This is a genomic window from Geodermatophilus poikilotrophus, from assembly GCF_900111455.1.
Lineage (GTDB): Bacteria > Actinomycetota > Actinomycetes > Mycobacteriales > Geodermatophilaceae > Geodermatophilus > Geodermatophilus poikilotrophus.
In genome coordinates this window covers 903630-961300 of sequence record NZ_FOIE01000001.1, presented here as the reverse complement: position 1 = coordinate 961300, position 57671 = coordinate 903630, and the positions used below count along the sequence as shown (strand labels likewise).

General features: G+C 74.4%; 49 protein-coding genes and 1 riboswitch (2 of these 50 cut by a window edge). Of the genes, 36 read left to right on the top strand and 13 right to left on the bottom strand.

What is annotated here, in order from left to right:
* From uvrA to BMW27_RS04355, 14 genes are all read left to right on the top strand, one after another.
* Positions 1 to 1722, top strand: partial view of an excinuclease ABC subunit UvrA gene (gene uvrA / locus BMW27_RS04420; protein WP_091439581.1) — the 3' portion only. It extends 1170 nt beyond the left edge of the window; only the last 1722 of its 2892 coding nucleotides appear in the window; its start codon lies beyond the left edge, outside the window; its stop codon occupies positions 1720 to 1722.
* Positions 1723 to 1755: 33 nt separating this feature from the next.
* Complete coding sequence (locus BMW27_RS04415) at positions 1756 to 2985, top strand: saccharopine dehydrogenase family protein (protein ID WP_091439577.1); 1230 nt, start codon at positions 1756 to 1758, stop codon at positions 2983 to 2985.
* A gap of 118 nt (positions 2986 to 3103) precedes the next feature.
* Positions 3104 to 3403 carry a hypothetical protein gene (locus tag BMW27_RS04410; protein ID WP_091439871.1) on the top strand — a complete coding sequence of 100 codons (300 nt, stop codon included), beginning with the start codon at positions 3104 to 3106 and terminating at the stop codon, positions 3401 to 3403.
* Positions 3404 to 3493: 90 nt separating this feature from the next.
* Positions 3494 to 4414, top strand: a complete 921-nt coding sequence (locus tag BMW27_RS04405; protein ID WP_091439575.1) for an alpha/beta fold hydrolase — start codon at positions 3494 to 3496, stop codon at positions 4412 to 4414.
* 69 nt (positions 4415 to 4483) lie between these two features.
* The gene (uvrC, locus tag BMW27_RS04400) at positions 4484 to 6562 is read left to right on the top strand and encodes an excinuclease ABC subunit UvrC (protein ID WP_091439573.1); all 2079 of its coding nucleotides are present in this window, start codon (positions 4484 to 4486) and stop codon (positions 6560 to 6562) included.
* Positions 6563 to 6614: 52 nt separating this feature from the next.
* Positions 6615 to 7577: an RNase adapter RapZ gene (gene rapZ / locus BMW27_RS04395; RefSeq protein WP_091439571.1), complete on the top strand. Its 963-nt coding sequence runs from the start codon at positions 6615 to 6617 to the stop codon at positions 7575 to 7577.
* Positions 7578 to 7639: 62 nt separating this feature from the next.
* Positions 7640 to 8677, top strand: coding sequence for a gluconeogenesis factor YvcK family protein (locus BMW27_RS04390; protein WP_245743289.1), 1038 nt, complete (start codon positions 7640 to 7642; stop codon positions 8675 to 8677).
* A 27-nt stretch (positions 8678 to 8704) separates the two neighbouring features.
* Positions 8705 to 9685: a DNA-binding protein WhiA gene (gene whiA, locus BMW27_RS04385; RefSeq protein WP_091376653.1), complete on the top strand. Its 981-nt coding sequence runs from the start codon at positions 8705 to 8707 to the stop codon at positions 9683 to 9685.
* A 218-nt stretch (positions 9686 to 9903) separates the two neighbouring features.
* Positions 9904 to 10908: a type I glyceraldehyde-3-phosphate dehydrogenase gene (gap, locus tag BMW27_RS04380; protein WP_091439568.1), complete on the top strand. Its 1005-nt coding sequence runs from the start codon at positions 9904 to 9906 to the stop codon at positions 10906 to 10908.
* A gap of 11 nt (positions 10909 to 10919) precedes the next feature.
* Positions 10920 to 12113, top strand: a complete 1194-nt coding sequence (locus BMW27_RS04375; protein ID WP_091439566.1) for a phosphoglycerate kinase — start codon at positions 10920 to 10922, stop codon at positions 12111 to 12113.
* Positions 12114 to 12128: 15 nt separating this feature from the next.
* On the top strand, positions 12129 to 12986 hold the full coding sequence (gene tpiA, locus BMW27_RS04370) for a triose-phosphate isomerase (protein ID WP_091439564.1): 858 nt from the start codon (positions 12129 to 12131) through the stop codon (positions 12984 to 12986).
* 33 nt (positions 12987 to 13019) lie between these two features.
* Positions 13020 to 14804, top strand: a complete 1785-nt coding sequence (locus BMW27_RS04365; RefSeq protein ID WP_091439562.1) for an ABC transporter substrate-binding protein — start codon at positions 13020 to 13022, stop codon at positions 14802 to 14804.
* Between the two features lie 35 nt (positions 14805 to 14839).
* Positions 14840 to 15073: a preprotein translocase subunit SecG gene (secG, locus tag BMW27_RS04360; RefSeq protein WP_012948174.1), complete on the top strand. Its 234-nt coding sequence runs from the start codon at positions 14840 to 14842 to the stop codon at positions 15071 to 15073.
* 329 nt (positions 15074 to 15402) lie between these two features.
* Positions 15403 to 15744 carry an RNA polymerase-binding protein RbpA gene (locus BMW27_RS04355; protein WP_091439560.1) on the top strand — a complete coding sequence of 114 codons (342 nt, stop codon included), beginning with the start codon at positions 15403 to 15405 and terminating at the stop codon, positions 15742 to 15744.
* Positions 15745 to 16113: 369 nt separating this feature from the next.
* Here the strand turns inward: BMW27_RS04355 and pgl are convergent, their stop codons facing one another.
* The 6 genes from pgl to tkt all read right to left on the bottom strand — a co-directional run bounded on the left by pgl (position 16114) and on the right by tkt (position 24775).
* Positions 16114 to 16926, bottom strand: a complete 813-nt coding sequence (gene pgl, locus BMW27_RS04350; RefSeq protein WP_091439557.1) for a 6-phosphogluconolactonase — start codon at positions 16924 to 16926, stop codon at positions 16114 to 16116.
* Positions 16923 to 18044, bottom strand: coding sequence for a glucose-6-phosphate dehydrogenase assembly protein OpcA (locus BMW27_RS04345; protein WP_091439555.1), 1122 nt, complete (start codon positions 18042 to 18044; stop codon positions 16923 to 16925). Before BMW27_RS04345 ends, pgl begins: the two co-directional genes overlap by 4 nt.
* 40 nt (positions 18045 to 18084) lie before the next feature.
* Positions 18085 to 19602, bottom strand: coding sequence for a glucose-6-phosphate dehydrogenase (gene zwf / locus BMW27_RS04340; RefSeq protein WP_091439552.1), 1518 nt, complete (start codon positions 19600 to 19602; stop codon positions 18085 to 18087).
* Between the two features lie 105 nt (positions 19603 to 19707).
* The gene (locus tag BMW27_RS04335) at positions 19708 to 21306 is read right to left on the bottom strand and encodes a glucose-6-phosphate isomerase (protein WP_091439549.1); all 1599 of its coding nucleotides are present in this window, start codon (positions 21304 to 21306) and stop codon (positions 19708 to 19710) included.
* A gap of 46 nt (positions 21307 to 21352) precedes the next feature.
* Entirely contained in the window at positions 21353 to 22459 is a 1107-nt protein-coding gene (gene tal, locus BMW27_RS04330) for a transaldolase (RefSeq protein WP_091439546.1), read from the bottom strand.
* A gap of 90 nt (positions 22460 to 22549) precedes the next feature.
* Positions 22550 to 24775: a transketolase gene (tkt, locus tag BMW27_RS04325; protein WP_091439544.1), complete on the bottom strand. Its 2226-nt coding sequence runs from the start codon at positions 24773 to 24775 to the stop codon at positions 22550 to 22552.
* Between the two features lie 353 nt (positions 24776 to 25128).
* Between tkt and BMW27_RS04320 the strand changes: the two genes are divergently transcribed.
* A complete protein-coding gene (locus BMW27_RS04320) occupies positions 25129 to 26079 on the top strand; it encodes a heme o synthase (protein WP_245743288.1) in 951 nt (316 codons plus the stop codon).
* 206 nt (positions 26080 to 26285) lie between these two features.
* Here BMW27_RS04320 and BMW27_RS04315 read toward each other — a convergent pair whose 3' ends face one another.
* Positions 26286 to 27215 carry a COX15/CtaA family protein gene (locus BMW27_RS04315; RefSeq protein ID WP_091439542.1) on the bottom strand — a complete coding sequence of 310 codons (930 nt, stop codon included), beginning with the start codon at positions 27213 to 27215 and terminating at the stop codon, positions 26286 to 26288.
* Between the two features lie 219 nt (positions 27216 to 27434).
* On the opposite strand from BMW27_RS04315, the gene BMW27_RS04310 reads away from it, so the two are divergent.
* The 9 genes from BMW27_RS04310 to BMW27_RS04270 all read left to right on the top strand — a co-directional run bounded on the left by BMW27_RS04310 (position 27435) and on the right by BMW27_RS04270 (position 37115).
* Positions 27435 to 29978 (top strand): ATP-dependent Clp protease ATP-binding subunit, encoded by a 2544-nt coding sequence (locus BMW27_RS04310; protein WP_091439539.1) that lies wholly within the window; start codon positions 27435 to 27437, stop codon positions 29976 to 29978.
* A 185-nt stretch (positions 29979 to 30163) separates the two neighbouring features.
* Positions 30164 to 31021 (top strand): helix-turn-helix transcriptional regulator, encoded by an 858-nt coding sequence (locus tag BMW27_RS04305; RefSeq protein WP_245743287.1) that lies wholly within the window; start codon positions 30164 to 30166, stop codon positions 31019 to 31021.
* On the top strand, positions 31018 to 32454 hold the full coding sequence (sufB, locus tag BMW27_RS04300; RefSeq protein ID WP_091439535.1) for a Fe-S cluster assembly protein SufB: 1437 nt from the start codon (positions 31018 to 31020) through the stop codon (positions 32452 to 32454). Before BMW27_RS04305 ends, sufB begins: the two co-directional genes overlap by 4 nt.
* A complete protein-coding gene (sufD, locus tag BMW27_RS04295) occupies positions 32454 to 33776 on the top strand; it encodes a Fe-S cluster assembly protein SufD (RefSeq protein ID WP_091439533.1) in 1323 nt (440 codons plus the stop codon). Before sufB ends, sufD begins: the two co-directional genes overlap by 1 nt.
* Before the next feature lie 3 nt (positions 33777 to 33779).
* Entirely contained in the window at positions 33780 to 34145 is a 366-nt protein-coding gene (locus BMW27_RS04290; RefSeq protein ID WP_091439531.1) for a non-heme iron oxygenase ferredoxin subunit, read from the top strand.
* Between the two features lie 15 nt (positions 34146 to 34160).
* Complete coding sequence (gene sufC, locus BMW27_RS04285; protein WP_091439528.1) at positions 34161 to 34934, top strand: Fe-S cluster assembly ATPase SufC; 774 nt, start codon at positions 34161 to 34163, stop codon at positions 34932 to 34934.
* Positions 34931 to 36259 (top strand): cysteine desulfurase, encoded by a 1329-nt coding sequence (locus BMW27_RS04280; RefSeq protein ID WP_091439526.1) that lies wholly within the window; start codon positions 34931 to 34933, stop codon positions 36257 to 36259. Before sufC ends, BMW27_RS04280 begins: the two co-directional genes overlap by 4 nt.
* The gene (sufU, locus tag BMW27_RS04275) at positions 36259 to 36729 is read left to right on the top strand and encodes a Fe-S cluster assembly sulfur transfer protein SufU (RefSeq protein WP_091439514.1); all 471 of its coding nucleotides are present in this window, start codon (positions 36259 to 36261) and stop codon (positions 36727 to 36729) included. The genes BMW27_RS04280 and sufU overlap by 1 nt, the downstream gene beginning before the upstream one ends.
* The gene (locus BMW27_RS04270) at positions 36726 to 37115 is read left to right on the top strand and encodes a metal-sulfur cluster assembly factor (protein WP_091439512.1); all 390 of its coding nucleotides are present in this window, start codon (positions 36726 to 36728) and stop codon (positions 37113 to 37115) included. The genes sufU and BMW27_RS04270 overlap by 4 nt, the downstream gene beginning before the upstream one ends.
* Positions 37116 to 37234: 119 nt before the next feature.
* On the opposite strand, the gene BMW27_RS04265 is transcribed toward BMW27_RS04270, so the two are convergent.
* Both BMW27_RS04265 and BMW27_RS04260 read right to left on the bottom strand, forming a co-directional pair.
* On the bottom strand, positions 37235 to 39031 hold the full coding sequence (locus BMW27_RS04265) for an SCO7613 C-terminal domain-containing membrane protein (protein ID WP_139206822.1): 1797 nt from the start codon (positions 39029 to 39031) through the stop codon (positions 37235 to 37237).
* A 73-nt stretch (positions 39032 to 39104) separates the two neighbouring features.
* Complete coding sequence (locus BMW27_RS04260; RefSeq protein ID WP_091439507.1) at positions 39105 to 39659, bottom strand: hypothetical protein; 555 nt, start codon at positions 39657 to 39659, stop codon at positions 39105 to 39107.
* A gap of 174 nt (positions 39660 to 39833) precedes the next feature.
* Between BMW27_RS04260 and BMW27_RS04255 the strand changes: the two genes are divergently transcribed.
* The 5 genes from BMW27_RS04255 to BMW27_RS04235 all read left to right on the top strand — a co-directional run bounded on the left by BMW27_RS04255 (position 39834) and on the right by BMW27_RS04235 (position 45119).
* Positions 39834 to 41435, top strand: a complete 1602-nt coding sequence (locus tag BMW27_RS04255) for an ABC-F family ATP-binding cassette domain-containing protein (RefSeq protein WP_091439504.1) — start codon at positions 39834 to 39836, stop codon at positions 41433 to 41435.
* Positions 41436 to 41632: 197 nt separating this feature from the next.
* Positions 41633 to 41860, top strand: coding sequence for a helix-turn-helix domain-containing protein (locus tag BMW27_RS04250; RefSeq protein ID WP_072918430.1), 228 nt, complete (start codon positions 41633 to 41635; stop codon positions 41858 to 41860).
* 23 nt (positions 41861 to 41883) lie between these two features.
* Positions 41884 to 42633: an enoyl-CoA hydratase/isomerase family protein gene (locus BMW27_RS04245; protein ID WP_245743286.1), complete on the top strand. Its 750-nt coding sequence runs from the start codon at positions 41884 to 41886 to the stop codon at positions 42631 to 42633.
* 79 nt (positions 42634 to 42712) lie between these two features.
* A complete protein-coding gene (locus tag BMW27_RS04240) occupies positions 42713 to 44611 on the top strand; it encodes an ABC transporter ATP-binding protein (RefSeq protein WP_091439497.1) in 1899 nt (632 codons plus the stop codon).
* Positions 44612 to 44654: 43 nt separating this feature from the next.
* Entirely contained in the window at positions 44655 to 45119 is a 465-nt protein-coding gene (locus BMW27_RS04235) for an SgcJ/EcaC family oxidoreductase (protein ID WP_091439495.1), read from the top strand.
* Positions 45120 to 45284: 165 nt separating this feature from the next.
* Here the strand turns inward: BMW27_RS04235 and BMW27_RS04230 are convergent, their stop codons facing one another.
* From BMW27_RS04230 to BMW27_RS04215, 4 genes are all read right to left on the bottom strand, one after another.
* Entirely contained in the window at positions 45285 to 45599 is a 315-nt protein-coding gene (locus tag BMW27_RS04230) for a DMT family transporter (RefSeq protein ID WP_217638031.1), read from the bottom strand.
* An 11-nt stretch (positions 45600 to 45610) separates the two neighbouring features.
* A riboswitch (guanidine-III (ykkC-III) riboswitch) is annotated at positions 45611 to 45676 on the bottom strand.
* Between the two features lie 27 nt (positions 45677 to 45703).
* Positions 45704 to 46396, bottom strand: a complete 693-nt coding sequence (locus BMW27_RS04225) for a sirohydrochlorin chelatase (RefSeq protein ID WP_245743285.1) — start codon at positions 46394 to 46396, stop codon at positions 45704 to 45706.
* 119 nt (positions 46397 to 46515) lie between these two features.
* Positions 46516 to 47277 carry an SDR family NAD(P)-dependent oxidoreductase gene (locus tag BMW27_RS04220; protein ID WP_091439489.1) on the bottom strand — a complete coding sequence of 254 codons (762 nt, stop codon included), beginning with the start codon at positions 47275 to 47277 and terminating at the stop codon, positions 46516 to 46518.
* A 10-nt stretch (positions 47278 to 47287) separates the two neighbouring features.
* Entirely contained in the window at positions 47288 to 50134 is a 2847-nt protein-coding gene (locus BMW27_RS04215) for an aconitate hydratase (RefSeq protein WP_091439487.1), read from the bottom strand.
* 242 nt (positions 50135 to 50376) lie between these two features.
* On the opposite strand from BMW27_RS04215, the gene BMW27_RS04210 reads away from it, so the two are divergent.
* From BMW27_RS04210 to BMW27_RS04180, 7 genes are all read left to right on the top strand, one after another.
* On the top strand, positions 50377 to 51111 hold the full coding sequence (locus tag BMW27_RS04210; protein ID WP_091439862.1) for an SIR2 family NAD-dependent protein deacylase: 735 nt from the start codon (positions 50377 to 50379) through the stop codon (positions 51109 to 51111).
* Positions 51108 to 51419, top strand: a complete 312-nt coding sequence (locus BMW27_RS04205; RefSeq protein WP_091439485.1) for a hypothetical protein — start codon at positions 51108 to 51110, stop codon at positions 51417 to 51419. Before BMW27_RS04210 ends, BMW27_RS04205 begins: the two co-directional genes overlap by 4 nt.
* Complete coding sequence (locus BMW27_RS04200; protein WP_091439482.1) at positions 51416 to 51838, top strand: DUF1772 domain-containing protein; 423 nt, start codon at positions 51416 to 51418, stop codon at positions 51836 to 51838. The genes BMW27_RS04205 and BMW27_RS04200 overlap by 4 nt, the downstream gene beginning before the upstream one ends.
* Before the next feature lie 95 nt (positions 51839 to 51933).
* A complete protein-coding gene (locus BMW27_RS04195) occupies positions 51934 to 53469 on the top strand; it encodes an AMP-binding protein (RefSeq protein ID WP_091439480.1) in 1536 nt (511 codons plus the stop codon).
* Between the two features lie 217 nt (positions 53470 to 53686).
* Positions 53687 to 55039, top strand: coding sequence for a C40 family peptidase (locus tag BMW27_RS04190; RefSeq protein WP_091439479.1), 1353 nt, complete (start codon positions 53687 to 53689; stop codon positions 55037 to 55039).
* A gap of 337 nt (positions 55040 to 55376) precedes the next feature.
* A complete protein-coding gene (locus tag BMW27_RS04185; RefSeq protein ID WP_091439477.1) occupies positions 55377 to 56675 on the top strand; it encodes an AAA family ATPase in 1299 nt (432 codons plus the stop codon).
* Positions 56672 to 57671: the 5' portion of a DUF58 domain-containing protein gene (locus BMW27_RS04180; RefSeq protein ID WP_091439476.1), read on the top strand. The gene runs 29 nt beyond the window's last position; 1000 of the gene's 1029 nt are visible here — the first part of the coding sequence; the start codon lies at positions 56672 to 56674; its stop codon lies beyond the right edge, outside the window. The genes BMW27_RS04185 and BMW27_RS04180 overlap by 4 nt, the downstream gene beginning before the upstream one ends.

Genomic DNA, 57671 nt, shown 5'->3' with positions numbered 1-57671 from the left:
GACACCGACAGCGAGTACATGCGGGACAAGTACGAGGGCTACATGCGCGACGTGCCCTGCCCCGTCTGCCACGGCACCCGGCTCAAGCCCGAGATCCTCGCCGTCAAGCTCAACGGCCGTTCGATCGCCGAGGTCACCGGCCTGTCCATCGGCGACGCCTCGGGGTGGCTGAACAGCCTGGAGCTCGGCGAGCGCGAGCGGGCCATCGCCGACCGCGTGCTGCGGGAGATCCAGGCCCGGCTCTCCTTCCTGGTCGACGTCGGCCTGGACTACCTGTCGCTGGACCGGCCGGCCGCGACGCTGGCCGGTGGCGAGGCCCAGCGCATCCGGCTGGCCACCCAGATCGGGTCCGGGCTGGTCGGCGTCCTCTACGTGCTGGACGAGCCCTCGATCGGGCTGCACCAGCGGGACAACACCCGGCTGATCGAGACCCTCGTGCGGCTGCGGGACATGGGCAACACGCTGATCGTCGTCGAGCACGACGAGGACACCATCAAGACCGCCGACTGGGTCGTCGACATCGGCCCCGGCGCCGGTGAGCACGGCGGCGAGGTCGTCGTCAGCGGCACCGTCGAGGAGCTGCTGGCCAGCGAGCGGTCGCTGACCGGGCAGTACCTCTCCGGCCGCAAGGAGATCGCCGTCCCGCAGGTGCGCCGCCAGCCGACGCCCGGCCGGGAGCTGGTCGTCAAGGGCGCCCGCGAGCACAACCTCAAGGGCGTCGACGTCACCTTCCCGCTGGGCCTGCTCGTGGCGGTCACCGGCGTCTCGGGCTCCGGGAAGTCCAGTCTGGTCAACGACATCCTCTACACGACCCTGGCCAACGAGCTGAACCGCGCGCGGATGGTGCCCGGCCGGCACCGCACCATCACCGGCCTGGACCAGCTCGACAAGGTGGTGCACGTCGACCAGTCGCCGATCGGCCGCACCCCGCGGTCCAACCCGGCGACCTACACCGGCGTCTGGGACCACGTGCGCAAGCTGTTCGCCAGCACGTCGGAGGCGAAGATCCGCGGCTACCAGCCCGGCCGCTTCTCCTTCAACGTCAAGGGCGGCCGCTGCGAGGCCTGCTCCGGCGACGGCACGCTGAAGATCGAGATGAACTTCCTGCCGGACGTCTACGTGCCGTGCGAGGTGTGCAAGGGCGCCCGGTTCAACCGGGAGACCCTCGAGGTGCACTACAAGGGCAGGACCGTCGCCGAGGTCCTGGACATGCCCATCGAGGAGGCGGCCGACTTCTTCGCGGCCATCCCGGCCATCTCCCGGTACCTGCGCACGCTCACCGAGGTCGGGCTGGGCTACGTCCGGCTCGGCCAGCCGGCGACCACCCTCTCCGGCGGCGAGGCGCAGCGGGTGAAGCTGGCCAGCGAGCTGCAGAAGCGGTCCAACGGCCGCAGCATCTACGTGCTCGACGAGCCCACCACCGGGCTGCACTTCGAGGACATCCGCAAGCTGCTCATCGTGCTGCAGGGCCTGGTCGACAAGGGCAACTCCGTCATCGTCATCGAGCACAACCTCGACGTCATCAAGAGCGCCGACTGGCTGATCGACATGGGCCCCGAAGGCGGGTTCCGCGGCGGCACGGTCGTCGCCGAGGGGCCGCCGGAGTTCCTCGCCACGGTCCCGGAGAGCCACACCGGCCGCTACCTGGTCCCGGTGCTCGACCCGGACGCGGTCGCGGCCTCGGCGGCGCCGAAGAAGCGGGCGCGCAAGAAGGCGAGCTGAGCGGCGGTCGGGCACCCGGGCGAGGATGACCGGGTGTCCGATACTGCGCGCACGCACGACCTGGTCGTCTACGGCGCCACCGGCTTCGTCGGCCGGCTGCTCGCCGCGTACCTCGCCGACGCGGCCCCGACCGGCCTCCGCATCGCGCTGGCCGGCCGGTCGTGGAGCCGGCTCGAGCAGGTGCGCGGCGAGCTGCCGGCGGCCGCCCGCGACTGGCCGCTCGTCGAGGCCGACTCCAGCGACGCCGGATCGCTCACCGCGATGGCCGCCTCGACCCGGGTGCTGGCCACGACCGTCGGCCCGTACGTCCGCCACGGCCTGCCCGTCGTCGAGGCCTGCGCCCGGGCCGGCACGCAGTACGCCGACCTCACCGGCGAGGTGCTGTTCGTCCGCCGGGCGATCGACCGCACCGACGCGGTCGCCCGCGACACCGGTGCCCGGATCGTGCACGCCTGCGGCTACGACTCCGTCCCCTCCGACCTCTCCGTCCTCCTGCTCGCCGAGCGGGCGCGGGCCGACGGCGCCGGCGGCCTGCGCGACGTGCAGCTGGTCGCCACCGCCCGCGGCGGGATCAGCGGTGGCACCGTCGCCTCCGCCCGCGCCCAGTTCGAGGAGCTGGGCCGCGACGGCACGGCGCGGCGGCTGGCCGGCGACCCGTTCGCGCTCAGCCCCGACCGCGACGCCGAGCCCGACACCCGCCAGCCCCGCGACGCCGGTCCGCCGTCGCGCACACCGGACGGCCGGTGGACGGCGCCCTTCCTGATGGCCCCGTTCAACACCCGCGTCGTCCGGCGCAGCAACGCGCTGCAGGGCTGGGCGTACGGCCGCGGGCTGCGCTACGGCGAGGTGATGGGCTGCGGTCCGGGGGTCCCCGGTGCCGTGACGGCCGCCGGGGTCACGGCCGGGCTGGCCGCCGTCGCCGCCGCGATGAGCCTGCCCCCCACCCGGTCCCTCCTGGACCGGGTGCTGCCCGAACCGGGCGCCGGCCCCGGCGAGGAGACCCGGGCCCGGGGCTGGTTCCGCATGGAGGTCGACGCGACCACCGAGAGCGGACGCCGGTACCGCGCCACCGCCGCCGGCCAGGGCGACCCCGGGTACGCCGCCACCGCGGTCATGCTGGGCGAGACCGCGCTGGCGCTGGCGCTGGACGGCGACCGGCTCCCCGGCCGGGCCGGATCGCTGACCCCGGCCACCGCGCTGGGGTCCGTGCTGGTGGACCGGCTGCGCGCCGCCGGGCACAGCTACGAGGTCGCCGGGGCCTGACCCCCCGGACCGGGGGACGTCGGCGGGCTTGAGCGGAGGGCGACCCGGGCCCTACCCTCCGTGTGACCGACGTCACGTCGCCGTCCGGCGTGACGGGTCCCCGATGGAGGAGGCGCCGGTGAGTGCGCTCACGCCCGACTGTGACCCGGACCTGTCCAACTGCGGCTCGCCGACGTCCCCACCCGGGGGCGGCGTGCGGTCCACGGTCGTCCTGCTCGCCCTGGTGACCGTCGCGGTGCTCGCCGTCACCGGCGAGGCGGTGCCGGGCGCGGTGGCCTCCCTGGCCGGTGGGGTGGGTCTGGTGTCCGCGCTCGTGCTGGGCGGGCGGGCGGTCCGCCTGGCCCGGCGGGCCGGCGCGGCGGTCGCGGCGCACGCGTCCCGGGCCGGAGCGGTGCACCGGTCGCGCCCGGTCGGCTGACGCGGCGGGCCGGCACCGGGCCGCCCTGCGCGGCCGGTGGGGAGCAGGCAGGCTGACCGGCGACGACGCCGTCCGAGGAGGCCTGCCGCGATGACCGACCCCGCCCCCGTCACCTGGACCGCGGCCGCCGACGGCGTCCGGCTCGCCGAGCGCCGCTGGACGCCCGACGGCACGGTGCGGGGGACCGTCCAGCTCGTGCACGGGCTGTCCGAGCACGCCGGCCGCTACGAGCGGCTGGCCCGCGCGCTCACCGTGCAGGGCCTCGCTGTCGCCGCGCTCGACCAGCGGGGGCACGGGCGCACGGCCGAGTCGACTGGCCCGGGCGGCTTCGGGGGAGGCGCGACCAGCGACGCCGTCCTCGACGACGTCCGCGACCTGGGGCAGCGACTGGCCGCCGACCACCCCGGCGTCCCGCGCGTCCTGCTCGGCCACTCCCTGGGCTCCGCGGTCGCGCTGGCCTCCGCCGAGCGCGACGGCGGCGGTCTGGCCGGCCTGGTGCTCTCCGGGCCGATCGGCGTCTCACCGGACCTCGCCGAGGCCGTGCCGCAGCTCCAGGCGGCGGTCGCCGGCGGGATGGGCGACCAGCCGATGGACGCCCTGGGCGCCTTCAACGCACCCTTCGAGCCGGCCCGCACCCCCTTCGACTGGCTGACCCGCGACGCCGACGAGGTCGACGCCTACCTGGCCGACCCGCTGTGCGGCGACGACTTCCCGCCGACGTACCGCTACGGCGCCGGGATGTTCGAGCTCGTGACGCGGGCGGCGACCCCCGAGGCCGTGGCCGGGCTGCCCGACGGGCTGCCCGTGCTGCTGCTGGCCGGACAGCGCGACCCGGTCGGTGGGGTGGACGCCGCCCAGGTCACCGCGCTGGCCGACCTGCTGCGCGCCCGCGGCCTGCCGGTCGAGCTGCGGGTGTACCCCGACGCCCGGCACGAGGTCTTCAACGAGACCAACCGCGACGAGGTGACCGCCGACCTGCTGGCCTGGCTGGGGGCCCGGCTCGGTGGCTGACCGGCGTCGGAACCACACCGGTGTCATCTGCCCGGCGAAGCGTCGTCCGGCCCACCTAACCTGGGGTGCATGCCCGACCCGTCCACGTACCGACCGGCGGTCGGCAGCATCCCGGAGTCACCCGGCGTCTACAAGTTCCGCGACCCCAACGGCCGGGTGGTCTACGTCGGCAAGGCCAAGAGCCTCCGGCAGCGGCTGAACAGCTACTTCGCCGACGTCGCGGGCCTGCACCCGCGCACCCGGCAGATGGTGACGACGGCGGCCAGCGTCGAGTGGACCGTCGTCGGCACCGAGGTCGAGGCCCTCCAGCTCGAGTACAACTGGATCAAGGAGTTCGACCCGCGGTTCAACGTCCGCTACCGCGACGACAAGAGCTACCCGAGCCTCGCCGTGACGCTCAACGAGGAGTACCCGCGGCTGCAGGTGATGCGCGGCCCGAAGAAGAAGGGCGTCCGCTACTTCGGCCCGTACGCGCACGCCTGGGCCATCCGCGAGACGCTCGACACCCTCACCCGCGTCTTCCCGGCGCGCACCTGCTCCAACGGCGTCTTCAAGCGCGCCGGCCAGATCGGCCGGCCCTGCCTGCTCGGCTACATCGGCAAGTGCGCCGCCCCGTGCGTCGGCCGGGTCTCCGCGGAGGAGCACCGGCAGATCGTCGACGGCTTTTGCGACTTCATGGCCGGCCGCACCGACCAGATGGTCCGCCGCCTCGAGCGCGAGATGGCCGAGGCCGCCGAGGCGATGGAGTACGAGAAGGCCGCCCGGCTGCGCGACGACCTCGGGGCGCTGCGGCGGGCGATGGAGAAGCAGGCCGTCGTCCTCGGTGACGGCACCGACGCCGACGTGGTCGCCTTCGCCCAGGACGAGCTGGAGGCCTCCGTGCAGGTCTTCCACGTCCGCGGCGGGCGGGTCCGCGGCCAGCGCGGGTGGATCGTCGACAAGGTCGAGGAGGTCACCACCGGCGAGCTGGTCGAGCAGTTCGTGCTGCAGGTCTACGGCGGCGTCGACGACGCGACGGGCGTCGGCGAGGCGGGCGAGGCGGTGCCCCGGGAGGTGCTCGTCCCCGAGCTGCCCGATGACGCCGACGTGTACGAGGAGCTGCTCAGCGAGCTACGCGGCAGCCGCGTGAGCCTGCGGGTGCCGCAGCGGGGCGACAAGCGGGCCCTGCTGGAGACGGTGGAGCGCAACGCCAAGGAGGCCTTCGCCCGGCACCGCGTCAAGCGGTCCAGCGACCTCACCGCCCGCTCGCTGGCGCTGTCGGAGCTGCAGGAGGCGCTGGAGCTGCCCGACGCGCCGCTGCGCATCGAGTGCATCGACGTCTCGCACGTCCAGCAGACCAACGTGGTGGCCAGCATGGTCGTGTTCGAGGACGGCCTGGCGAAGAAGTCCGACTACCGCCGGTTCTCCGTCACCCACGGCACGGACGACACCGCCGCGATGGCCGAGGTCGTCCGGCGCCGGTTCGCCCGCCACCTCAAGGAGGAGCAGGACCGCCGCGACGAGCAGGGGGTGGCGGCGGAGGAGGGCCGGCCGCGCCGGTTCGCCTACCCGCCGAACCTGCTCGTGGTCGACGGCGGTGCCCCGCAGGTCGCCGCGGCCGCCCGGTCGCTCGACGAGCTGGGCATCGTCGACGTCGCTGTCTGCGGGCTGGCCAAGCGGATGGAGGAGGTGTGGCTGCCCGGGGAGTCGGACCCGGTCATCCTGCCGCGCACCTCCGAGGCGCTGTACCTGCTGCAGCGGGTCCGCGACGAGGCGCACCGCTTCGCGATCACCTACCACCGGCAGAAGCGGTCCACCAGCATGCTGGTCTCCCTGTTGGACGACGTCCCCGGCCTCGGGGAGACGCGGCGGAAGGCGCTGATGAAGCAGTTCGGATCGCTGAAGCGGCTGCGGGCCGCCACCGTCGAGGAGCTGGTGGCCGTGCCCGGCATCGGCCGGCGGACGGCCGAGGCCGTGCTCTCGGCGGTGGCGCAGCCGGAGGCGGGGGAGACGGCGGGCGCACAGCCGGAGGAGGGCGGGCCCGCGGACGACGCCGCACCCGCCGGCGAGACCGTGGAGACGACGACCGCCCCGAGCGGCCCGGCCGAGCGCGGCACCCTCCGCAGCGGCTCCGGCGCCACCGCCGAGGTCGGGCTGGTGGCGTCGTGATCGGCCCGGTGGTGGATCCGGCGCCGCCGGGCAGCAACGAACGGGGAGCACCGTGACGGAGCAGGCCGGGACCGCCCACCTCGAGGTGCCGCCCGGCGCCCCCGGGCACCCGCACAGCGAGGTGCCGGTACCGCTGGACCCCACCTCCACCGAGACGCAGCCGCTCGACGTCGTCGTCGTCACCGGGCTCTCCGGCGCCGGCAAGAACAGCGCCGGGCGGGTGCTGGAGGACCTCGGCTGGTTCGTCGTCGACAACCTGCCGCCGGCACTGCTGCTGCCCATGGTGGAGCTCGGCGCCCGCGGCGACGTCCGCCGCTTCGCCGCCGTCGTCGACGTCCGCAGCCGGGCCTTCTCCAGCGACCTGCAGGAGGCCATCCGGGTGCTCGCCGAGGCCGGCCACCGGCCCCGGGTGGTCTACGTGCACGCGCGCGACGAGGTGCTGGTCCGCCGCTACGAGTCCAACCGGCGAGAGCACCCGCTGCAGGGCACCGGCACGCTCATCGACGGCATCACCGAGGAGCGGGCGCTGCTCACGGGCATCGCCGGCGAGGCCGACCTCTGGGTCGACACCAGCGACCTCAACATCCACCAGCTGCGCGCCACGCTGGAGAACGCCTTCGCCCGCGAGGGCAAGACGCCGCCGCTGACCGCGACGGTGCTCAGCTTCGGGTTCAAGTACGGCCTGCCGCTGGACGCCGACCTGGTCGTCGACGCCCGCTTCCTGCCCAACCCGCACTGGCTGCCCGAGCTGCGCCCGCACACCGGTCAGGACCCGGACGTCCGCGACTACGTCCTCGGCCAGGACGCCGCCCGGCCGTTCCTCGACCGCTACACCGACGTGCTGCGCCTGCTCATCCCCGGCTACCGCCGCGAGGGCAAGCGCTACCTGACCCTCGCCGTGGGCTGCACCGGCGGGAAGCACCGCAGCGTCGCCATCGCCGAGGAGTTCGCCCGCCGGCTGCGCGCCGACGGCATCGACGCCACCGTCCAGCACCGCGACCTGGGCCGCGAGTAGTGGGCGCCCCGGGGCACGCCCCGTCCGCCGGACCGGACGGGGCCGCGGTCCGGCCGCCGCGCATGGTCGCCTTCGGCGGCGGTCACGGGCTGGCGGCGGCGCTCGCCGCCTGGCGCCGGATCACGCCGGACCTGACCGCGGTCGTCACCGTCGCGGACGACGGCGGCTCCTCCGGGCGGATCCGGCGGGAGATGCCGGTCCTGCCGCCGGGCGACCTGCGGATGGCACTGACCGCGCTGGCCGGCGACGACGCCGACACCCGCCGGATGGCCGCGCTCCTGCAGCACCGCCTCGGCGGCAGCGGCGTCCTCGCCGGGCACCCGGTGGGCAACCTGGTGCTGACCGGGCTCGTCGAGATGCACGGTGGGGACACCGTCCGGGCGCTGGACGACGTGTGCCGGCTGCTGGGCGCCCGCGGGCGGGTGCTGCCGATGGCCGACGTCCCCCTGGACCTGGTCGCGCAGGTGGAGAGCACCGACCCCGACGACCCGGCGCGCGCCCGCACCATCCGCGGTCAGGTGGCGATCGCCACGACGCCGGGACGGGTGCGCGAGATCCTCCTGTCCCCGGCCGACCCGCCGGTGCACCCCGACGTGCTCGACGCCATCGCCACCGCCGACGTCGTCTCGCTGGGCCCCGGCTCCTGGTACACGTCGGTGCTGCCGCACCTGCTGGTGCCGCGGTTGCGGGACGCCCTCGCCGCCAGCCGCGCCCGGGTGGTCGTCGTCCTCAACCTCGAGCCCCAGCCGGGGGAGACCGACGGCTTCTCGCCGGAGGAGCACCTGTTCGTGCTGCAGAGCCATCTCGGCGGAGTGGCATTGCACACTGTGATCGCCGATGAGGCGTCGGTGGTTGACCGCCGTGGTCTCCTGTCTGCGGTACGTGAGTGCGGTGCCGAGCTCGTCCTGGCCCCGGTCGCCGAGGACCGCGGCGTGCCGCGACACGACCCGGTGCGCCTGGCCGGAGCTCTCCGCGAGGCGCTCCGGTCCGTGGTCGCGGCGCGACAGGGCATGGAAATTGGCGAGCGGGTACCGCAACCTCTCGTACCGGGACCGGTACGAGAGGGAGACGAAGGGAACGCCGCACATGGGGCTTGGTGAGCCCGGGGGAACATGGGGGTGGACGGCATGGCGATGACGGCCATGGTCAAGGACGAGCTGTCGCGTGTGGAGTGCACGAAGACCTCCGAGCGCAAGGCGGAGGTCACGGCGCTGCTCCGCTTCAGCGGCGGCCTGCACATCGTCGGTGGTCGAGTGGTCATCGAGGCCGAGCTCGACACCGGCTCGGTGGCGCGCCGGCTGCGCCGCGACATCAGCGAGGTCTACGGCTACACGAGCGGGGTCAGCGTGCTGGCGGGCGGCAACATCCGCCGCGGGGTGCGCTACCTGGTCCGCATCGCGAAGCACGGCGAGGGCCTGGCCCGGCAGACCGGCCTGGTCGACCAGCGCGGCCGCCCGGTCCGCGGGCTGCCGCCGTCGGTGGTCAGCGGCGGCCTCAACGACGCCGAGGCCGCCTGGCGGGGGGCCTTCCTCGCGCACGGCTCGCTGACCGAGCCCGGCCGCTCCTCCTCCCTGGAGGTCACCTGCCCGGGCCCCGAGGCCGCGATGGCGCTGGTGGGCGCGGCCCGCCGGCTCGGCATCGCCGCCAAGGCCCGCGAGGTGCGCGGCGCCGACCGGGTGGTCGTCCGCGACGGCGACGCGATCAGCGCGCTGCTCACCCGCATGGGCGCCCACGACGCGGTGATGGCCTGGGAGGAGCGGCGGATGCGCCGCGAGGTCCGGGCCACCGCCAACCGGCTGGCCAACTTCGACGACGCCAACCTGCGCCGCTCGGCCCGGGCGGCGGTCGCGGCCAGCGCCCGCGTGGAGCGGGCGCTGGAGATCCTCGACGGCGACGCCCCCGAGCACCTGCTGGTCGCCGGCCGGCTGCGGCTGGAGCACGGCCAGGCGTCGCTGGAGGAGCTCGGCCAGCGCGCCGACCCGCCGATGACCAAGGACGCCGTCGCCGGCCGGATCCGCCGGCTGCTGGCCATGGCCGACAAGCGGGCCAAGGACCTCGGCATCCCCGACACCGAGTCGGTCGTGACCGAGGACATGCTCACCCAGTGAGAGGACCCTCCTGCCCACCACCGCTCGCAGGCTCGCGGCGGGGCCCTGCAGGAGGGCCGTTCCAGCCTGTCACCGGGCCCGGGTCGCTCTGTCGGGCGACTCGGGCCGCGTCGTGTCCGGACCGATAGGGTCAGTCCCCGGTGAGGTCGCGCACGCGTGCGGCTCCTGCTGCTCCACCGACTAGACGAGCTCCACCGAACAGACATGGGAGGTCTGCTGTGACCGTACGGGTGGGCATCAACGGGTTCGGCCGGATCGGGCGCAACTTCTGGCGCGCGGCCGCGGCCAGCGGCAAGGACATCGAGATCGTGGCGGTCAACGACCTGACCAGCCCCGAGGTCCTGGCGCACCTGCTGAAGTACGACAGCATCCTGGGCGTGCTGTCCGAGGACGTCGCCGCCGACGGCGAGGGCATCAAGATCGCCGGCAAGACCATGAAGGTCCTCTCCGAGCGCGACCCGGCCAGCCTGCCGTGGGGCGACCTGGGCGTCGACGTCGTCGTCGAGTCGACCGGGTTCTTCACCAAGGCCGACGACGCCCGCAAGCACGTCGACGCCGGCGGCGCCAAGAAGGTCGTCATCTCCGCGCCGGCCACCGGCGACGACCTGACCATCGTCATGGGCGTCAACCACGAGAAGTACGACGGCTCGCAGACGATCATCAGCAACGCGTCCTGCACGACCAACTGCCTGGCCCCGCTGGCCAAGGTGCTCAACGACAACTTCGGCATCGAGCGCGGTCTCATGACCACGATCCACGCCTACACCGCTGACCAGAACCTGCAGGACGGCCCGCACAAGGACCTGCGCCGCGCCCGCGCGGCCGCGCTCAACATGGTCCCCACCTCGACGGGTGCGGCCAAGGCGATCGGCCTGGTCCTGCCCGAGCTGCAGGGCAAGCTCGACGGCTACGCCGTCCGCGTCCCGGTGCCCACCGGCTCGGCCACCGACCTCACCGTCCAGCTCTCTCGCGAGGTGCCGGCCGACGAGATCGACGCCGCCTACCGCGAGGCCGCCGCGGGCCCGCTGGCCGGGATCCTCAAGTACACCGACGCCCCGATCGTCTCCTCCGACATCGTCACCGACCCGGCGAGCTGCATCTACGACAGCAAGCTCACCAAGGTCTTCGGCCCGATGGCCAAGGTGCTCGGCTGGTACGACAACGAGTGGGGCTACTCGAACCGGCTCGTCGACTCCGTCGAGCTCGTCGGCCGCTCGCTCTGACGCGGCGCGCCATGCGTTCCCTCGACGACCTGCTCGCCGAGGGCGTCTCGGGTCGGCGCGTGCTCGTGCGCGCCGACCTGAACGTCCCGCTGGACAAGACCACCCGGGCCATCACCGACGACGGCCGGATCCGCGCCAGCCTGCCCACGCTGCAGGCGCTGCGCGAGGCCGGGGCCCGCGTCGTCGTCGCCGCCCACCTCGGCCGGCCCAAGGGCGCGCCGGACCCGCAGTACTCGCTGGCGCCGGTCGCCGCCCGGCTCGGTGAGCTGCTCGGCACCGAGGTGCCGCTGGCCGACGACGTCGCCGGCGAGGACGCGCAGGCGAGGGCCGGTCGGCTCGGCGACGGCGAGGTCCTGCTGCTGGAGAACGTCCGCTTCGAGGCCGCGGAGACGTCGAAGGACGACGCCGAGCGCGGCGGGCTGGCCGATCGGTTCGCCGCCCTCGCCGACACCTTCGTCGACGACGCCTTCGGCGCGGTGCACCGCAAGCACGCCTCGGTGTACGACGTGGCGCTGCGGCTGCCGCACGTCGCCGGCCGGCTGGTCGCCACCGAGCTCGACGTGCTCACCCGGCTGACCCGGGACCCGGAGCGGCCCTACGTCGTGGTGCTCGGCGGCTCGAAGGTCAGCGACAAGCTGGCCGTCATCGAGGCGCTGCTGCCCAAGGTCGACCGGCTGCTGGTCGGCGGCGGCATGTGCTTCACCTTCCTGGCCGCCCAGGGCCACGGGGTCGGGACGTCGCTGCTGGAGGCCGACCAGGTCGAGACCTGCCGGCGGTTGCTCGCCGAGGCCGGCGACCGCATCGTGCTGCCGCTCGACGTCGTCTGCGCGCCGGAGTTCAGCGCGGACGTGGAGACGACCACCGTCCCGGTCGAGTCCATCCCGGACGACCAGATGGGCCTGGACATCGGCCCGCGCACGGTCGAGGCCTTCGGCCGCGAGCTGGGCGGTGCCCGCACCGTCTTCTGGAACGGGCCCATGGGCGTGTTCGAGCTCGCGCCGTTCCAGGCCGGCACCCGCGGGGTGGCCGGTGCGGTGGCCGCGGTCGACGGCCTGTCCGTCGTCGGCGGCGGCGACTCGGCCGCCGCGGTGCGCCAGCTCGGGCTCGACGAGGCCGCCTACGGCCACATCAGCACCGGCGGCGGCGCGTCGCTGGAGTACCTCGAGGGCCGGGAGCTGCCCGGCCTCGCGGTCCTGGCCGACTGAGCGAGGAGGACGGACATGGCACGCAGGGGGACCTCGGCCCGCCGCGAGGGGCGCCGGCCGCTCATCGCCGGCAACTGGAAGATGAACCTCACCCACCTCGAGGCGATCGGGATGGTGCAGAAGCTCGCCTTCAGCCTCAAGGAGCCCGAGCTGGAGGCCGCCGAGGTCGTCGTCCTCCCGCCGTTCACCGCGCTGCGGAGCGTGCAGACGCTCGTCAACGGCGACAAGCTGGAGATCGGCTACGGCGCGCAGGACCTCTCCGTGCAGGACTCCGGCGCCTACACCGGCGAGGTCAGCGGCGCGATGCTCGCGGCGCTGGCCTGCCGGTACGTCGTCGTCGGCCACTCCGAGCGGCGCGCGCTGCACGGTGAGGACGACGCCGTGGTGGCCGGCAAGGTGCAGGCGGCGCTCCGGCACGGCTTGGTCCCGATCCTGTGCGTGGGTGAGGGGTTGGAGGTCCGCCGCGCCGGCGAGCACGTCGCGCACTGCACCGCCCAGCTCGACGCGGCCCTGGAGGGGCTGAGCGCCGAGCAGCTCACCGGTTCCGGTGCGAGCACGGGGGGCGGTGGGGGTCCCGGGTCCGGCGGAGGGGTCGTCATCGCCTACGAGCCGGTGTGGGCGATCGGCACCGGCGAGGTGGCCACGCCCGAGGACGCTCAGGAGGTGTGCGGTGCCCTGCGGTCACGGCTCGCCGAGCGTTTCGGCGCCGACACGGCCGGGGTCGTCCGTATCCTCTACGGCGGGTCGGTGAAGGCCGCGAACACGGCCGGGATCCTGGCCGGGCCGGACGTCGACGGTGCACTCGTCGGTGGCGCCAGCCTGGACGCCGACGAGTTCGCGCAGATCTGTCGGACAGCCGCCGACGTCGGCTGACCGCCGCCGCCGGACGGGCGGGGAGCGGGTGGAGTGGACAGCACGCTGGAGCGGGGCCCCGCCTGGGCGCGGGGCACCCGCGGCCGGGTGGCGGGCATCGCCGCCGTCGTCCTGCTGGTGGTCGGGGTGGCGGTCAGCTGCGCCAACGCCGGCGAGGACCGCGCCACCCTCCCCGTCTTCGGCGGCGGTCCGGATGCCGGCGTCACCGGGGTCCGGGCGCCGTCCGAGGCCGTCGGGGGCACGCTGCGGGTGGTGACCGGCGAGGTCGACAGCCTCGACCCGCAGCGCTCCTACCTCCCCGGCGTGTGGAACCTCATGCGGCTCTACACCCGCACCCTGGTCAGCTACTCCTCCGAGCCCGGCCGCACCGACGAGCTGGAGCCCGACCTCGCGACCGACCTGGGCACCACCCCCGACGGCGGGACCACCTGGACCTTCACCCTCCGCGACGGGGTGCGGTTCGAGACCGGCCAGCCGGTCACCTCGCGCGACGTCAAGTACGGCATCGAGCGCTCGTTCGCCTCGGACGTGGTCGTCGGCGGCCCGACCCGCGTGGTCGAGCTGCTCGACGACCCGGGCAACCCCTACGCCGGCCCGTACCAGGACGAGACACCCGGCCGGCTGGGCCTGGCCTCGGTCGAGACGCCCGACGACCGCACCATCACCTTCCGGCTGCGCGCGCCCCAGCCGGACTTCCCGTACGTCATGGCGCTGCCCTCGAGCAGCCCGGTCCCGGCGGACCACGACACCGGCGCCGACTACGGCCGCGACCCGGTCTCCTCCGGCCCCTACCTGGTCGCCACGCGGGACGACGTCACGGGCATCGTGCTCGAGCGCAACCCGCAGTGGGACCCGGCCACCGACGGCGTCCGCACCGCGCTGCCCGACCGGGTCGTCGTGCGCACTGGGCTGACCGGTGTGCAGCGCGACCAGGCGCTGCTGGCCGGGTCCGCCGACGTCGACGTCTCCGGCGCCGGCATCCAGGCACCGACCACCGCCCGGCTGGGCGAGGACACCGGCGAGGTCCGGCTGGTCGACCGGATCGACGAGGTGACCAACAACGTCGTCCGGCTGCTCGCGCTGCCGACGGACGTCCCGCCGTTCGACGACCCGGCCTGCCGGGCCGCGGTGGCCGCCGTCGTGGACCGCGCGGCGGTCCAGGAGGTCCTCGGCGGCCCCGCGGAGGCCGTGCGCACCTCCCAGCTGTGGCCGCGCGGCGTGGACGGCGGGCCGGAGGAGCCCGACCCGACCGCCGACCCGGCCACCGCCACGGAGTCCCTGGCCGCCTGCGGCCGCCCGGAGGGCTTCGGCACCGTGCTCGCCGTCCCGGACGCCCCGACCGGCGTGGCCGTGGCCGAGGAGGTGGCCGGGCAGCTGTCCCGCATCGGCATCCAGGCCGAGGTGCGGGCGCTGGACGCGCCGAGCTTCTACGCGACCGAGGTCGGCAACCCCGACCGGGTCCGCGACAACGGGATCGGCATCGTGCTGGCCACCTGGACCGCCGACTTCCCGACCCCCGGCTCGTTCCTCGTGCCGCTGGTCGACGGCCGGTCGGTCAGCACCGTCGGCAACACCAACTTCGCCCGCCTGAGGGACCCCACCGTGGACGGGCTCATCGACGCCGCCCGCGCCGCCGCCGGCGACCCCGAGGCCGCCCGCGCGGCCTGGCGCGAGGTGGCGACGGCCGCCACCGCGACCGGCGCGTACGTGCCGCTGGCCGAGTCGCGGGTGCAGCTGCTGGCCGGCCAGCGGCTGCGCAACGGCGTGGTGATGGGCCCGTACACGAGCTACGACCTGGCCACCGCCGGCGTCCGCTGACCGGGAGGACGTCGGCGGTCGGTTACCCTCGGGGCATGGTCGAGCTGGTCCTCAACGTGCTGCTGGTGCTCACCAGCGTGCTCCTCGTGGTGCTGATCCTGTTGCACCGCGGCAAGGGCGGGGGCCTGTCCTCGATGTTCGGCGGTGCGGTCTCCTCGCAGCTGTCCGGCTCCTCGGTGGTCGAGAAGAACCTCAACCGGCTCACCGTGTTCATCGGCCTGATCTGGACGGTCTGCATCGTCGGCCTGGGCATCCTGCTCAAGGTCTGAAAGAGGACCACCCTTCCCCCCACGCCTCGCTCGCTCGGCGCGGGACCCTGAAGGGTGGCCGTTCCACTCCGTTACCGGGCTCGCGGCGAGCCTCTGGACGGGGCCGTTCCCCCCACGCCTCGCTCGCTCAGCGCGGGACCCTGAAGGGTGGCGCTTCCACTCCGTCACCGGGCTCGCGCGGGACCCCGGCGCAGGTCCGTGCCAGCCCGTTGCCGCGGTGAACGCCGAGGTCACCGGGACCAAAGTCCTCTGCACAGCAAGATCCAGCCCATAGACTGCCCCGGCGACCACTGGTCGCTGCACACCGCTGAGACGCACAGGGGGCACTCGTGGCTGGTGGTAACGCGATCCGGGGCACCCGAGTGGGCGCCGGGCCGATGGGGGAGGCCGAGCGCGGCGAGGCCGCTCCCCGCCGGCGGGTGCCGTTCTGGTGTGCCCAGGGGCACGAGACGCCGGTGTCCTTCGCCTCGGACGCCGAGGTGCCCGAGTTGTGGGACTGCCCGCGCTGCGGTCTCCCCGCCGGCCAGGACCAAGCGGCCCCGCCGCCCGCGCCGCGCACCGAGCCCTACAAGACCCACCTGGCCTACGTCCGCGAACGGCGCAGCGACGCCGACGGCGACGCCCTCCTCGAGGAGGCCCTGGCCAAGCTGCGGGCCCGCCGCGGCGCCTGAGGGGACCCCTCCGCCCCACCCGTGGAAGGACCCCGTCCTCCTCATCCCTCGCAGGCTCGGGGTGAGCCCGGGGCGGGGCGCGCGGCGGGCCCCTGCAGAGGTGCCGGGCCTCACTCCTGTGGCGGTCGCGGGTGGGGCACGGCCGTCCACGCCACCCAGGTCGCCCGCTCCCAGTTCCAGTAGCAGCCCGGGTGCCCGGGGGGTGCGACGGGGAGGTCGACCGGCGCCTGACGGGGCGTGTGGCGGACGGCCGGGGCGGGGAGCGTCATCACGGTCTCCACTGCGGTGGGACGGCGGCCGGGCGGCTACCGGGCGCGGACCGCAGTGTGCCCCTGCGGCACCGCGCCCACCAGGGTCCGCCGCCCCCGCTCAGCCCTGACCGGCGAGCTCCCCGGCGGCCTCGGCGTCCAGCAGCCAGCGGGTCGCCCGGCGCCCGTGCACCCCGGCCGCAGGCAGCTCCTCGGGCGTCGCACCACCGGTCAGCGCCCGTGCCACGGCCGGCGCCTTGGCCGCGCCGGAGACCAGCAGCCACACCTCCTCCGCCGCGTTGATCGCGGAGAAGCCGAGGCTGACCCGGGTCGGCGGCGGCTTGGGGCAGTCGCGCACCGCGAACACGGCGCGCTCGTCGGACACCGCCGGGGTCCCGGGGAAGACCGACGCCACGTGCCCCTCGGGGCCCATGCCGAGCAGCAGCAGGTCGATGCGGGGGAGCGGCTGCCCCTCCGGCGCCGCGGCGGCCAGCTGGTCGGCGTACCAGGCGGCGGCGTCCTCGGGCTCGCCGAAGCCGGCGTCGGAGGCCGGCACGGCGTGGACGCGCTCCGCCGGGACACCGGCCGGGTCCAGCAGCGCCCGCCGCGCGCCCAGCTCGTTGCGGTCGCCGTCGTCGGCGGGCACCCAGCGCTCGTCGCCCCACCAGACGTCGACCGCGGTCCAGTCCACCCGCTCGCGCGCCGGCTCGCGCACCAGGTCGGCCACCCGCTCGAGGACGGCGGTGCCGATGCCCCCGCCGGTGAGGACGACCGTCGCCGTCCCGTGCACGGCCTGCGCGGCGGCCAACCGGGCGACCAGCGCCGTGGCGACGGCGCGGGCCAGCCGGTCGGCGTCGGGCTCGACCACGACGTCCGGCGTGGGGGAGCCCGCCGCGGCCGCCCGGGCGGCGCGGTCCTCGGGGGGCAGCGTCACGGGACGGCCTGCCCGGCGTCGCGGGCGCCCTGGTCGGCGTCGTCCACGCCCTGCTGGGCGACCTCGTCCGTGCCCTCGGAGTCCGGCGGGACGGCGGGGAGCGTCTCCCCGCCGCTGCCGGCGTTCTCCTCGGCGGGGTCGAACCACACGTACTCGCGCACGGCGGAGCGGTACGTCAGGTCCGGCACGCCGGTGGTGCTCTCCAGCGCCTCCGCGAAGGGCTCGTCGGGGTCGAGGCGGCGCAGCTCCTCGCCGACCAGGTCGCCGAGCTGCCGGTCGGGCAGGGCCACCGTCGCCTCCGGCCGGTAGGGCTGGTGGATGACCGCCCCGCCGCGCCGGTCGGCCTCCACCCGCACCTGCTCGTCCTGGTCCAGCTCCAGCACCACCGCCGAGACACCGCTGGGCCCGGCCCGCCGCTCGCCGGACACCACCGGGATCTCGTGGCCGCAGCGCGCGCTCAGCCAGCCGGCCAGCAGCAGCGCGGTGGCGTTCCCCGGATCCCCCTCGACCCGGCCGCCCAGCACCCGGACGGCGTCGCCGCGGCGCCCGGACACCGAGTCCACCGTCGAGGTCAGCGTGGCGCGCCACGGGGTGCTGCGGGTCCAGGCCAGGTCGGTGTCACCCGGCGCGTAGTCCTCGGCGCGGGCGCGCAGTGCGGCCACCTGGTCCTCGGCCAGCGAGCTGTCGGTGATCCGCCGGTCGGCGATCACCGCCAGCGCGTCGGTGGCCAGCTGCTCCGGTGGCGCCCCGTGCCACCAGGTCACCACGGGGGCGTCGGCAGCCAGCAGCGGCAGCACCACCGACTCGGCGTGCAGCGCCAGCCGGCCGTACATGCGCATGACCACGGCCTCACCGGGGCCCAGCCGCCCGCCGATCAGCACCTCGGCGTCCAGCCGGGGGGTCGGCGCTTCGATCTGCCGGCGGACGACGATCAGCAGCCGGCAGGGGTGCTGCTCGGCGGCGGCGGTCGCGGCGTCCTCGGCCTCGGCCACCCGGTTCTCGTCGGCCACGACCACCAGGGTCAGCGCGACGCCGGAGAGCACCGCACCGCCGGTGCGCCGCTGCGCGGCGAGCTCCTTGACCACGGCGGAGCCGGTGGTGTCCCACAGGGTCGTCATCGGGTTCCCTCCCGTCGGGCGGCTGCAGCGGGTTCGCGCCTCACGGACGCCGCCACCGGCGGCCCTCGGCGGCCAGCATCTCGTCGGCCGCGCGCGGCCCCCACTCGCCGGCCCGGTAGGGCTGCGGCGTCGTCCCGGCCCAGAACTCCTCGAGCGGGTCGATCACCGCCCAGGAGGCCTCGACCTCGTGGTTGCGGGGGAAGAGGGTGGCGTCGCCGAGCAGCACGTCGAGCAGCAGCCGCTCGTAGGCCTCGGGGCTGGCCTCGGTGAACTGCTCGCCGTAGAGGAAGTCCATCGCGACGTCGCGGACCTCCATCACGCTGCCGGGGACCTTCGACCCGAACTTGAGGGTCATCCCCTCGTCGGGCTGCACGCGGATCACCAGCTGGTTGCTGCCCAGCTCCTCGGTGTCGGTGTCGGCGAAGGGCAGGTGCGGCGCGCGCTTGAACACCAGCGCGATCTCGGTGACCCGCCGCGGCAGCCGCTTGCCGGTGCGCAGGTAGAACGGCACGCCGGCCCAGCGGCGGGTCTCCACGCCCAGCCGGACGGCGGCGTAGGTCTCGGTCCGGGAGTGCGGGTCGACGCCCTCCTCCTGCCGGTAGCCGGTGGCCCGCTGGCCGGCCAGCCAGCCCTGCTCGTACTGGCCGCGCACGGCGAAGGTGCCCAGGTCCTCGGGCAGCGAGACGGCCCGCAGCACCTTGAGCTTCTCGGTGCGGATCTCCTCGGCGGAGAACTCGACCGGTTCCTCCATCGCGGTGAGGGCGAGCAGCTGCAGCAGGTGGTTCTGCAGCACGTCGCGGGCGGCGCCGGTCTGTTCGTAGAACTGGGCCCGCCCGCCGATCCCGACGTCCTCGGCCATGGTGATCTGCACCGAGTCGACGTGGTGGCCGTTCCAGACCGGCTCGAAGAGGGTGTTGGCGAACCGCAGCGCCATCAGGTTCTGGACGGTCTCCTTGCCCAGGTAGTGGTCGATGCGGAAGACGTCCTCGGCCGTGAACACCGAGTCGACCAGCTCGTTGAGGGTCCGGCTGGAGGCCAGGTCGGTGCCGAACGGCTTCTCCACGACCACCCGGCGCCAGCGGTCGGGGGTGCTGTCGGCCATGCCCGTGCGCTGCATCTGCTTGAGCACGACGGGGAACATCGCCGGCGGGATGGACAGGTAGAAGGCGGCGTTGCCGCCGATCCCGTGGGAGCCCTCGAGGTCCCCGAGGGTGGCGGCCAGCTCGTCGAAGGCGTTGTCGTCGTCGAACGAGCCCTGGACGAAGCGCACGCTGGCGGCCAGCCGCTCCCAGACCTCCTCCCGCCACGGGGTGCGGGCGGCCTTGCGGGCGGCGTCGCGGGCCAGCTCGGCGAAGTCCTCGTCGCCCCAGTCGCGGCGGGCGAAGCCCAGGAGGGCGAAGTTGGTGGGCAGCAGTCCGCGGTTGGCCAGGTCGTAGACGGCCGGCAGCAGCTTCTTGCGGGCGAGGTCCCCGGTGATGCCGAAGACGACCAGGGCGCAGGGCTCGGGTACGCGGGGCAGCCGCCGGTCCCGCGGATCGCGCAGCGGATTGGAGATCATGGTCCGTCCTCGAGGTCGGAGGGGTGGCCGCCGTCCGGCGCGGCGGTGCACCGGGCGGCGGGTGGTGCGGGTGGGCTCGTGGACCCTGATCCTCCCCGAGGCCGCTCAGCCGAGCGCGTCGAGCAGCTGGCCGGTGCCCGCGGCGCGGTCGGTCAGGTGCAGGTGCAGCAGCGGCCGTTGCCGCGCGACGAGGGCCTGCCGGTCACCGGCGGCCTGGGCGGCCTGCAGCGTCGCGAAGCCGTAGGGCCGGTCGGGCACCGGGAGGTCTCCGGTGACGACCCCGGTGAACTGCAGGAACGCGCCGGTCCGCGGCCCGCCTCTGTGGTACTGGCCGGTGGAGTGCAGGGAGCGCGGGCCCCACCCGAAGGTGACGGCGTGCCCGGTGTTCCGGGCCAGCGCGGCCCGCAGCTCGCCGGCGCGGGCGTCGGCCTCCCGGTCCAGGTAGGCCGTCACCGCGAGGTAGCCCCGGGGCGGGACGGCGGCCAGCAGCGCCTGCAGGGCCAGGGCCACCCCGTCGTGCTGGGAGAGGTCCACCCCCTCGAGCAGCCCGCCCGGCGCACGCAGCTCGACCGCGCCGATCGTCGCCAGCGGCGGCTCGACCGGCAGGCCGGCGTCCAGCAGCCGCCGGGTGTCCTCCTCGGACCCGACCGCATCCGGCTGGTCGAACGGGTTGGTGCCGAGCACCCGCCCGGCCACGGCGGTGGCGTACTCCCAGCCGAGGAACTGAGCGCCGAGCGGGCCGGTCACGCCGACGGAGGGGCCCGGCTCGACCGGGCCGCCCCCGACGACGACCAGCAGCGCGTCGGGGGCGGTGGCGCCGGGGGCGTCGGGGGACTCGACGACGACCGGCAGCAGCCCGCGGCCGTCCTTGCCGGTGGACCCGGCGACCAGCTGCTCGGCCCAGTCGCCGAAGCCGGTGATCGCCGAGCCGCCGTCGGCGAGGATGACCTTGTCGCGCCCGGTGCGGAAGCCCGCGCTCATGGCCACGCCCAGCTCGAGCGCGGCGTTGCCGGGCTCGGCCAGGTGCTCGGCCAGCTCGGCGGCCTCCTCGAGCAGCGCGCCGACGTCGGCCCCGGCCAGCGCCGCCGGGACCAGGCCGAACGCCGACAGCGCGCTGTAGCGGCCGCCGACGTGCGGGTCGGCGAGGACCACCTCGCGGGCGCCCATCGCCGCGCCGGTCTCCGCCAGCGGCGAGCCGGGGTCGGTGACCACGACGAACCGGGCGCCGATCTGCTTCTCGTCGAGGCCCGCGTCGGCGAACGCCTGGATGAAGGCCCGCCGCTGACTGTCGGTCTCCACCGTGCCGCCGGACTCGGCGCTGAGCACGACGACGGTGCGGTCCAGGTCGATCATGGCGGCCGCGACCTGGTGCGGGTCGGTGGTGTCCAGGACGACGAGCGGCACGCCCGCCGTCCGGCAGATCACCTCCGGTGCCAGCGACGCGCCGCCCACCCCGCAGAGCACCACCCGGTCCAGGCCCTCGAACTGCAGCTCGGCGCGCAGCTCGGCCAGCCGGGCGACCAGCGGCCGCGAGGTCGCCGGCAGGTCCAGCCAGCCCAGCCGGACCGAGGCCTCGCGCTCGGCCTCCGGCCCCCACAGGGTGGGGTCCTCGGCCACCAGCCGGGCGGCGACGTCGTCGCCGGCCAGCTGGGTCCGCACCGGCTCGGGGACGTCCAGCCCGGTGCAGCGGAACGCGAAGGTCACACGGCCTCCCCGCCGGCGCCCGCGGGCCGGGTCCGGTCGGGTGGGGTCACTTCTTGTCCTGGAGCTCGGTGCGCACCGACTCGGTCAGCTCGTCCCACGAGTCGACGAACTTCTGCACGCCCTCGTCCTCGAGCACGCGGAAGACGTCGTCCAGGTCGACGCCGGCGTCGGCCACGGCCTTCATCACCGAGGCGGCGTCCTCGTAGGTCTGCTGGACCGGGGTGCCGGGCTCGCCGTGGTCGGCGTAGGCCTTCATCGTCTTCTCCGGCATGGTGTTCACCGTGCCGGGGGCGATGAGCTCGCTGACGTAGAGGGTGTCGGGGTAGGCCGGGTCCTTGACGCCGGTGGAGGCCCACAGCGGCCGCTGCGGGCGGGCGCCCTTGGCCTCGAGCGCCTTCCAGCGGTCGGAGGTGAAGACCTCCTCGTAGGCCTGGTAGGCCAGCTGGGCGTTGGCCAGCGCCGCCTTGCCCTTGAGCGAGGCGTCGGCGCCGGCCTTCTCCAGGCGCTTGTCGATCTCGGAGTCCACGCGGGACACGAAGAACGACGCCACCGAGGCGATGCCCGACAGGTCCGCGCCGGCGTCCTCGGCCAGCCGCTGCTCCAGCCCGGACAGGTAGGCGTCCATGACCGCCCGGTACCGCTCGAGGCTGAAGATGAGGGTGACGTTCACACTGATGCCGCGGGAGATGGACGTCGTGATCGCCGGCAGGCCGGCCTCGGTGGCCGGGATCTTGATGTAGAGGTTCCGCCGGTCGACCAGCCACCACAGGTGTGCGGCCTCGGCGGCCGTCGCGTCGGTGTCGTGGGCCAGGCCGGGGGCGACCTCCAGCGACACCCGGCCGTCGCCGGGCTGCCGCTCCGCCACCGGCGCGAGCAGGTCGCAGGCGTCGCGGACGTCGGCGGCGGTGATGGTGCGCAGCGCCTCCTCGACGCTGACCGACCGCACCGCGAGGGCGTGCAGCTGGTCGTCGTAGGACTCCGACCCGCTGATCGCCGCGGCGAAGATGGTCGGGTTGGAGGTGACGCCGACGACGCTGTACTCGTCGACCAGCGACTGCAGGTTCCCGCTGCGGATGCGGTCGCGGGAGAGGTCGTCGAGCCAGACGGCGACCCCCGCCGACGACAGCTCGGCCAGCTTCTCGTTCTGTGCCATGGTCAGGTTCCTTCCGGACTGGTGGAGGTGGCTCCGGTGCAGGGACCCGCCGCGAGCCTGCGAGCGGTGGGGGGCACCGGGGTCCTTTCGTTACTGGTCGCCGGTGGGGTGCGGCAGGCCGCCGGTGGCGCCGACGGGTCCGGCCGGCACGGCGTGGCCCGACCGAGCCGCCTCGATGCTCTCGCGGGCAGCGGCCACGACGGCCTCGTCGGTGAGGCCGAACTGCTCGTAGAGGACGGAGTAGGCGGCGCTGGCCCCGTAGTGGGTGAGGCCGACGATCCGGCCGGCGTCGCCGACGAACTCGCGCCACCCCATGGGCACGCCGGCCTCGACGCTGACCCGGGCGCGGACGCCGGGCGGCAGCACCTCGTCCTTGTAGGCCTGGTCCTGGTCGGCGAACCACTCGACGCAGGGGACCGAGACCACCCGGGTCGGAACGCCGTCGGCCTCCAGGCGCTCCCGGGCGGCGACGGCGATCTGCACCTCGGAGCCGGTGCCGAGCAGGATCACCTCGGGGGTGCCGGTCGAGGCCTCGGCCAGCACGTAGGCCCCGCGGGCCACGCCCTCGGCGGAACCGAACTCCGACCGGTCGAAGACCGGCAGGTTCTGCCGGGACAGCAGCAGGCCGGCCGGGCGGTCGTTGTTCTCCAGGACCGTCCGCCAGGCGACGGCCACCTCGTTGGCGTCGGCCGGGCGGACGACGTCCAGCCCCGGGATCGCCCGCAGCGCCGCGAAGTGCTCGATCGGCTGGTGGGTCGGGCCGTCCTCGCCGAGGCCGATCGAGTCGTGCGTCCACACGTAGGTGACCGGCAGCTGCATGAGCGCGGCCAGCCGCACCGCGCCGCGCATGTAGTCGGAGAAGGTGAGGAAGGTGCCGCCGTAGACGCGGGTGCCGCCGTGCAGGGCGATCCCGTTCATGATCGCGCCCATCCCGTGCTCCCGGACGCCGAAGTGCAGCGTGCGTCCGTACGGCCCACCCGACCACATCTTCGTCTGGCGGTCGGCGGGCAGGAACGACGGTTCGCCCTTGACCGCGGTGTTGTTGCTCTCCGCCAGGTCGGCCGACCCGCCCCACAGCTCGGGCAGCACCGGGTAGAGCGCGGCGAGCACCTCTCCGGAGGCCTTGCGGGTGGCCACGCCCTTCGGGTCGGCGTCCCAGCTCGGGAGGTCTGCGCCGAAGCCCTCGGGCAGGGTGCGGGTCCGCATCCGCTCGAGCAGCGCGGCGGCGTCGGCGTTGTCGCGCTCCCAGGCCGCGAACCGTTCGTCCCACGCGGCGCGCTCCTCGCGGCCCCTCTCGACGACGGAGCGGGCGTGCGCCAGCACCTCGTCGTCCACCGGGAAGGTCTGCTCGGGGTCGAAGCCGAGGATCTCCTTGGTGGCCCGCACCTCGTCCTCGCCGAGCGCGGAGCCGTGCGAGGCGCCGGTGTTCTGCTTGTTCGGTGCCGGCCAGGCGATGATCGTGCGCAGCACGACGAGCGAGGGCCGGCCGGTCTCGGCCTTGGCGGCGGCGAAGGCCCGGTTCACCGCGGCGAGGTCCTCGCCGTCGTCGACGCGCTGCACGTGCCAGCCGTAGGCCTCGTACCGCTTGCCGACGTCCTCGGTGAACGCGACGTTCGTGTCGTCCTCGATGGAGATCCGGTTGTCGTCGTAGACGAGGACCAGGTTGCCCAGCTGCTGGGTGCCGGCCAGCGACGACGCCTCGCCGCTGACGCCCTCCTCCATGTCGCCGTCGGAGGCGAAGCACCAGACGGTGTGGTCGAACAAGCTCTCACCCTCGGGGGCGTCGGGGTCGAGCATGCCCCGCTCGCGGCGGGCGGCCATCGCCATCCCGACGGCGTTGCCGACGCCCTGGCCCAGCGGCCCGGTCGTCGTCTCCACGCCCGGGGTGTGGTTGACCTCGGGGTGGCCCGGGGTCTTCGAGCCCCAGGTGCGCAGCGCCTGCAGGTCCGCCAGCTCCAGGCCGTAGCCGGAGAGGTAGAGCTGGACGTAGAGGGTCAGGCTCGAGTGGCCCATCGACAGGACGAACCGGTCCCGGGCGCTCCAGTTCGGGTCGCTGGGGTCGTGCCGCAGCCACTTGTGGAACAGCAGGTAGGCGGTCGGGGCCATGCTCATCGCCGTCCCCGGGTGGCCGTTGCCCACCTTCTGGACGGCGTCCATCGCCAGCACCCGCGCGGTGTCGATGGCGCGGCGGTCGAGGTCTCCGAAGCCGTCGGGCAGGGTCGGGTGCGGCTGGCGCGGGTCGCCGGTCGGTGCGTCGGTGGCGGCCTCGGCCGGGGCCTCGGCCTCGGTGCTCTGCGTCGCGTCGTCGGTGGTCATCGGTCTGTCGTGCTCCCTCGGGTCGGCCGTGCGGGACCCGCCCGGGCGCTCTGCGGCGACCTGTCGACCCGGGCGGACGGCGGTGCCTGGCCCCAGCGACCGGCCCCGCGTCAGTTCCGGCCCGGCTGCTCGTCCCCAGGACGCACCGTCGTCGTCGACGTCGGCCCTACCCGCTGCGTGCGCGGCACCAACGTGATCGACCCTAGTGGTCTGCCCGGGGGGAGACCCTGGTCATGCCCACCGGAAGGAGGGGTGGCCGCGGGCTACAGTTGGTCCGTTCTCCCGTCCCCGGTCGAAAGGGACCCCGTGCTGTCTCCGTACCTGGTGGAGCCGTGCCCGGTGGTGCCCTGCCCGTGCGCCGACACCCCGTCGGTGGCCGCCCGGTGACGACGCTGTCCGAACGCCCGGCCGTCCAGGGCCGGCGCCTGTCGGCCACGATCCGCGCCTACGTCGCGCTGACCAAGCCGCGGATCATCGAGCTGCTGCTCATCACGACCCTGCCGGCGATGATGCTGGCCGTCGGCGGGCTGCCCTCCTGGGAGCTGCTGCTGGCCACCATGGCCGGCGGCACCCTCGCCGCCGCTGCGGCCAACGTCTTCAACTGCTGGTACGACCGCGACATCGACCGGCTCATGCACCGGACCGAGCGCCGTCCGCTGGTCACCGGTGAGATCACGCCGCGCGCGGCGCTGGTGTTCGGCCTGGTGCTCACGGTCCTGTCGGTCGCACTGCTGTACGTCACGACCACACCGCTGGCCGCCGTCCTGGCCCTGGGCGCGATCGTCTACTACGCCGTCGTCTACACGGTGGTGCTCAAGCGGCACACCCGGCACTCGACGCTGTTCGGCGGGGTGCCCGGGGCGGCGCCGGTGCTCATCGGCTGGGCCGCGGTCACCGGGACGCTGGCCTGGCCCGCGGTGGTCTTCTTCGGCGTCGTCTTCTGCTGGCAGCTGCCGCACTTCTGGGCGCTGGCCATGCGCTTCCGCGCCGACTACGCGCGGGCCGACGTCCCGATGCTGCCGGTGGTGGCCAGCCCCCTGTCGGTCGGCCGGCAGACCGTCGTCTGGACCTGGTCGACCGTCGCGGTCTCGCTGCTGCTGTGGCCGGTGGCCGACGGCTACGGGATCGGCTGGGTCTACACCGGAGCCGCGGCCGCGCTGGGGGTCTGGTTCATCGCCGAGGCGCACCGGCTGCTGCGGCGCATCCGCTCGGGTGCGGAGACCAGGCCGATGCAGCTGTTCCACGTCTCCATCTCGTACATGGCGCTGCTCTCGGTCGCGATCATCGTCGACGTCCTGGTCTGAGCCCGGACTCCGTCCTCCCCGCGCTGCGCCCGGCTGTCGAGCGGTCCGGTGCGTGCACCAGCACGCTGACCCCCGCGTTCGGCCACGAGGACGAGCGTGGCTGACCGCGAGGCACCGACTCCTGCGCCGTTCCCCGCGGTCCCGCGCTCGTGCACGGGCGCAACACCGCGGGGAACGGCGCAGAGGTGGGCGTCAGCGCGCGGGCGTCAGCGCGCGGCGGACGCCGGGACCTGCGGGGAGTCCAGCGGCAGCTCGGACGCCGGCCCGCGCACCGACCACACCAGCCGGGCCGTGTACGCCGTCACCAGCACCGCGCCCAGCATGTGCAGCAGCACCAGGGCGATCGGCAGGTCGGTGAAGTACTGCACGTAGCCGACCACGCCCTGCGCCAGCTGGACGACCAGCAGGTCGCGCGCCGCCCGCCTGACGCGGTCGGGGGCGTCGGTGGCGTGCAGCGCGACGAGCAGCGCGACGGTCAGCCCGACCAGCAGGAACACCGCGTCGGCGTGCAGCTGGCTGATCAGCTCGACGTCGAAGCCCATCCGGTCGCCGGTCGGGACGTCGTCGGCGTCCACGTCGCCGCTGTGCGGCCCGCTGCCGGTCACCAGCGTGCCGAGCACCAGGACGACGGCGGTGACGGCGGCGGTGCCGGTCACCAGCAGGGCCAGCGGACGGCGCAGCAGCGGCTGGCCCACCCCGGGCTCGCGGGAGCGCAGCCACAGCACGGTGGCCAGCGCGATCAGCACGATCGAGACGAGGAAGTGCGCCGCGACCGTCCACGGGTTCAGGCCGGTGAGCACGGTGACCCCGCCGAGCAGCGCCTGCGCGGGGATGCCGAGGAAGGTCAGGACGGCGAGCGGGCGCAGGTCGCGGCGCGCGGACCGCCACACCGCGACGACGGTGGCGATGGCGACCGCGGCGAGCACGAAGGTCAGCAGCCGGTTGCCGAACTCGATGACGCCGTGGCCGGCGAGCTCGGGCGTGGCGACGAAGCTCTCGCTCGTGCAGCGCGGCCAGGTCGGGCAGCCCAGGCCCGAGCCGGTGAGCCGGACGGCGCCGCCCGTGACGACGATGGCGCCGTTGGCGACGGCGTTGGCCAGGGCGAGCCGCGAGACGACGGTGGGGGAGACCGGCACGAGCCGATGCTAGCCGCGCGGACGCCCGCTCCCGGTTCGCCCAGAGCAGATCACCGGGTGGAAGCGCAGGCCGGCGTCCCGCGCTGTACGGGACACGAGCGGCCGACGGGCCGCCGCCGGTGCCGGTGCGCGCACCCGGGTAGGGGACCCCTCAGCGGGAGCCTTCCGCGGACGACTCCGAGAGCCCACCGGCCGATCCGACTCCCTTGGACGTGAGGCATGACCAGCCCCTTCTACCCGGGCCCCTACGGGAGCCCCTTCGACGACTTCCTCGCCCGCTTCGCCGGCGGGGGACAGCAGCCGCAGCGGCAGCGGATCGACATCACCCAGTTCCTCACCCAGCAGGCGCGGGAGCTGGTCAACGCCGCGGCGCACCAGGCGGTGGCCGGTGGCAGCGCCGACCTCGGCACCGAGCACCTGCTCTGGGCGATGACGGGCGACGAGAGCACCCGCCAGTTCCTGGCCCGCTCGGGCACCGACCCCGACCGGCTGCGCTCCTCGCTCGAGGAGCAGCTGGTGCGCGGCGAACCCCGGGACGAGCCGCCGTCCCTCACCCCGGCCGCCAAACGCGCCCTCCTCGACGCCCACCGCGTCTCCCGCGCCCTCGGCTCGACCTACATCGGGCCCGAGCACCTGCTCTTCGCCCTGGCCGTCAACCCCGACTCCCCGGGCGGGCGGGCGCTGCACGAGCAGGGCGTCACCCCGGAGACCCTCCAGCAGGCGGCCACCGGCGGTCCGCAGCCCGGCGCGGGTGGGCGCTCCGGCGGCCCCGGCCAGGCCGGTCCGTCGAACACGCCGACCCTCGACGAGTTCGGCCGCGACCTGACCCAGCTGGCCCGCGACGGCCGGATCGACCCGGTGATCGGCCGCCAGCCGGAGATCGAGCAGACCGTCGAGGTGCTCTCCCGGCGGCGGAAGAACAACCCGGTGCTCATCGGCGAGGCCGGCGTCGGCAAGACCGCGATCGTCGAGGGCATCGCCGCGCAGATCGTCGAGGGCGACGTGCCGGAGACCCTCCGCGGCCGGCGGCTCGTCGAGCTCGACCTGACCGGGCTGGTGGCCGGGACCCGCTACCGCGGCGACTTCGAGGAGCGGCTCAAGAAGATCATGGACGAGATCCGCGAGCACTCCGACGAGGTCATCGTCTTCATCGACGAGCTGCACACCGTCGTCGGCGCCGGCGCCTCCGAGGGCTCCGGCGGGGCGGGCAACATGCTCAAGCCGGCCCTGGCCCGCGGCGAGCTGCACATCATCGGCGCGACGACGCTCGACGAGTACCGCCGCAACATCGAGAAGGACGCGGCGCTGGAGCGCCGGTTCCAGCCGATCCTGGTGCCCGAGCCCGGCGTCGAGGACACCGTGCAGATCCTGTGCGGCCTGCGGGACCGGTACGAGGCCCACCACGGGGTGCGCTTCACCGACGACGCCATCCGGGCCGCGGCGGAGCTGTCCGACCGCTACGTGACCGACCGGCACCTGCCCGACAAGGCGATCGACCTCATCGACCAGGCCGGCGCTCGCGTGCGGCGGCGGGTGAGGACGCCACCGACCGACCTGCGCGGACTGGAGCAGGAGGTCGAGCGGCTGCAGCGGGAGAAGGACCAGGCCGTCGCCGCCGAGCAGTACGAGCGGGCCTCCGAGCTGCGCGACCAGCTGGCCGAGGCGCAGGCGCGCCTGGAGCAGGCGCGGTCGGGCGGCGGGCAGCCCGGCGTCCCCGAGGTCGGCGTCGAGGACATCGCCGAGGTCGTCTCGCGCAGCACCGGCATCCCGGTCAGCCAGCTCACGCAGGAGGAGATGGCGCGGCTGCTCGGGCTGGAGGACCACCTGCACCAGCGGGTCGTCGGACAGGACGACGCCGTCCGCGTGGTCGCCGAGGCGGTGCGCCGCTCGCGGGTCGGCCTGGGCGACCCCGACCGGCCGATCGGCAGCTTCCTGTTCCTCGGCCCCACCGGCGTCGGCAAGACCGAGCTGGCGCGGGCGCTGGCCGAGGCGCTGTTCGGCGACGAGGACCGGATGATCCGGCTGGACATGAGCGAGTTCCAGGAGCGGCACACCGTCAGCCGGCTCGTGGGCTCCCCGCCCGGGTACGTCGGCTACGAGGACGCCGGCCAGCTCACCGAGGCGGTGCGCCGCCGTCCCTACTCGGTGGTGCTGCTGGACGAGATCGAGAAGGCGCACCCCGACGTCTTCAACACCCTGCTGCAGGTGCTCGACGACGGCCGGCTCACCGACTCGCAGGGCCGCACCGTCGACTTCAAGAACACCGTGCTGATCATGACCAGCAACCTGGGGTCGGAGCTGATCCAGGGCCGCAACACCCCGCTCGGGTTCGGTGCCGGCAACGGAGCGGCCTCGGACGACGGGCTGCGCGAGCGGCTGCTGCGGCGGCTGCGCGAGCAGTTCCGCCCGGAGTTCCTCAACCGCGTCGACGAGATCGTGGTGTTCCAGCAGCTGGAGACCGAGCAGCTCGCCAAGATCACCCGGCTGCTGCTCGACGAGACCCGCCGGCGGCTGTCGGCCCAGGACATCGAAGTGGCCTTCACCGATGAGGCGGTCACCTGGATCGCCGAGCACGGTTTCGAGCCGCAGTTCGGTGCCCGGCCGCTGCGCCGGGCGATCCAGCGGGAGGTCGACAACCCGCTGTCGCGGCTGCTGCTCGACGGCCGGCTGGGGTCGGGCCGGAGGGTCACGGTCGGGGTGCGGGACGGCGCCCTCGACTTCGCCGTCGACCGGCCCGCGGAGGCCGCTCCGGCCGGCGTCTGACGGACGACCGTCCGGAGCCTGCAGGTACCGGACGGGTCACCGGGCCGGCGGGGGCGGTGCACGGCACCGCCCCCGCCCCCGCCGGCTGCGGCCCAGGTCAGGGCCCGTCCCGGCTCGGGCCGGCCCCGGTCCCGGCTTAGGTTGCCCTTGCTTGCACGCGCCGGGAAATAGGTAACACTCGTGTTGTGGAAAGCGGCACGGTGCAGGTGACGGGCGGGGCGAGCGCGCCGGCCCGGCCCTCGTCGTCCGCCGACGACGGGCGCACGCGGCACCGCGTGGCCGCCCTGCTGCTCGAGCACGGCCCGCAGACCGCGACCGAGCTCGCCGGGCGGCTGGGCGTCTCGCCGACCGCCGTCCGCCGGCACCTCGACGCGCTGGTCGCCACCGGCCGCATCGAGGAGCGGCACGCCCCCGGCACCCCCCGTGGGCGGGGCCGCCCGGCCCGGTTGTTCCACCTGACCGACGCCGGCCGCTCGGACTTCCCGCACGCCTACGACGACCTGGCGCTGACCGCGCTGCGGTTCGTCGCGGCGCAGGGCGGGCCGGACGCCGTCCGGGCGGTGGCCGAGGCGCAGCTCGCCGGGCTGGAGCAGCGCTGCTCGGCCGCGGTGGAGGCGGCACCGGGCGCCCCGGTCGACCGGGCGCAGGCCCTCGCCGGCGCGCTCACGGCCGAGGGCTACGCTGCCTCGGCCTCGGCGATCTCCGGCGGCGGTCAGCTCTGCCAGCACCACTGCCCGGTCGCGCACGTGGCGGCGGAGTTCCCGCAGCTGTGCGAGGCCGAGACGGCGGTGATCGGCCGGCTCGTCGGCACGCACGTGCAGCGGCTGGCCACGATCGCCCACGGCGACGGGGTGTGCACCACGCACATCCCGGGGCCGGTCCGCCGCGCGAGCGGCGGAGAGCACATGCGCGCGGGGAACAGATCGGGCCCCGCGAGCCCTGTACCGAACGAGCGCACGGCGCACCGGCGGCGAGCCGGCGGGCGCCCCGCACCGTCCACCAGCAGCACCCCCACGAACGACCGGGAGAGGACGCCCGCATGACCAGCACGCAGCAGCCGGCGCAGCCGCTGACGCAGGACGAGCAGATCGCCCAGCTCGGCCGCTACGAGTACGGCTGGGCGGACGCCGACGTCGCCGGTTCCGCCGCCAGGCGCGGCCTCAGCGAGGACGTCGTCCGGGACATCTCGGCCCGCAAGAACGAGCCCGAGTGGATGCTCGAGCGCCGGCTCAAGGCCCTGAAGCTGTTCGGCCGCAAGCCCATGCCGGACTGGGGGTCGGACCTGTCCGGGATCGACTTCCAGAACATCAAGTACTTCGTGCGCTCCACCGAGGCCCAGGCGACCTCGTGGGAGGAGCTGCCCGAGGACATCAAGAACACCTACGACCGGCTGGGCATCCCCGAGGCGGAGAAGCAGCGGCTCGTCGCGGGTGTCGCCGCCCAGTACGAGTCCGAGGTCGTCTACCACAAGATCCGCGAGGACCTCGAGGAGCAGGGCGTCGTCTTCCTCGACACCGACACCGCCCTGCGCGAGCACGAGGACCTCTTCCGCGAGTACTTCGGCTCGGTCATCCCCTCCGGCGACAACAAGTTCGCCGCGCTCAACACCGCGGTGTGGTCGGGCGGCTCGTTCATCTACGTGCCGAAGGGCGTGCACGTGGAGATCCCGCTGCAGGCCTACTTCCGGATTAACACCGAGAACATGGGCCAGTTCGAGCGGACGCTGATCATCGTCGACGAGGGCGCCTACGTGCACTACGTCGAGGGCTGCACCGCGCCGATCTACAAGTCGGACTCGCTGCACTCCGCGGTCGTCGAGATCATCGTCAAGAAGAACGCGCGCTGCCGGTACACGACCATCCAGAACTGGTCGAACAACGTCTACAATCTGGTCACCAAGCGGGCGATCGCCCACGAGGGCGCGACCATGGAGTGGGTCGACGGCAACCTCGGCTCCAAGGTGACGATGAAGTACCCGGCGGTCTGGATGACCGGCGAGCACGCCAAGGGCGAGGTGCTCTCCATCGCCTTCGCCGGCGAGGGCCAGCACCAGGACGCCGGCGCCAAGATGGTGCACGCGGCGCCGAACACCTCCTCGACCATCGTGTCGAAGTCGGTGGCCCGCGGCGGCGGCCGGACCTCCTACCGCGGCCTGGTCCAGGTCGACGAGGGCGCCCACGGCTCGAAGTCGACGGTCAAGTGCGACGCGCTGCTGGTCGACACCATCAGCCGGTCGGACACCTACCCCTACGTCGACGTCCGCGAGGACGACGTCGCGATGGGCCACGAGGCGACCGTCTCCCGGGTCAGCGACGACCAGCTCTTCTACCTGATGAGCCGCGGTCTGTCCGAGGACGAGGCGATGGCGATGGTGGTCCGCGGCTTCGTGGAGCCCATCGCCCGCGAGCTCCCGATGGAGTACGCCCTCGAGCTCAACCGCCTGATCGAGCTGCAGATGGAAGGTGCCGTCGGCTGATGTCGGCAGAGAACACCCCCGCCAACACCACCGGCCTCACCACCGAGTCGGCCACGCTCGCCGGCGAGCTCTTCGCCGAGGGCGTGGGCGCGCAGGCCGGCCCGCCCAGCACGCCGGCCCCCGGCACCGGCACCGCCGGCCAGGCCGCGCCGGGTGCGCACTCGCACGGCGGGCCGGCGCCGACCGGCTCGCCGGCCGAGCGCTTCACCTCGACCGACCCGGACGCCTTCGCGGTGCCCACCGGCCGCGAGGAGGACTGGCGCTTCACGCCGATGAAGCGCATCCGCCCGCTGCTGGACGGCGCCCCGTCGGACGCCCACCTCCAGTGGGACACCGACCTGCCCGACGGCGTCGAGCTGGCCGGCGTCGAGGCCGACGACCCGCTGCTCAAGGGCCTGCCCGACCCGGTCGACCGGCTGGCCGCCCTCGCCCGGCAGCGCAGCGGCGGCGCTGCCGTCGTCCGCGTGCCGGCCGAGGCGCAGCTCGACCGCGCGGTCACGCTGCGGCTGTCGGGCACCGGCTCCGAGGACGTCGTCTGGGGTCAGCTGGTCATCGAGGTCGGCGCCTTCGCGAAGGCGACCGTCGTCCTCGACCACGCCGGCCTGGCGAGGTACGCGGGCGGCGTCGCCGTCCTCGTCGGTGACGGTGCGCAGGTCACCGTCGTCTCGGTGCAGGACTGGGCCCCGGGGGCGGTCCACGCCGGCCAGTACGACGCCGTCGTCGGCCGCGACGCGACCTTCTCGCAGGTCGTGGTCACGCTCGGCGGCGACCTGGTCCGGCTGGTCAGCAACGTGCAGTACGCCGGCCCCGGCGGGACGGCGGAGCTCTTCGGCGTCTACTTCTCCGACGAGACCCAGCACCAGGAGCACCGGCTCTGGGTGGACCACGCGGTGCCCAACTGCACCAGCAACGTGCTCTACAAGGGCGCGCTGCAGGGCGAGGGCGCCCGCACGGTGTGGATCGGCGACGTCCGGATCCGCCCCGCGGCCACCGGCACGGACACCTACGAGCTCAACCGCAACCTGGTGCTCACCGACGGCGCCCGCGCCGACTCGGTGCCCAACCTGGAGATCGAGACCGGAGAGATCGTCGGCGCCGGCCACGCCAGCGCCACCGGCCGGTTCGACGACGAGCAGCTGTTCTACCTCTGCTCGCGGGGCATCGACGCCGAGACCGCGCGCCGCCTCGTCGTCCGCGGCTTCTTCGCCGACGTCGTCCAGCGCATCGGCATCGACGCGCTGCAGGACCGGCTGATGCGCACCATCGAGACCCGTCTCGGTGCGCTGCCCGGCCTGGACGAGCAGCCGGTCGAGGTGGCCTGACCCATGGCCTTCGAGCGGGTGTGCGGGCTCTCCGAGGTCCCGGAGAACGGGGCGCTGCGGGTCGAGCTGGCCGACGTCGACGTGGCCGTCGTCCGTTACGAGGACGACGTGTACGCCATCCAGGACGTCTGCTCGCACGCCGAGGTCCCGCTGTCGGAGGGCGACGTCGAGGAGTTCGACGGCGCCCCCACCATCGAGTGCTGGCTGCACGGGTCGTGCTTCGACCTGCGCACCGGCGAGCCCACCAACCTGCCGGCCACCGAGCCGGTCGACGTCTACCCGGTCCGCGTGGAGGGGGAGGACGTGCTCGTCGACACGGAGGCAAGCGCTGTGTCCGACGACGTCCTCCCCCGCGCGGCCGGCAACTGAGGAGCGAGAAGAGAAGTGTCCGTTCTGGAGATCCGCGACCTGCACGTCAGCGTGGGCGAGGGTGACGACGCCAAGGAGATCCTCAAGGGCGTCGACCTGACCGTCCGCTCGGGCGAGACGCACGCGATCATGGGGCCGAACGGGTCGGGCAAGTCGACCCTGGCCTACTCGATCGCCGGCCACCCGAAGTACACGATCACCGGCGGCACCGTGACCCTCGACGGCGAGGACGTCCTCGCCATGAGCGTCGACGAGCGCGCCCGCGCCGGCCTGTTCCTGGCCATGCAGTACCCGGTCGAGGTCCCCGGCGTCTCGGTGTCGAACTTCCTGCGCACCGCCGCCACCGCGATCAAGGGCGAGGCCCCCAAGCTGCGCACCTGGGTCAAGGACGTCAAGAGCGAGATGGACCTGCTCGAGATGGACTCCGCCTTCGCCGAGCGCAACGTCAACGAGGGCTTCTCCGGCGGTGAGAAGAAGCGCCACGAGATCCTGCAGATGCGGCTGCTCAAGCCGGCCATCGCGATCCTCGACGAGACCGACTCCGGCCTCGACGTCGACGCGCTGCGGGTCGTCTCCGAAGGCGTCAACCGGGCCCGCTCGGAGAGCGAGATCGGCGTCCTGCTGATCACCCACTACACGCGGATCCTGCGCTACATCACGCCCGACTTCGTGCACGTCTTCGTCGACGGCCGGATCGCCGAGGAGGGCGGCCCGGAGCTGGCGGAGAAGCTGGAGAACGAGGGCTACGCCGCGTACATCAAGGGCTCGAAGGAGACCGCGCAGGCATGACACAGACCGTCTCGCGTCCCGGTGCCGGGGCGCAGCAGGTGCCCCTGCCCCTGGACGTCGAGGCGATCCGGGCGGACTTCCCGATCCTGTCCCGCACCGTGCGGGAGGGGAAGCGGCTGGTCTACCTCGACTCGGGGGCCACGTCCCAGAAGCCGCGCAGCGTCCTCGACGCCGAGCGCGACTTCTACGAGACCTGCAACGCCGCACCGCACCGCGGCGCGCACCAGCTCGCCGAGGAGGCGACCGCCCGCTACGAGGCGGCCCGCGCCACCATCGGCGCCTTCATCGGTGCGCCGGCCGAGGAGGTCGTGTTCACCCGCAACACCACCGAGGCGATCAACCTGGTGGCCTACGCGCTGTCGAACGCGGCCACGGCCAAGGAGGAGCAGTTCCGGCGGTACGCCGTCGGCCAGGGCGACGAGATCGTCGTCACGGAGATGGAGCACCACGCCAACCTGGTGCCCTGGCAGCAGCTGTGCGAGCGCACCGGCGCCACGCTGCGCTGGCTCGGCCTGACCGACGACGGCCGGCTGGACCTCTCCGACCTTGCCACCGTGGTCAACGAGCGGACCAAGCTGGTCGCGGTCACCCAGCAGTCGAACATCCTCGGCACGATCAACCCGCTCGAGGACATCGCCGCCCGGGCCCGCGAGGTCGGCGCCCTGCTGCTGGTCGACGGCGCGCAGTCGGTGCCGCACCAGCCGGTGGACGTCACCACGCTCGGGGCCGACTTCCTGGTGTTCTCCGGCCACAAGATGCTGGGCCCGACGGGCGTCGGCGTCCTGTGGGGCCGCTACGAGGTGCTCGACGCGCTGCCGCCGTTCCTCACCGGCGGCTCGATGATCGAGGTCGTGCGCATGGAGGGCAGCACCTTCATGCCGCCGCCGCAGCGCTTCGAGGCCGGCGTCCCGATGACCGCCCAGGTGATCGGGCTGGCCGCCGCCGTCGAGTACCTGCAGCAGCTGGGCATGGACCGGGTGCAGGCGCACGAGGAGGCGCTGACCGGCTACGCGCTGGCGAAGCTGGCCGAGATCCCCGGCGTCAGGGTGATCGGCCCCCCCGACACCGTGGCCCGCGGCGGGGCGGTCTCCTTCACCGTCGAGGGCATCCACCCGCACGACGTGGGCCAGGTGCTCGACGACCTCGGCGTCGAGGTGCGGGTCGGCCACCACTGCGCCTGGCCGGTGGTGCGCCGCTACGGCGTGCCGGCGACGACGCGGGCCACCTTCTACGTGCACACCGGCTACGACGACATCGACGCCCTCGCCGACGCCGTCCGGGAAGCCCAGCGCTTCTTCGGTGTTGCACAGGGCGAGGTGAGCTGATGCAGCTGCAGTCGATGTACCAGGAGATCATCCTGGACCACTACCGCAACCCGCACGGACGCGGGCTGCGCGAGCCGTTCCAGGCCGAGGTGCACCACGTCAACCCGACCTGCGGGGACGAGGTGACCCTGCGGGTGCACCTGGACGGCGACACGATCGCCGACGTCTCCTACGAGGGGATGGGCTGCTCGATCAGCCAGGCGTCGGTGTCGGCGATGTACGACCTGGTCATCGGGAGGCCGGTGCCCGAGGCGCTGGAGACCGGTGAGCACTTCATGACCCTGATGCAGAGCAAGGGCGACGCGTCGGTGGCCGAGAAGCTCGAGGACGAGCTGGAGGACGCCATCGCATTCGCCGGTGTGTCGAAGTACCCGGCGCGGATCAAGTGCGCGCTGATGAGCTGGATGGCCCTCAAGGACGCGTCCGCCCGGGCACTGGCGGCCACCCCGACTGGAGGCGACAAGCCATGAGCGAGACCACCGACAACGCCACTCCGGCGACCGACGGGGCGCCGGGCGACCTCCCGGCCTACAAGTCGGCGCTGCTCGAGGACGTCGAGGAGGCCATGCGCGACGTCGTCGACCCCGAGCTGGGGGTCAACGTCGTCGACCTCGGCCTGGTCTACGGGATCGACGTGGTCGACGAGGTCGCGGTCATCGACATGACGCTGACCTCGGCGGCCTGCCCGCTGACCGACGTCATCGAGGACCAGGCCCGCCAGGCCCTCACCGGCGGCCCCGGCCCCGGCCTGGTCGACGACATCCGGATCAACTGGGTCTGGATGCCGCCGTGGGGCCCGGACAAGATCACCGACGACGGCCGCGAACAGCTGCGCGCCCTCGGCTTCCGCGTCTGAGGAAGGACCCCCTTCCTCCCCACCCTTCGCAGGCTCAGGGCGGGGCCCTGGAAGGGGGCCGTTCCACCACGTCACCGCCGGCCCGCACCTCCCTGCCGAGGTGCGGGCCGTCGTCGCCCCTAGCGCATCTCGGCCAGGCGGGCGTTGAACCCGGCCACCGGGTGGCGCTCCCGCCGAGCGCCGACCGCCAGCAGCACCACCCCGACGACGAGGGCGCCGGTCACCGGGAGCGGGAGCGCCAGCACGGCGAGCCCGAGGGCCAGGACGACCGCGGTCCAGGCGGCGACGAGGAGCGGCGCGCGCACCGCGCGCCACGCCGCCGCGCCCATCACCGTGGCGGCCACCAGCAGGACCAGCACCGGCCGGGTGCTGCCCGGCGCCACCACCGCCCACGTCACCGACGGGACCGCTGCGACCAGCAGCCCCGGACCCCACGCCGGCCAGGACGGCCCGGCGGCCAGCCGCGGCCCGGCGGCCAGCAGCAGCCCCAGCGCGGCCGGCAGCGTGTAGGCCTCCACGACCGACGAGCCCGCCAGCGCGGCGGCCGTCCACGCGGCGCCCACCAGCTGGGCGGCGCCGGCCCGCCAGGCGGGGGCTCCCTCCGGGGCGCCGGTCCGCGGGTCCGGCGTGTGCCAGGCGTGCCAGCCCCAGGCGCAGGTCACCAGTCCCTGCGCGGCCAGCTGGACCGCCAGCGCACCGCGGTCGTGGGCGACCACGAGCAGCACCACGGCCAGACCCGCGCAGACCGCACCGGTGACGACGGTGGCCCGCCGCGTCTGCCGATCGAGCACCAGCCCGGCACCCAGCGACGCCGTGTAGAGGACGCCGAGGCAGACCGCGGCCGCCCCGGCACCCATCAGCCCGCTCCCGACGGCGACCAGTACAGCACCGGCCAGGCAGCCGACCGCGGCCGGCGCGGCCACGGGCCGGTCGTCGCGCCGCAGCGCCGCGACCAGCACGCACGGCAGCGCGGTGAGCACCAGCAGCAGGACCAGCTCCGGCCACTGCGACCCGGCGACGAGCCGGCCGACGCTCAGCACGACCATCGTGCCGCCCGCCGCGAGGGCAGCCGGGAGGAGCAGGCCGCGCACCCAGCCGGTGGGCAACGCCGCAGCGGCCGCGGCGAGCAGCACCCCGGTGTAGCCGGCGAGCAGCACCGCGCCGGGCCCCGGAGCGCCCAGCGCGCCGGCGAGCGCCGCCCCCGAGACCGCACCGGCCAGGACGGGAACCGCGGCCGGCGGCCCGAGCAACGGCTCCAGGGCACGGTCCAGCCGGGCGGCGACCAGCTCCAGCGCAGCGGCGACCGTGAGCGCGGCCGAGGTCCAGCGGGCGCCCGCGTCGGCGGTCCACGCCGTCCCCACGGCACCGACCACGCCGGCGACCCACCACGGCGCGGTGGTGACCAGGGCGACCCGGGCGACGAGCCGGCGGGCGCCCAGCGCCACGCCGAGCCCGACCAGCGCGACGGTCAGCATCCAGACGGTCCGGACGTCGCCGGCCTCGGTTCCGTCGAGGGCGCGCAGCGCGGCCAGCTGCCCGGTCAGCCAGGCGGCCAGCGGCCAGGTCGCCGGGCGGCGCAGCAGCCGGGTGAGGACGAGGAAGACGCCGCTGAGCACCAGCGGCGGGACGACGGAGCCGCGCAGCAGGGAGGCCCCGGCGTCGGCGCCCAGCACGGCCAGCGCCACCGCGGCAGCGGCGAGGGTCTCCTCGGTGGCGCGCAGCCGGGCGTACGAGCCCCAGGCCGAGGCGCCCGCGGCCGCCGCGGCCAGCGCCAGGAGCAGCACCCGGGCGGACCCGCCGCCGTAGGCCGCGGCCGCCGCCCCGCCGGCGCTGACGACCAGCACGGCGCCGACGACGAGCAGCAGCTGCGGCGGCCGGGCGCGGTAGGGGAGCGGTGGCACCGGCGCAGAGTCCACGACGTCCCCCTCCCACGTCCGTGCGACCGGTCCACGGTAGGGCTGGGCGCTCCCGGGCCGCGCTCCCGCCGGCTCAGCGCGTTCCGGGCGCCTCGTGTCGGCGCCTCCACCGGGCCCGGGACGCGCGGTAGGCGGCCACGAGGAACAGCGCGCCCGCCCCGCCCACGGTCGCCAGGACCAGCCCCGCGGCGAGGAGGTCGGCGACGCCGCGGAGGCGGGCCAGCGACCCGGCCAGGGCCAGCGCGCCGACCCCCGCCACCGTGCCGGTCAGGACACCGGAGCCCGGGAGGTGCGGGGCCAGCCGGGGGTCCCCGCGCAGCAGGAGGGTGCACACGCCGGCCAGCGCGAGCACGGCCGCCGTCGTCCACGCATCGGTCGCGGCGGGCGTCGTCGCGATGACGAGCAGTCCGTACACCACTCCGGCCAGAGCGGCCAGGCGCGCCAGCACCTCGGTGAGGACCCGTGCTGAGGGCGGTACCCGCGGGGTCAGGAGCAGATCGACCAGAGCGGTGAGGAGGACGCCGCCGACCAGGGCGGACTCGGGTGTGTGCGGAGCTCCGGCCGCCGTCACCAGTGCGCCGAGGAGCACCACGGGGACGGGCTGGGCGGCCAGCAGGGCGAGTGCCACCCCGGAGCTCACGGTCCCGCTCGGGGGAACTCGTCGGTCGAGGTCATGGCCGGGATCGTGGCCCGTCGCCGGCCGCCGCGGGAGGCGGTCCGCCCGGCTGTGGACAGCGGACTGCCGCCGACGTCACCCGGAACGCGGTCGGGATCGGGCGCCGGAGCGCCTATCCTGGGATCAGTGATCACGACGACCGGCCTCGAGCTGCGCGCCGGGGCCCGCGTCCTCATCGGGAACGCGAACCTCCGCGTGCAGCCCGGCGACCGCATCGGCCTCGTCGGCCGCAACGGTGCCGGCAAGACCACCACCCTCACCACGCTCGCCGGCGAGCGGCTGCCGCACGCCGGCACGGTGGAGGTCACCGGCGAGATCGGCTACCTGCCGCAGGACCCGCGCAGCGGCGACCTCGACACCAGCGCGAGCGACCGCGTGCTGTCCGGCCGCGGGCTCGACGTGCTGCGCGCGCAGATGACCAAGGCGCAGGTCGCGATGGCCGAACCCGCGGACGACGCCGAGCGGGACCGGGCGGTGCGCCGCTACGGGAGGCTGGAGGACCAGTTCGCCGCGCTCGGCGGGTACGCCGCGGAGAGCGAGGCGGCGCGCATCTGCACGGCGCTCGGCCTGCCCGACCGGGTGCTGGGGCAGCCGCTGCGCACCCTCTCCGGCGGTCAGCGGCGCCGTGTCGAGCTCGCCCGCATCCTCTTCTCCGACGCCGAGACGCTGCTGCTCGACGAGCCCACCAACCACCTCGACGCCGACTCGATCACCTGGCTCAAGACGTTCCTGGCCGCGCACAAGGGCGGGCTCATCGTCATCAGCCACGACGTCGAGCTGCTCGACGCCGTCGTCAACAAGGTGTGGCACCTCGACGCCAACCGGGCCACCGTCGACGTCTACAACCTCGGGTGGAAGCCCTACCTCGCCCAGCGCGAGACCGACGAGCGGCGCCGTCGGCAGGAGCGGGCCAACACCGAGCGCAAGATCGACGCCCTGACCGCGCAGGCGGACAAGATGCGCGCCAAGGCCACCAAGGCCAAGGCGGCGCAGAGCATGGACAAGCGCGCGCAGCGGCTGGCCAGCGGCCTGGAGGAGGTCCGCGTCGCCGACCGGGTGGCCAAGCTGCGGTTCCCGACGCCGGCCCCGTGCGGCAGGACCCCGCTGACCGCCGAGGGGCTGTCGAAGAGCTACGGCTCGCTCGAGGTGTTCACCGACGTCGACCTGGCCGTCGACCGGGGCGCGCGGGTCGTCGTCCTCGGGCTGAACGGCGCCGGGAAGACGACTCTGCTGCGGATGCTGGCCGGCACCGAGGCGCCCGACACCGGCGACGTCAAGCCCGGGCACGGGCTGCGGATCGGCTACTACGCGCAGGAGCACGAGACCCTCGACCACGACCGCTCGCTGCTGGAGAACATGCGGGCGGCCGCCCCGCAGAGCACCGACACCGAGCTGCGCCGGATCCTGGGCGCGTTCCTGTTCTCCGGTGACGCCGCCGACCAGCGCGCGGGCACCCTCTCCGGGGGCGAGAAGACCCGGCTGGCGATGGCCACGCTCGTCGTCTCCGGTGCCAACGTGCTGCTGCTCGACGAGCCGACCAACAACCTGGACCCGGCCAGCCGCGAGCAGGTGCTCGACGCGCTGCGCACCTACGCCGGGGCGATCGTGCTCGTCACCCACGACGAGGGCGCGGTGCGCGCGCTGGACCCGGACAAGGTGATCCTGCTGCCCGACGGCACCGAGGACGCCTGGAGCGAGGACCTCGCCGACCTGGTCGAGCTCGCGTAGGCCCTGCGGCCCTCGGCGGACCGCGCCGCGGCGGGTGCCGTCCCGGCTGCGCGTTTCTCCTCCTTCGCGTGGCCGGTATCGCCCGTCCGGGTGATCATGAGGACGTGGGACGCCGAGGTCAGCGGGGCCCGGCGCCGACGGGACGAGCAGCCTCGGCGGGCCACGGGTCCGCGACCGGTTGCTGACGGAGGGGAGTCATGGCCGACTCGAGCACCGCGGATCTCGGCAAGGGCAAGCGCATCACCGGAGGCGACCGCACGTCGCTGGCCGACGAGTTGCGCAAGCGCTACGACGGCGGCGAGAGCATCCGCTCGCTGGCGTCGTCGACCAACCGGTCGTACGGCTTCGTGCACCGGCTCCTGTCGGAGTCCGGCGCGAGCCTCCGCAGTCGCGGAGGAGCCAACCGGAACAGCAGGAAGAGTTGAGCGGGCCCGACCACGACGGGTGGGTGAGGACGGCGCGCGACGGCGCCGTCCTCACCGTCACCCTCGACCGGCCCGACCGGCTCAACGCGCAGACCCCCGCCACCTGGGAGGCCCTGGCAGCCGTCGGCAGCTCGCTCGACGACGACGTGCGGGTGGTCGTCGTCCGCGGCGCCGGGCGCTCGTTCTCCGCGGGGCTCGACCGCAGCCTGTTCAGCGCCGACCCGGGCACCGCCGGGGGGCTGGGGGAGCTCGGCCGGCTGCCCGCCGGGGAGGCCCAGCAGCGCATCCGCCGCTACCAGGCGGGCTTCCGGTGGCTGCGCTCGCCGGGGGTCGTCTCGATCGCCGCGGTGCAGGGGCACGCCATCGGCGCCGGCGCGCAGCTGGCGCTCGCCTGCGACCTGCGGGTGCTCACCGAGGACGCCGACCTGCGGCTGCCGGAGACGACGCTGGGGCTGGTGCCCGACCTCACCGGCACCAGCACGCTGGTGGAGCTCGTGGGGTACTCCCGGGCGATGGAGCTGTGCCTCACCGGGCGCCCGGTCGGCGCGGCCGAGGCCGAGGCGATCGGGCTGGCCAACGCCGTCGTCCCCGCGGCCGGGCTCGAGGAGGCGGTGGGCGCCCTGGTCACCGCGATCACCGCGGCGCCGGCGGGGGCCAGCCGGGAGACCGCGGCGCTGGTCCGCTCCGCCGTCCGCAACGACCCGGACAGCCAGGACGCCGCCGAGCGGGCCGCGCAGGTCCGCCGGCTGGCCGAGCTGGTCGGCGGGAGCTGAACCGTCGGAGGGAACTGCCAGGCTGTCTCCGGAACAGCCCGCCCGGCAGGGGTGTTGGCCGGTCGGGAGAGGAGGTGGCATGGACGTGAGCGGTCCCATGTCCTCCATGGCGGCGATGCGGTCCTTCCGCCGTGACCCGTCGGTCACCTCGCGTCGGCTGCCCAAGGGCACGGTCCGGCGCATCCTCGGCATCGCCCGGCCCTACCGGCGCGACCTGACTTGGTTCCTCCTCCTCGTCGTCGGCTCGTCGGTCATCGGCGTGCTCACCCCGCTGCTGGCCGGCCAGATCGTCAACCGGATCGCCGGCCTGGAGGGGACGGCGGCCGACATCGTCCGCATCGCGCTGTTCATCGCGGCGCTGGCGGTGGTCGACGCCGGCATCTCGCTGGCCACCCGCTGGTTCTCCGCCCGGATCGGCGAGGGCGTCATCTACGACCTGCGCAGCCGGGTGTTCGAGCACGTGCAGCGGATGCCGGTCGCCTTCTTCACCCGCACCCAGACCGGCGCGCTGGTCAGCCGGCTGAACAACGACGTCATCGGCGCCCAGCAGGCCTTCACCTCGACGCTGTCCGGGGTGCTGTCCAACGTCATCGGCCTGGTGCTCACGGCCGGGGTGATGTTCACGTTGTCCTGGCAGATCACCGCGCTGTCGCTGGTGCTCGTGCCGGTGTTCGTGCTGCCCGCCCGGCGGATCGGCCGGCGGCTGCAGGAGATCACCCGGGAGTCCTACGGGCTCAACGCCTCGATGAACGCCACGATGACCGAGCGGTTCAACGTGGCCGGCGCACTGCTGGTCAAGCTGTTCGGCCGGCCCGAGGCCGAGGCCGACGGCTTCCGCGGGCGCGCGGCGCGGGTGCGCGACATCGGCGTCCTGTCGGCCATGTACGGGCGCACCTTCTTCACCGCACTGACCCTCGTCGCGGCGCTGGCCACCGCGCTGGTCTACGGCCTCGGCGGATGGCTGGCCTTCACCGGCTCGCTGAGCCCGGGCGACGTCGTGGCGCTGGCGCTGCTGCTCTCCCGGCTGTACGGCCCGCTGACCGCGCTGGCCAACGTCCGGGTCGACGTCATGAGCGCGATGGTGAGCTTCGACCGGGTCTTCGAGGTGCTCGACCTGCGGCCGATGATCCAGGAGGCGCCCGACGCCGTCCCGGTTCCCGCCGGCGACCGGTCGATCGAGTTCGACTCGGTCTCCTTCAGCTACCCGTCGACTGCCGACGTCTCGTTGCCGTCACTGGAGGACGTCTCGCTGCCGGAGCACGGCGGGCCCACGGCGGTGCTGCACGACGTCTCCTTCCGCGTCGAGCCGGGCCAGCTGGTCGCGCTGGTCGGCCACTCCGGCGCCGGCAAGTCGACGATCGCCAACCTGGTACCGCGGCTGTACGACGCGACCGGCGGCACGGTGCGCGTCGGCGGGGTCGACGTCCGGCGCGTCACCCTGGCCTCGCTGCGCGACACCATCGGTGTGGTCAGCCAGGACGCGCACCTGTTCCACGACACCATCCGCGCCAACCTGGTCTACGCCCGGCCCGAGGCCACCGAGGACGAGCTGTGGGAGGCGCTCTCCGGCGCCCGGATCGCCGGGCTGGTCCGGTCGCTGCCCGACGGTCTGGACACCGTGGTTGGCGACCGCGGCTACCGGATGTCCGGCGGGGAGAAGCAGCGGCTGGCGATCGCCCGCGTGCTGCTCAAGGCACCGAGCATCGTGATCCTCGACGAGGCCACCGCGCACCTGGACAGCGAGTCCGAGGTGGCGGTGCAGCACGCGCTGGACACCGCGCTGAGCGGCCGGACGTCGCTGGTCATCGCGCACCGGCTGTCCACGATCCGCAGCGCCGACCAGATCCTCGTGGTCGACGGCGGTCGCATCGTGGAGTCGGGCACGCACGAGGAGTTGCTGGCGCTCGGCGGCCGGTACGCCGACCTCTACCGCACGCAGTTCGCGGTCGGCGAGGGGCGGACGGTCGGCGCGGCGTGACCACTACCGTTCCTCCTGTCCCAGCAACGCAGGAGGAGCCAGCGTGACGTCCGCGCACCCGTACGACGCCCAGATCCGTGCGCTCTACGCCCAGTTCCTCGACGGGTGGAACCGGCGCAGCGGCGCCGCGGTCGCAGCCGCCTTCGCCGACGACGGGGACATCATCGGGTACGACGGCACGCACCACCACGGGCGGCTGGCCATCGCCGCCGACTTCCGGCAGATCTTCTCCGGTCACCAGACGGCCACCTACATCGCGGTGATCCGGTCCGTGCGGCCGGTGGCGCCGGGCGTCGCGGTGCTGCTGGCCCACGCCGGGATGATCCCGCCCGGGGACAACGACATCCACCCGCGCTACCACACGGTCCACACGCTGATCGCGGTCGACGAGGGAGCCGGACGCTGGCGGATTTCCCTCCTCCAGGCCACTCCCGCGGCCTGGCACCAGCACCCCGAGGCCCGCGAGGCGCTGACCCAGGAGCTGCGGGGGCTACTCGCACCGCAGTGACCTGCGGGTCCGTCGTCCTCGGTACAGCGACTGTAGGAAGCGGCGCCGAGGGGCCCGCCTGCAGGTAGCCGGTGCGGGCCCGGAACGGCCACCCCGAACGGGCCCGCCGGCCCCGTCCAGGGCGCCGCCCCGAGCCTGCGCGCCGTGGGGGGAGGGGGTCCTCGTTCAGTGCAAGACCTTCAGCCCCACGACGCAGCCGACGATCCCGGCGAGCAACAGCAGCTTCACCGGGGACACGGCCTCCTCGCCCGTCACCATGGCGATCACGACGGTCAGGACCGCGCCGATCCCGACCCACACCGCGTACGCCGTTCCGACGGGCAGCTCGCGCATCGCGTAGGCCAGCCCCACCATGCTCAGGACCAGAGCCACGCCGAAGACCACGGACGGGGCGAGGCGGCTGAATCCCTCGGAACGGCCCAGCGCGGTGGCCCACACGGCCTCCAGCACACCGGACAGGACGAGCACGAGCCAGGACACGACGGCCTCCACAGGCGCCGTCTTGTCGCTGTCCGGGTACGGCACCGCTCGTCCGGGGGCCGAGAGGCGGCCCGACTCCATGATCCCAGCCGTTGCGCCGGTTGTCAGGTGGACCAGGCGGAGACCACGGCGTCGTAGCGGTCGAGCAGGACGGCGGCGATGCGGTCGTCGGGCAGCAGCGGAGCGGTGACCGTGTCCGCGCCGGCCCCGCCGAGCTTGTCGTGGAAGTGGCCCGGTGCCAGCAGGTAGGCGGCGAGCACGACCCGCCGGGCGCCGGTGGCGCGGGCCGCCGAGACCGCCTCGGGCACCGGCGGCTGCGCGGCCGAGCCGTAGCCGGTGCTCACCGGGCCGGTCCAGCGCTCCTGCAGCGCGGCCGCCGTCGCGTCGACGTCGGCGACCGACCGCGGGTCGCTGGACCCCGCGGCGGCGAGCACCACGGCCGTGGCCGGGTCGTTCGGGTCGGCGCCGGCGGCGAGCAGCCGGTCGTGCAGGACGGCGACCAGCCGGGGGTCGGGGCCCAACGGACGGGCGGCGCGGGCCACGTCGTGGTCGCGCACGGCCCGGGCGATGTCCACGTGCACGTGGTAGCCGCCGGAGAGCAGCAGCGGGACCACGACCGAGGGACGCCCGCCGTCGGCCAGGCCCGCGACGACGTCGGCCACCGTGGGCGGCTGCACGTCGACGAAGGCGGCGGTGGTGACCAGGCCGGGGCGCAGGTCACGCGCGGCGAGGGCCAGTTGGGCGATCAGCCGCCGACCGGTGGGGTTGCGGGTGCCGTGCGCGCAGGCGACCAGCACGGGGCCCCCTTCCAGGGGCCCACCCTGGGCGTCGACCGGCCCGCCTGCAGGGTCCCGCCGCGAGCTCGCGAGCGGCGGGGGGCAGGGGGGTCCTCCTCGGGGGACGAGCGGGTCCTCTGTCACGGCGTCCTCAGCCGGCCACCGTCGACGGCGACGCTGGTACCGGTGACGTAGGAGGCGGCGGGGGAGAGCAGGAAGGCGGCCACCCGGCCGAACTCGGCGGGTTCGCCGACCCGGCCCAGCGGGATGCCGGCCTCGGCCCGGGAGCGGGCGCGCGCCGGGTCGCCGGAGGCGTCCTCGAGCCCGACGACCAGCTCGGTGGCGAAGGTGCCAGGCAGCAGCCCGACCACCCGGATCCCGCGGGGGGCCAGCTCGTCGGCCAGCTGCTTGGCGGTCATCGCCAGGCCGGGGCGCAGGCCGTTGGATACGGCCAGGCCGGGCAGCGGGGAGCGGGCGGAGGTGGAGAGCACGAAGCCGATCGCCGCACCCTCGGCGAGGTGGGGGACCAGCGCCCGCACCAGCCGGAGCGGGCCGAGCAGCACGCTCTCCACGCCGTCCCGCCAGGCGTCCTCGGCGGTGTCCAGCACGGTGCCCGGCTCCGGGCCGCCGACGCTGAGCAGCGCGCCGTTGACCCGGCCGAGGCGGTCGAGGGCGGCCGCTACGAGGCGCTCCGCGGCGTCGGGGTCGGTGAGGTCGGCGGCGAGGCCGGACGCCGCCGGCGCCCCGCCCAGGGCGGCGACGGCGGCGTCCACGGCCCCCGTCGAGCGCGAGTTCACCAGCACCCGCGCGCCGTCGGCGACGAGGGCCTGGGCCGCCGCGAACCCCAGCCCCCGGCTCGCGCCGGTGACCAGGTATCCGCGGCCGCCCAGGCCCAGGTCCATGCGGTGTGCGTCAGCCGCGCAGCGAGCGCAGCACGTACTGCATGATCCCGCCGTTGCGGTAGTAGTTCGCCTCGCCGGGGGTGTCGATCCGGACGCGAGCCTCGAACTCCACGTCGCCCGCCTCGACCTTGACGGTGCGCGGCGTCTCGCCGTCGTTGAGCGCGGTGATCCCGGTGATCGTGAACTCCTCGTCGCCGGTCAGGCCGAGCGACTCGCGGTTCTGACCCTCGGGGAACTGCAGCGGCAGCACGCCCATGCCGATCAGGTTCGAGCGGTGGATGCGCTCGTAGCTCTCGGCGATGACCGCCTTGACGCCCAGCAGCGCCGTCCCCTTGGCCGCCCAGTCGCGCGACGAACCCGAGCCGTACTCCTTGCCGGCCAGCACGACCAGCGGGATGCCGGCCTCCTGGTAGGCCTGGGATGCCTCGTAGATGGACGTCGTCTCGCCGGTGAGGTGGTTCTTGGTGACCCCACCCTCGGTGCCGGGCACCAGCTGGTTGCGCAGCCGGATGTTGGCGAAGGTGCCGCGGATCATCACCTCGTGGTTCCCGCGCCGGGAGCCGTAGGAGTTGAAGTCGCGACGGTCCACGCCGTGCTCGCGCAGGTACTGACCGGCCGGGCTGTCGGCCTTGATCGAACCGGCCGGCGAGATGTGGTCGGTGGTCACCGAGTCACCGAGCACCGCCAGGGTGCGGGCGCCGGTGATGTCCTGCACCGGAGCCGGCTCGGCCGGCATGCCCTCGAAGTACGGAGGACGCCGGACGTAGGTGCTCTCCGGGGCCCACTCGAAGGTGTCACCGGTCGGCGTGGGCAGGTTCTGCCACTGCTCGGTGCCGGCGAACACGTCGGCGTAGTCCTTGCTGAACATCTCAGCGGAGACGGCGTGGTCGATGACCCGCTGCACCTCCTGGGGCGACGGCCAGATGTCGTGCAGGAAGACGTCGTTGCCGTCCTGGTCCTGACCCAGCGGGTCGTTGTTCAGGTCGACGTCCATCGACCCGGCCAGCGCGTAGGCGATCACCAGCGGCGGGCTGGCGAGGTAGTTCATCTTGACGTCGGGGTTGATCCGGCCCTCGAAGTTGCGGTTGCCCGAGAGCACTGAGACGACGGCGAGGTCGGCCTCGTTGACCGCCTGGCTGACCGGCTCGGGGAGCGGGCCTGAGTTGCCGATGCAGGTGGTGCAGCCGTAGCCGACCAGGTAGAAGCCGAGCTTCTCCAGGTACGGGGTGAGCTCGGCCTTCTCGTAGTAGTCCATGACGACCTTGGACCCGGGGGCCAGGGTCGTCTTGACCCACGGCTTGCTGGTCAGGCCGCGCTCGACGGCGTTCTTGGCCAGCAGGGCCGCGCCGATCATCACCTGCGGGTTCGAGGTGTTTGTGCAGGAGGTGATCGCGGCGATCACCACGTGGCCGTGGTCGACCTCGGTCTCCGTGCCGTCCTCCATGACGACCTTCGTCCGCTTGGAGGGGCGCTCGGCCACGGGGGCGTGGTCGTAGTGGTGCGGCTGCCCCTCGGCCCCGTTGCCGTGCTCGGACGGGGCGGCCGGGTCCGAGGCCGGGAAGGACTCCGCCGACGCCTCGTCGACCGACGACTCGACGCCGAACGGCTTCTCCTGTGCAGGGACGCCGGGCTTGCGGTCCTCGCCACCGGTCTGGTCGGCTTGGACGTAGTCGGCCAGCGCCGCGCGGAAGGCGGCCTTGGCGTCGGTGATCGCGACCCGGTCCTGCGGGCGCTTCGGGCCCGCGATGCTCGGGACGACGGTGGCGAGGTCGAGCTCGAGGTACTCGGAGAACGCCGGCTCGCGCGACGGGTCGTGCCAGAGGCCCTGCTCCTTGGCGTAGGCCTCGACCAGCTTGACCTGCTCCTCGGAGCGGCCGGTCAGCCGCAGGTAGGTGATGGTCTCCTCGTCGATGGGGAACATCGCCGCGGTGGAGCCGAACTCCGGGCTCATGTTGCCGATCGTGGCGCGGTTGGCCAGCGGGACGGCGGAGACACCGGCGCCGTAGAACTCGACGAACTTCCCGACCACGCCGTGCTGGCGCAGCATCTCCGTGATCGTGAGGACCAGGTCGGTGGCGGTGGCGCCGTCGGGCAGCTCGCCGGTCAGCTTGAAGCCGACGACGCGGGGGATGAGCATCGAGACGGGCTGGCCGAGCATCGCGGCCTCGGCTTCGATGCCACCGACGCCCCAGCCCAGCACGCCCAGGCCGTTGACCATCGTGGTGTGCGAGTCGGTGCCCACGCAGGTGTCGGGGTAGGCGACGACCCGGTCCCCCTCCTGGCGCGGGAAGACCACGCGGGCCAGGTGCTCGATGTTGACCTGGTGGACGATCCCGGTGCCCGGCGGAACGACCTTGAAGTCGCTGAAGGCGCCCTGGCCCCAGCGGAGGAACTGGTAGCGCTCGCCGTTGCGCTGGTACTCGATCTCGACGTTGCGCTCGAAGGACTCCGGCGTGCCGAAGACGTCGGCGATGACGGAGTGGTCGATGACGAGCTCGGCCGGGGCCAGCGGGTTGATCTTCTGCGGGTCGCCGCCGATCTCGGCCATGGCCTCGCGCATGGTGGCCAGGTCGACGATGCAGGGGACGCCGGTGAAGTCCTGCATGACCACCCGGGCCGGGGTGAACTGGATCTCCTGGTCGGGCTCGGCGTTCGGGTCCCAGTTCGCCAGCGCGCGGACGTGGTCGGCGGTGATGTCCGCGCCGTCCTCGGTGCGCAGCAGGTTCTCCAAGAGCACCTTGAGGCTGAAGGGCAGCTTCTCGGAGCCCTCCACCGCGTCGAGCCGGTAGATGTCGTAGTCGGTGCCGTCGACGCTCAGCGTCGCCCGCGCTCCGAAGCTGTCCTTGCTGGCTACCACTTCTCTGCGCCTACCCCTCAGCTGGTCCGTCGCGCTGCTGCTTGCCACCCCGCATCATCCCAGGAGCCCGCCATCCTGCAGAGGTGAGGCGACCCTTCCCTGGCTCCGAGGGGCCCCGCGGTCGCCTCCCGGTGACCAGGTGGGCTGGTCGGAACGGCTCCTGGCTCACCACCGGTCGTGAGCCAGCAGCCGCAACGCCGGTCCCGGCTGGTCGTCGGGCGAGGGCTCCTACGGTGGACGACGTGACGCACCCCGGCTGGCTGGCCGACGCCCGGCGGGTGACCGTGCTCACCGGCGCGGGCATCTCCACCGACAGCGGCATCCCCGACTACCGCGGGCCCAACGGCGTGTGGACCCGCGACCCGGACGCCGAGAAGCTCGTGACGCTGTCCTACTACGTGGCCGACCCCGACATCCGCCGCCGGGCCTGGCTGATGCGCCGCGACACCGCGCCCGACGCCCGCCCCAACGCCGGCCACCGGGCGCTGGTCGACCTGGAGCGGCAGGGCCGGCTGCGGGCCCTGCTCACCCAGAACGTCGACGGGCTGCACCAGGCGGCCGGGTCCTCGCCGGAGCTGGTGCTCGAGCTGCACGGCACGGTGCACGCCGTCGAGTGCCTGGCCTGCGGGGACCGGACGACGATGGCCGAGGCGCTCGCCCGCGTCGACGCCGGTGAACCGGACCCGGCCTGCCGGGTCTGCGGCGGCATCCTCAAGTCCGCGACGGTCAGCTTCGGCCAGGCGCTCGACCCGGCGGTCGTCGAGGCCGCCGCGGAGGCGGCGACCGACTGCGACGTCTTCCTCGCCGTCGGCACCTCGCTGACCGTGCACCCGGCGGCCGGGCTGACCGACCTTGCCCAGCAGTCCGGCGCGCGGGTCGTGGTCGTCAACGCCGAGCCGACCCCCTACGACGTCGTCGCCGACCTGGTCGTGCGCGAGCCGATCGGGACGTCGCTGCCCCGGCTGCTGGCGCCGTGACGCGGGACGAGCTCTACGCCCGCTACCGGCAGCTGGTGGACGACGAGCTGCCCCGGCGGGCGCGGGCCGGCCGGTGGGTGGTCACCGCCGACCACTGCTTCGGGCGGATCCTGCTCGACCACGCCGTCGGCGGGCGCTGGTACGACGTCCTGGACCGCCGCCGCTCGCCGGCCTCCGGGCAGCTCGACGACGACCAGCTGGCCGCCGCCGTGGCGCTCGCCGAGCGGGTGCTGGCCGAGGGGGACCCGCTGCTGCGCGAGCTGGACGCGCAGAGCCTGGCCTGGCGCGGCAAGCGGCCGAAGGGGTGACGCTGCTGGCCGTCCACCTGGCGCTGACCGCGGCCTACGCCGGCTTCCAGTGGACGGTGCGGGCGCTGGTCTACCCGCAGTTCGCGCTCGTCCCGCCGGCGGCCTTCCCGGCCTACGAGCGCCGCCACCAGCAGCGGATCACCCCGGTCGTGGGGCCGCTGTTCGCCGGCCAGGGCGTCACGACGCTGTGGCTGCTCGCCGCCCGGCCCGGGGGGACGCCGCTGCCGCCGGTCCTCCTGGGCGCCGCGTGCCTGGCCGTCGTCCTGGCGGCCACCGCGCTGGGCGCCGTCCCGCTGCACCGCCGGCTGGGGGCGGCCTGGGACGACGCGGCGCACCGGGGGCTGCTGCGGGTCGACACCGTGCGGGCGGTCGCCGCGACGGCGGGGACCGGCGCTGCACTCTGGGCGCTGCTGGGCTGAGCCGGGACGCACCGGACCGGGATCGGCCGCTAGCGTGACGGGCACCACGTCGAGCGGCCGGCCGGCTGGTCGGCCCGAGGACCCGGGAGCTCCGCATGCGCGTGCCCTTGACCACCCGAGACTTCCTCGACCGCGCCGAGCTGGTCTACGGCGACCGGGTCGGCATCGTGGACGAGCCGAACCAGCCCGCGCCGTCGCTGGGCGACGTCACCTACCGCGAGGTCGCCCGCCGCGCCCGCGCCATGCAGGCCGCCCTCGACGGGCTGGGCATCGGCGAGGGCGACCGGGTGGCGGTCGTCAGTCACAACGCCGGGCGGCTCATCGAGCTGCTGCTCGGCGTCCCGTCGTCGGGCCGGATCCTCGTGCCGATCAACTTCAGGCTCTCCCAGGAGGAGGTCGGCTACATCGTCGGCCACTCCGGGGCTCGTGTCCTCTTCGTCGACCCGGAGCTGGAGTCGTCGCTCAAGCCCATCGAGGCCGAGCACCGGTTCACCATCGGCGAGGAGTACGAGCAGCTGCTGCGGTTCGACGTCGAGCCACGGCCGTGGTCGGAGCCCGACGAGGACGCGACCGCCACGGTCAACTACACGAGCGGCACGACGGCGCGGCCCAAGGGCGTGCAGATGACCCACCGCAACGAGTGGGTCAACGCGGTCACCTTCGGCATGCACATGCAGGTCAGCGACCGGGACGTCTACCTGCACACGCTGCCCCTGTTCCACTGCAACGGCTGGGGCATGCCCTACGCCCTGGCCGGCCTCGGCGCCCGCCAGGTGGCCCTGCGCAAGGTGGAGGGCGCGGAGATCCTGCGCCGCGTGGAGCAGCACGGCGTGACGTTGATGTGCGGGGCGCCCGCGGTGTGGAGCGCCGTCCTCGACGCCGCGGCCTCCTGGGAGGGGGAGATCCCCGGACGCGACCGGGTGCGCATCGTGGTCGCCGGCGCGCCGCCGCCGTCGCGGACCATCGCCCGCATCGAGGAGGAGCTGGGCTGGGAGTTCAACCAGATCTACGGCCTCACCGAGACCGCCCCGCTGGTCACCGTCAACCGGCCGCGTGAGGAGTACGACGCCCTCGAGCCGGAGGAACGGGCCAGGAAGCTGTCCCGCGCCGGCGTCCCGGCGCTCGGCACCCGGATGAGGACCAGCGAGTCCGGCGAGGTGCTGGTGCAGAGCAACACGGTGCTGGCCGGCTACTGGGACAACCCGGATGCCACGGGCGAGGCCCTCGAGGGCGGCTGGTTCCACACCGGGGACGGCGGCAGCATCGACGACGGCGGCTACCTCACCATCTCCGACCGCAAGAAGGACGTGATCATCACCGGCGGGGAGAACGTCTCGTCGATCGAGGTCGAGGACGTCGTCTTCAGCCACCCGGCGGTCGCGGAGGTGGCGGTCATCGGCGTCCCGGACGAGAAGTGGGGTGAGATGGTGACCGCCGTGGTGGTCGTCGCCGAGGGCCGGCAGGTCACCGCCGAGGAGATCGTCGCCCACTGCCGGGGCCGGATCGCCGGGTACAAGATCCCCAAGCGCGTGGAGTTCCGCGACGAGCTCGCCCGCACCGCCACCGGCAAGATCCAGAAGTTCAAGCTGCGCGAGGCCTTCTGGTCGGACGCCGACCGCCAGGTCAACTGAGGGGGACCCCCGTGCCCCACCGCTGGTAGGAGGACCGCGTCCTGCCGACCCGTCGCAGGCCGGGACCCGGGACGGGGCCCGCACCTGACACCCCATTTCCGGCGGTGGCCTCCCCCCACGGGGGGAGTGCCCGCTCAACACCTTCCCTGATCTTGTCGTTCCGGCACCGGAGTGCGCCTCCGGGCGCCGGTCGACGAGGTCGTGAGGAAGGTCGGACGTGGGCAGGACGGACGAGCGGGAGAGCCATCCGAGGCGCTGCGGGTGGCTGGTGCGCGGAGCCGGGACGGCAGTCACCGCCCTGGTCCTGGCCGGCCTGGTGCCCGGGGCGGCCGTGGCCGCTCCCGGCGACGAGCAGGTGGCCGCGGCCCAGGCCGGGCGCGATGCCGCGGCCGCCCGCGTCGGTGAGATCGGCGCCCAGCTGGCGCAGGCCCAGGAGCGGGTGGACGCCGCCCGCCGGGGCGCGCAGATCGCCCTGCAGGAGTACGAGGTGCGCCGTGCCGCCCAGGAGGAGGCGCGGGCCACCGCCGATGTCGCCGCCGCGGCCGCCGAGCGGGCCGCCGCCGAGCTGGGCCGCGGCCGTGACCAGGTGGTCGCCTTCGCGCGGTCGAGCTACATGCAGGGCAGCACGAGCCCGGGGGCGGCCGCGCTGGTCACCGCCGCGGGGCCCGCGCAGCTGGTGGAGCGGGTCGCGCTGCTGGAGGCCGCGGGCGGTCACCGGGCCGACGTCGTCGCCGAGCTGACCGTCCTGGAGCAGGAGGCCGCTGCTGCCGAGGAGGCCGCGCAGGTCGCGGTGCAGGCGGCCGGTCAGGCCGAGGCCGCGGCGGCGGAGTCCCTGGCCAGTGCGCAGTCGCAGGAGGTCTCGGCGCGGGCCCAGGCCGCCGAGCTCGCCGACCGGCGCGAGGTGCTGGAGGCCGAGCTCGTGGAGGCCCAGGAGGTGCTCCACGGCGCCCAGGGTGCCGCGGCCGCGGCTGCTGCCGCGGCGGCCACGGCCGGCGCGGCGCAGGTCCGCCCGCCGGCGGCTCCGCCCGCGTCGAGCGGCTCGTCCGCACGGTCCTCGTCGAGCAGCTCCTCGTCGTCGGCCGGCTCGTCCTCGTCGACGTACTCCGGCGCTGGGGCGCCGACCGGCACCGGCACCACGGCCGGCGCGCCCACGGGGTCGGTGGTGGACCGGGCCATCGCGGCGGCGAAGAGCCAGCGCGGGCTGCCCTACAGCTGGGGTGGCGGCAACGGCAACGGCCCGACCCACGGCATCCCGCCGGACACGGCGGTCTACGGCTTCGACTGCTCGGGGCTGACCGAGTACGCCTACGCGCAGGCCGGCATCTGGATCGGTGGCACCAGCCGCGAGCAGTACTGGCGCTTCCGCGACCGGACCGTCGCCGCCGACGACCTGCAGCCCGGCGACATGGTGTTCTGGGGCGAGACCGCGGACCACACGTCGATCTACCACGTGGCGCTCTACATCGGCGGCGGTCAGGTGGTCCAGGCGCCGCAGAGCGGGGACGTCGTGCGGATCTCGTCGATGTGGTTCGGCAGCGACTACTACGGCGCGGTGCGGCCGACGGCCTGAGGAGGGCACCGTCCTGCCCACCCTCCACGGGCTCAGGGCAGGGGCGCGGCGGGGACCAGCAAGAGGCCGGGAGATGGGGCGTCGGGCAGCCACGGGGGGAGCTGCCCGACGCAAGACCGAGGCTAGCAGTCAGCGGAGGCTGGGGGCAGGGCTGCGCACGCGGTGCGCGGACGGCTGGTGTCGGCCACTCTCGGTGTCCGGTCGGCTCGCCCGCGTGCGCGCCCAGCTGCTCCCCAGCAACGTGTAGGACACTGGCGGGGACGGGCACGCCGTCCGTCGTCGGCCTCGCGGTGCCCCCTGGGGCCGAGGCCGTGGACCGGCACGATCAGGGAGTTCCGTGAGCAGCGCCGCCAGCACCCCGCTCGAGCAGTCCGGCGGGCAGCCGGTCCCGCCGTCGGTCGACGCCGCCCACCTGGAGCGGGTGCTGTTCGAGATCAAGCGGGTGATCGTCGGCCAGGACCGGCTGGTCGAGCGGATGCTCGTCTCGCTGCTGGCGCGCGGGCACGTGCTGCTCGAGGGCGTCCCCGGCGTCGCCAAGACCCTCGCCGTCGAGACGCTGGCCACCGTCGTCGGCGGCCGCTTCGCCCGCCTCCAGTTCACCCCCGACCTGGTGCCGGCCGACATCATCGGCACCCGGATCTACAAGGCCGGGCAGGACGCCTTCGACACCGAGCTCGGCCCGGTGTTCGCCAACTTCGTGCTGACCGACGAGATCAACCGGGCACCGGCGAAGGTGCAGTCGGCGCTGCTGGAGGTCATGGCCGAGCGCCAGGTGTCCATCGGCGGCGTCACCCACCCGCTGCCGGACCCGTTCCTCGTGCTGGCCACGCAGAACCCGATCGAGTCCGAGGGCGTCTACCCGCTGCCCGAGGCCCAGCGCGACCGCTTCCTCATGAAGGTGCTCGTGGACTACCCGAGCCCGGAGGAGGAGCGGGAGATCATCTACCGGATGGGCTCGACGCCGCCGGTGGCCGAGACCGTCCTCGGGCCCGACGACCTGATCCGCATGCAGCGCACCACCTCCCAGGTGTTCGTGCACCACGCGCTGGTCGACTACGTCGTCCGGCTCGTGGTCGCGACCCGCGCGCCGCGCGAGCACGGCATGGACGACGTCGCCTCGTGGGTGTCCTACGGCGCCAGCCCGCGCGCCTCGCTGGGCCTGATCGCGGCCAGCCGGGCGCTGGCGCTGGTCCGCGGCCGCGACTACGTGCTGCCGCAGGACGTCCTCGACGTCACCGCCGACGTGCTGCGCCACCGGCTGGTGCTCTCCTACGACGCGCTGGCCGACGGCGTGCCCGCCGACCACGTGGTCAAGCGCATCCTGCAGACCGTGCCGCTGCCGCAGGTGGCCCCGCGCCAGCGCTCGGGCGGCTTCGGCCCGGGCAGCCCCGGCGGGCCGTCGGTGCCGACCGCGCCGCCGTTCGGCGCGCCGCAGTTCGGCCCGCCCGGCCCGCAGTACGGCCCGCCCGGCCAGCCCTTCGGCGTCCCCGGGATGCCCGCTCCGGGTCAGCCCGGCCAGCCCGGTCCCGTGCCGGCCGGCGGACCGTTCGGCGGTCCGGGTGAGCCGGGCCCGGCGCCGCAGGGTCGCCCGGACGTGTCCGCCAACGGCGTCGACCGCGGGTCCTCGCCGGCGTGAGGCTGCGTCGCCGGTCCGGCGGCGCCGCGGCCCCGGAACAGGCCGGTCCAGCACCCACCCCCGGCTCCGGCATCGACCCGGGCGCCGGCGACAGCGCACCCCCGCGCTTCGGCGAGGGGCCGGCCGACGTCCTGCTGCAGCGGCTGGAGCTCACCGTGCGGCGCCGGCTCGACGGTCTGCTGCAGGGCGACCACCTTGGGCTGGTCCCGGGCTCGGGCACCGAGGCCGGCGACTCGCGGAGCTACCACCCCGGTGACGACGTCCGGCGGATGGACTGGCCGGTGACCGCGCGCACCCAGGTGCCGCACGTCCGCGAGACGATCGCCGACCGCGAGCTGGAGACCTGGGCGGTGGTCGACCTCTCCGCCAGCCTGGACTTCGGCACCGCCGCCTGCACCAAGCGCGACCTGGCGATCGCCGGGCTGGCCGCGGTCAGCCACCTCACGGTGCACGGCGGCAACCGGCTCGGCGCCGTCGTCACCACCGGCGAGCGGGTCGACCGCTACCCGGCCACGGCCGGCCGGCTGGCCGCCGACCGGCTGCTGCGCGCCGTCGTCGCGACCCCGCGGGCCGAGGGTGGACGCCGCGGCGACCTCGCCGCCGCGCTGGAGTCGCTGCGCCGGCCGCCGCGCCGCCGCGGCCTCGTCGTCGTCGTGTCGGACTTCCTGGGTTCCGACGCGTCGGCGGTCCCCGACTGGGAGCGCCCGCTGCGGGGCCTGCGGGGCCGGCACGAGCTGCTGGCCATCGAGGTCGTCGACCCGCGGGAGTTGGAGCTGCCCGACGTCGGCCTGCTCACCGTCGTCGACCCGGAGAGCGGTCAGACCCTCGAGGTGCCCACCGGCGACGCCGCCTTCCGGACCCGCTTCGCGGAGGGGGCCGCGGCCCAGCGGCGGGCCATCGCCGCCGCCCTGCGCCGCGCCGGCGCCGGGCACCTGCAGCTGCGCACGGACCGCGACTGGCTGATGGACGTCGTCAGGTTCGTCGCGGACCGGCGAC

Bases quoted from the DNA above. Each gene is read 5' to 3' on its own strand.
- BMW27_RS04405 (WP_091439575.1), top strand. From the start codon at position 3,494: ATGACCGACCCCGCCCCCGTCACCTGGACCGCGGCCGCCGACGGCGTC.
- uvrC (WP_091439573.1), top strand. From the start codon at position 4,484: ATGCCCGACCCGTCCACGTACCGACCGGCGGTCGGCAGCATCCCGGAG.
- BMW27_RS04390 (WP_245743289.1), top strand. From the start codon at position 7,640: ATGGTCGCCTTCGGCGGCGGTCACGGGCTGGCGGCGGCGCTCGCCGCC.
- whiA (WP_091376653.1), top strand. From the start codon at position 8,705: ATGGCGATGACGGCCATGGTCAAGGACGAGCTGTCGCGTGTGGAGTGC.
- BMW27_RS04375 (WP_091439566.1), top strand. From the start codon at position 10,920: ATGCGTTCCCTCGACGACCTGCTCGCCGAGGGCGTCTCGGGTCGGCGC.
- tpiA (WP_091439564.1), top strand. From the start codon at position 12,129: ATGGCACGCAGGGGGACCTCGGCCCGCCGCGAGGGGCGCCGGCCGCTC.
- secG (WP_012948174.1), top strand. From the start codon at position 14,840: ATGGTCGAGCTGGTCCTCAACGTGCTGCTGGTGCTCACCAGCGTGCTC.
- BMW27_RS04345 (WP_091439555.1), bottom strand. From the start codon at position 18,044: ATGACGACCCTGTGGGACACCACCGGCTCCGCCGTGGTCAAGGAGCTC.
- zwf (WP_091439552.1), bottom strand. From the start codon at position 19,602: ATGATCTCCAATCCGCTGCGCGATCCGCGGGACCGGCGGCTGCCCCGC.
- tal (WP_091439546.1), bottom strand. From the start codon at position 22,459: ATGGCACAGAACGAGAAGCTGGCCGAGCTGTCGTCGGCGGGGGTCGCC.
- tkt (WP_091439544.1), bottom strand. From the start codon at position 24,775: ATGACCACCGACGACGCGACGCAGAGCACCGAGGCCGAGGCCCCGGCC.
- BMW27_RS04310 (WP_091439539.1), top strand. From the start codon at position 27,435: ATGACCAGCCCCTTCTACCCGGGCCCCTACGGGAGCCCCTTCGACGAC.
- sufB (WP_091439535.1), top strand. From the start codon at position 31,018: ATGACCAGCACGCAGCAGCCGGCGCAGCCGCTGACGCAGGACGAGCAG.
- sufD (WP_091439533.1), top strand. From the start codon at position 32,454: ATGTCGGCAGAGAACACCCCCGCCAACACCACCGGCCTCACCACCGAG.
- BMW27_RS04290 (WP_091439531.1), top strand. From the start codon at position 33,780: ATGGCCTTCGAGCGGGTGTGCGGGCTCTCCGAGGTCCCGGAGAACGGG.
- BMW27_RS04280 (WP_091439526.1), top strand. From the start codon at position 34,931: ATGACACAGACCGTCTCGCGTCCCGGTGCCGGGGCGCAGCAGGTGCCC.
- sufU (WP_091439514.1), top strand. From the start codon at position 36,259: ATGCAGCTGCAGTCGATGTACCAGGAGATCATCCTGGACCACTACCGC.
- BMW27_RS04270 (WP_091439512.1), top strand. From the start codon at position 36,726: ATGAGCGAGACCACCGACAACGCCACTCCGGCGACCGACGGGGCGCCG.
- BMW27_RS04250 (WP_072918430.1), top strand. From the start codon at position 41,633: ATGGCCGACTCGAGCACCGCGGATCTCGGCAAGGGCAAGCGCATCACC.
- BMW27_RS04240 (WP_091439497.1), top strand. From the start codon at position 42,713: ATGGACGTGAGCGGTCCCATGTCCTCCATGGCGGCGATGCGGTCCTTC.
- BMW27_RS04220 (WP_091439489.1), bottom strand. From the start codon at position 47,277: ATGGACCTGGGCCTGGGCGGCCGCGGATACCTGGTCACCGGCGCGAGC.
- BMW27_RS04195 (WP_091439480.1), top strand. From the start codon at position 51,934: ATGCGCGTGCCCTTGACCACCCGAGACTTCCTCGACCGCGCCGAGCTG.